The organism is [Clostridium] symbiosum, assembly GCA_036419695.1.
Taxonomy (GTDB): domain Bacteria; phylum Bacillota; class Clostridia; order Lachnospirales; family Lachnospiraceae; genus Otoolea; species Otoolea symbiosa_A.
This window is the reverse complement of sequence record CP143946.1, coordinates 4,613,571-4,671,241: the sequence shown is the minus strand read 5'-3', so window position 1 is coordinate 4,671,241 and position 57,671 is coordinate 4,613,571. Positions and strand designations below refer to the sequence as shown.

The following is a 57,671-nucleotide window of genomic DNA, read 5'->3' as shown; positions in this document are numbered from 1 at the left end:
TGGCGGTATATGCGCAGCATACAAGAAAGATTGCCGGCCTTGTGCTGGACGGTCCGATTCGTGACAGGGAGGAACTGTCGCAAATGGATCTGTTCCTTTATGCCACGGGTTCAACGCCTGGAGGGCCGTATAAGGAAGGACCGGGAGAGGTGAATGTGCCTGTTTCGATTGGAAATATTGCGGTGATGCCCGGGGACATTATTCTGGGAGATCGGGATGGAGTCATTGTAATCCCGAGAAAAGACGCGCCGGAAATCCTGGAGGCCGCAAAAAAATATGCAGCCCTTGACGCCGGTAAGGTAGAAGCTGCGAAAAACGGAACCTCCAAACGTCAATGGGTGGAGGAGACACTTGTGAAAAAACAGGTGGAAATCATAGACGATATTTACAGGGCAGATTAAAGAGGACTTTGAAATTACAGAATAAAAGGGGAAGGGGATCAATATGATAGGACCAGGATTAGCAGCGATGCTTGTATTTATTCTACTTATATTAATCTGGAGCGTATTTATAAAACGGAACATAGGAGAGATAGCCTTTATCGGAATGATCGTGGTTTCTCTGTTTGGAGGGAGCAGGGCGGGGGAACTGCTGATTGGAGGCATCAAATATGCATTAAGCTATGAGGTGCTGTTTGCCTCTCTGGCTTTTGTATTTATGTCGTTCCTTCTTCAGAATACGGGCGTACTTCAGGGGATGCTGAAGATTTTTAACCGCCTGTTCAGAAAAATGAAGGGAGGGCCGGCCTACGTCAATACGGCAATATCCGCTTTTCTGGGCATGCTTTCGGGAGGAAACACCCCGAACGCCGCCACTTCGGGAGCTTTTACGGCCCAGTGGCTCTTATCGACGGGATGGAAACGGGAGCAGGCGGCAACTCTGATAGCCGCCAATGGAGGACTGGGAGCGGGATTTCCGCCCAGCTCGTCCCTGTTTATCGTACTGGCATTTCCCACGGTGGCCGGGGCTGTGTCGGAGGGCCAGCTCTATATTGCTTTATTTTTGACGGGCATTTATCAGGTTATCTGGAGGGTGGTTTATATCCATTTCGTGATTAAAAAGAACGGAATTGTACTTCCCGATGTTGTTACCAATGAGTCATGGGGCTCCGTGCTCAGGACAGCCGGAAAAAACCTGTTTTTATTCCTGGGAGCCATTATTCCGGTCATGCTCAATATGGGACCGTTATCCGATCTGATTGCCGGACGTTCCGAAATCTGGAAAGCGGCTGTGGACAGCATTAATATTCTGGTCTGGATCCCGATCCTGATGATAGCAATTATCCTGGCTCTCGGTTTTAAAGACATCCGCGGAAAATTCCATTCCGGAGAGCAGTTTGTCGAAGAGCTGATACCGCATTTTTCCAGTACGGGCGGTCTCCTGATCTTTGTATTTGCAGCCAGCAATATAATCAGTAAGCTTGGACTTTCAGAGGACATCGTACAGATTTTAAATTCCATGAGCCTTTCAAAGGTTGCGACTGTTATTATTATTTTGATTCTGGTTGCGGTTGTTGCAGGACCGCTCTCCTCAACGGCTACGCTTACGTCAATCGGTGTCATTTCCCATGCGATTCTCGTATCGGTGGGAATTAATCCTCTGGCCGCGGCCACGGCAATTCTTGTAGTGGCTTCCACGGAAGGTGCCTCACCGCCGGCTTCCGGAGCGCTGTTTGTTGCCTGCGGCCTGACGGAATGCGATCCGCCGAAAATATTTATGCCGCTTATCAAATGGTTTGTTCTGCCGATTACGGGTATCGCGGTTCTCGTATGTCTCGGCATTCTGCCATTGCCGTATTAAGGAGGGCTTATGAAAAAAATATATCATTATTTAATATTAGCGGGTTTCCTGATTTTCTTTCTGGGAGGATCTATTTATGTGGCAGGGCAGATTGTGTGCCTGATAATCGGACAGCCGGAGCTTATGATTTCACTGGAGGGAATTACAAAAGTGATTTTTCCTGCGGCGTCCATAAGCGGACTGCTCTGTTTCCTGAACCAGTACCTGTTTACAAAAAAGAAGTGAGGCAGTGTGGCGCGGCCGCCGCTTTGCCAGTAAGAAGCCGAAAATAAAAACGTTATGAAATCGTAAGTAATTTATCGATAAAACAAGTTGACAGCTGTATATATACTGTGTATAATAATCATACACAGTATATATACAGCTGCTTTTGTTGTAAAGGCAAGGACACAACAGAAACAGTACGCACTGCAGGAGAAATGAAATATGAATATAATCATCAGTAATTCGAGTGACAGGCCGATTTACGAGCAGATTGTAAGCCAGATTAAGAATGCGATCATCTCAGGAGAACTGGAAGCCGGGGCCCCGCTTCCGTCGCTCCGGTATCTGGCCAGGGAATTGAGGGTCAGCCTCATTTCCACAAAACGCGCATATGAGGAACTGGAGAAAGAAGGATTCATTGAATCGGTCCAGGGAAAAGGAAGCTTTGTCACAGGAAAGAACAAGGAATTAATGAAAGAAGAGCAGTTTAAAAAGATTGAAGAATGTCTTCAGAATGCCGTGGACATGGCGAGAGTTGCCCACATTCCATATGAGGAGCTGAAGGATGTGCTGGCCGCCCTTTATGAAGACTGGGACAGAACCTGAGACAAGCACGGCCGCCGCAGGCCAGGGCGTAACAGGAGGATTTAAGAGGTGATGAATATGGATGAAAAGACTAATAACATTCTGGAAATAGAGGGCCTGACGAAACACTACAGTGACTTTACCCTCCGCGATATTAATCTGGAACTGCCATACGGTTGTATCATGGGCCTGATGGGAGAGAACGGAGCGGGCAAGAGCACGACGATTAAGGCGGTATTGAATCTAATCCACAGGGATGGTGGAACGATACGCCTCTTTGGAGAAGAACTGCATGAAGGAAATTCAAGGCTCAGAGAGGATTTAGGGATTGTTATGGAGGGGCTCAGCCTGCCCGACGTATTTAAAGCGGCAGAGATTGACCGGATGATGAGAGGAATTTACAAAAATTGGGACAGCGGATGCTTTTTCCGTTATCTGGAGCAGTTCGACATAAATAAAAAGAAGAAGATTAAAGAATATTCCAAGGGAATGAAGATGAAGCTGGCTCTGACAATTGCTCTTTCCCACGGTGCGAAACTGCTGATTCTCGACGAACCGACCAGCGGCCTGGATCCGGTCGTGAGGGAAGAAGTACTCGATATTCTGAGGGAATTTGTCATGGATGAGGAGCATTCCGTCCTGATTTCTTCCCATATCATCAGTGATATTGAGAAGACGGCGGACTATGCCGCATTTATCCACGCCGGGCGGCTCATGCTCTGCGAGGAGAAAGACCGTCTGCTGGAGAAATACAGGATTTTAAAGGGCAGCCGCAGCAGTATCATGGAGATGGAGGACGAAGGATATGTTACCGTTTCCGGAATCCGTGAAAACAGTTTTGGCGCGGAAGCGCTTGTAAAGGTAAACAGAATATTCCGGGTAAAAGACGGGATGGCAATGGAGTCCGCTTCTCTGGAAGAGATTATGCTTTTCCTGGTGAAGTCCGAAAAGTAGCAGAGCTGCGGAAAAGAACGGAAGGGAGGAAGAACCGTGAAAGGTTTATTATATAAGGAAATCTGCATGTTCAGGCCTCAGCTTAAGAGCTGGGCGATGGTGCTGGTGATATTTGCGGTATATGGCGTAATATTTCGCAATGTTTCCATGATTCTGATGATGACTTCGATGCTTGGACTTATGGCATGCTTCAATTCATTCAGCTACGATAAACAATTCCACTGCAATGAATATCTGGCGGCCATGCCGGTGAGCAGGAAAGAGATGGTGTGGTCCAAATACATTTTTATGCTCGGGCTGGACCTGATTCTATCCATCATATCACTGATTTTTACGGCCGGATATGCCTTCATTGCAAAGGAGCCTGTTATTGAAATATTAGCAGGGGTTGGCGCCGTACTGGTCGTGACGGTTTTCATGCAGGCAATCCTGATGCCGATGGTTTATATCATGGGCATCGAGAAGGCCCGCTATGTGAATATCGTAATCTGGATGCTTCCATGGGTTCTGGTGATGCTGTTTAAAGACAGGTTACCGAAAATTGAGGAATGGCAGATTATCATGGTACTCAAAATTATGCCGTTCATAGCCGCTGTGTTTATGGTAGCCTCGGTCTGTATTTCCGTATCGTCGTTTCGGAAAAAAGATCTGTAAACGCCCAGGTGATCGAATATAGAGTATATGAAACGGCTTAGATTAAGACATAAGGTGAAATTAAAAAAATAAAATGGAGTGATATAGGCGCCTGCGGCATTGCGTGAGAAAAGTCTCATACAATGTGCTGCAGGCGCCTTTTACCGGCAGGCGTAAGAGGACGCGGTACGTACCGCTATGGCGGGTTGTTTATGAAAGAATATTCAGCATTCCGGTAATAAGCAGCGCATTGATAAAGTCAATAAACAGACTGCCCACCATCGGTATAGTGAAAAAGGCAAGTGGAGACGCGCCGTACTTTTTGGTTACAGCCTGCATGTTGGCCATTGCGTTGGAGGTTGCTCCCATTGCAAAACCGATAAATCCGGCCGTCATGACTGCGGCATCGTAATCCCGGCCCATAACCTTGAATACAACAAAGTATGAGAATATGAACATAACGACCACCTGGACCGCCAGGGTCACTATCATTGGAAGGGCGAGGTCGATGAGCAGCCATAACTGCAGTCCGGCCAGTGCCATCGCGAGGAACAGGTTCAGGGACATGTTGCCGATCACATCAACTTCTTCCATTGGGAATTCGTGGTAGATGGCATCCACAATGTTCCTTGTGACTGCTGCTACAATCATAGCTCCGATGTATCCCGGGAATGTGAGACCGGTGACAGCCGTAAGCTGTGCTCCCACAAAGTTTCCGATACCAAGGGCAAACATCAGCAGCATGAACGCGCGTACAAACCTGGGACTGGTGGATGATACCGTATCGTCCTCCACTTCGGAGACGGATGCGTCGGTGCTGCTGGGGCATTCCAGGTGGTATTTTTTAATACATCTGCGTGCCGTCGGGCCGCCCATAATGGAACCGGCTACCAGGCCGAAGGTGGCGGAAGCAAGGCCGGCGACAGATGCGCCGGTAATGCCCATGCCATCCATCAGTTCTCCGTACGATGCGGCTGTGCCGGGACCGCCGATCATTGCAATCGAACCCACGCACAGGCCGAGACGTGGATCTGCGCCCAGCGCTCCGACGAGTCCTGTTCCGACCACATTTTGAATCACCGTCATGACTGTTCCAAGGATGAGCATCAGTAAAACAGCTTTACCACCCTTTTTAAGAAGCGGGATGCTTACCGAGAAACCAACCGTGGTGAAAAACATATTCATAAATACGGTTTGCAGGGTGGAATCAAAGGTAATATAGGCTACACCGGTTGCATACATGATCGTGTTAAACAATGAGAAACAGACGCCGCCCACCAGCGGAGCAGGAATACAATACTTGTTGAAAACAGATACTTTCCGGCACAGCAGATTTCCGAGCCAGAATAATGCGGCCGCGAGCGCCACGGCATGATACATGTTTAAACTGATTTCGATCATAGATTTTTCCTCCCTTTGATATGAAACTTTTATTTGTAATTTGTATTTTATATTTTTTTGCGTAAAAATCAATAGAAAATATACACTTTTAACAAATATTTAATGGATTTACATTTAAATATTGTGCAATATATACATTGATTTGCGCGAAAAATTACTTGAAACTACAGATATAAACTCAAAGCATCAACACGTAGAGAATGCTTGTCCCATTTAGCGTAAAAGTATGATTATTCAGATAATATACTGAAAATCTAAGAGTTTTTTTAAGTACTTGACATTGATGAGAAAATAGAATATTATACTCATATGAACAATCGTTCAGATGTTTATGTATAGAGCCGGAGCAGGAATGTTGACTGTGGGCTTATGATTCGATAGGGTAATAAATTGAGTAATTACATGGCTCCCGGAGTGCGGGACGAATATGGAAAGGAGGTTCTGACATTTGGCGGTACATGACGTAGAGTGCTGTGATTTCTACCAGATTCACGAGGATGTGGTGAAAGCAGTGAAAGAGAAAATGCCGGATGACGATGATTTGTATGATCTGGCGGAGATATTTAAAGTATTTGGGGATTCAACCAGAATCAGAATACTGTATGTGCTGTTTGAGGCGGAGATGTGTGTATGCGATATTGCCCAGCTCCTGAATATGACCCAGTCGGCCATTTCCCATCAATTGCGGATTCTGAAGCAGTCTAAACTGGTGAAGAACAGAAGAGAAGGCAAAGCCGTATTTTATTCCCTGGCGGACAGCCACGTGAGAAGCATTATCAACCAGGGTTATGAGCATATAAAAGAATGATATAAGAATCAATGAAAGAAATATAATCAAAAGTTTTTAAACATTATTAAACACAATAAAACGAAAATGAACCGATGGAGGAATAGTAAGATGAAAAAGAAATTCAAGTTAACCGATCTGGACTGTGCAAACTGTGCGGCAAAGATGGAGGATGCCATCAGAAAAATCGAGGGTGTGGCGGATGCCAATGTCAGCTTTATGACACAGAAGATGACCATAGACGCCGAAGAGAGCCGTTTCGATGAAATTATGAAAGAAGTAGTTGCGGTCTGCAAAAAAGTGGAGCCGGACTGCATTATTAATATGTAATAACGGCAGAATTTACAGCGGGAGGCGACATGAATAAAAAACAGAAAACAATGCTCGGCAGAATCATCGCGGCATTTATCTTTTACATTCTTGCCATAGTCGGTGAACATTCCGGCGCACTGGAACGTTTTCCGGGAATGTGGCCAAAACTCTTTATTTTCCTGGTGCCTTATCTGATTATCGGATGGGATATCATATACAAGGCGGCAAGAGGAATTGTCAATGGCCAGGTATTTGATGAAAACTTTCTGATGACAATCGCCACATTTGGCGCGTTTGGAGTCAGGGAGTATTCAGAGGCCGTCGCCGTTATGTTGTTCTACCAGGTGGGAGAACTGTTTCAGAATTATGCGGTCAACCGTTCCCGACAGTCAATCAGCGCTATGATGGATATCTGTCCCGAGTATGCCAATGTTGAGGAGGACGGTCAGCTTAAGCAGGTTGATCCCGATGATGTGGCGGTCGGCGATATCATTGTAATCAAGGCGGGGGAGAGAATCCCCCTGGACGGCGTGGTAATAAGCGGAGAGTCCATGATCGACACTTCCGCCCTGACCGGAGAATCGGTTCCCAGGGCGGCTCGGGAAGGCACGGAAGTGATCAGCGGCTGTGTCAATGGAGGCGGACTGTTGAAGGTGGAGGTGACGAAAGAGTTTGAGGACTCCACGGTTGCCCGGATCCTGGAACTGGTGGAGAACGCCAGCAGCAAAAAGGCGAAGGTGGAAAATTTTATCACGCGTTTTGCAAGATATTATACGCCGGTGGTTGTCATTGCGGCAGTTCTTCTGGCCGTCATACCTCCGTTAGTACTGGGCCAGGGATTTGGCAGCTGGATCGAGAGAGCCTGCATTTTCCTTGTTATTTCCTGCCCCTGCGCCCTTGTGATTTCCGTTCCGTTAAGCTTTTTCGGCGGTATCGGCGCGGCGTCTAAAAAGGGTGTCCTGGTAAAAGGAAGCAATTTCCTGGAAGCGCTGGCTGAGATGGATACGATTGTATTCGACAAGACGGGAACGTTGACAAAAGGCGAATTCAAGGTGACGAAGCTGCATCCGGTTGGAATAAGTGATGAAGAGCTTCTGGAGCTTGCCGCTCTGGCGGAGAATTACTCCAACCATCCGATCGCGGGATCCCTCAAAGAGGCATATGCAAAGGAAATCGATGTAAACCGTCTGGGGGAGACCGAGGAAATTTCTGGTCACGGCGTCAAGACGGTGATTGACGGCAGACCTGTACTGGCCGGCAACGGAAAACTGATGGAACAGGCCGGAATCGACTATGAAACATGTGCGGATGCAGGCACGGTTATCTACGTGGCAAGAGACGGTAAGTTTGCCGGAAGTGTGCTGATATCCGATACAATCAAGAAAGAGACCTTTGAGGCAATACGCTCCCTGAAATCGGTAGGCGTCCGCAGGACCATTATGCTGACCGGCGACAGGAAAGAAGTGGGAGAGGCCGTGGCCAGGGAAATCGGGCTTGATGGCGTCTATACGGAGCTGCTTCCGGCCGATAAAGTGGAGAAGGTGGAAACACTTTTAAAATCCATGAGTGAAGGACGGAAACTGGCATTTGTAGGCGACGGAATCAACGATGCCCCGGTGCTGACGAGAGCGGATATTGGAATTGCAATGGGCAGCATGGGTTCAGATGCGGCGATTGAGGCTGCGGATGTCGTTCTGATGGACGATAACCCGGCAAAGATTGCATCCGTTGTAAAAATTGCCAGAAAGACACTGAAAATAGTAAAGCAGAATATCGTATTTGCCCTCGCTGTCAAGGCGCTGGTCCTGATACTGGGAGCGGCGGGAATGGCCAACATGTGGGAAGCGGTATTTGCCGATGTGGGCGTTTCCGTCATTGCCATCTTAAATGCAATGAGGGCGCTGAAGACCGAAGATTAAGAGCATAGGATTAAGAGCATAAGAGCATAAGATCAATGAGGAGAGGCGTCCGGGAATGAATCCCGGGCGCCTCTTATGGTAGATGACAGTTGGCAATAATTTATTTACCACTCTTTGTGGTATACGGTTTCGCCATTCTTGATGACAGTTTCCACCAGGTTGATGGTGGTGTGATATGGCATATAGTTGATGGAAGGATATTTCAGGAAGATGATATCCGCCTTTTTACCCTCCTCGATACTTCCAATCTGATCGGCCCTGTCGACAGCGGCGGCGCCGTTGATGGTCAGAGCGGTGATTACTTCCTCAATGGACATATTCATGTAAATGCAGCCTAAAGCGACAAGCAGAGGAATATTGTTGGTAAAGCAGCTTCCCGGGTTTAAATCGGAAGCGATGGCTACCGCACAGCCGCTGTCAATCATCTTTCTGGCAGGAGCGTACTCTTCCTTGAGACAGAATGCCGTAGCGGGAAGAAGTGTGCTGATGACGCCGGATGCAGCCATCTGTTTGATTCCTTCGTCGGATGCTTTTAAAAGGTGGTCTGCCGAGAAACAGCCGGTTCTGGATGCCAGTTCGGCTCCGCCGAGGGAGAACATCTCATCGGCATGGATTTTCAGCTTAAAGCCCATCTCTTTTGCCGTATTCAGGTAGTACTCGGAATCTTCAATATTGAAAACGCCCTTCTCACAGAAGATATCGGCAAACTCGGCCAGATTTTCTGCTTTTACCTTCGGCATTACTTCTTTGATCATCATGTCGATGAATTCACGCTCTTTGCCCTTGTACTCGGGAAGCACGCTGTGCGGCCCAAGGAAGGTGGTGACAATGTCAACCGGATGGATTTTGTCCAGTTCTTTCATGGCGCGGAGCTGTTTTAACTCTGTTTCGCAGTCCATTCCGTAGCCGCTTTTGCCTTCTACGGTGGTAACGCCGAATTCCAGCATGCGGTTCAGGCGCTCGCGGCCAACCTCAACGAGTTCTTCCTGTGTTGCGCTCTTGGTAGGGTTGATGGTGGCATTGATGCCGCCGCCGCGCTCCATGATGGACATGTAGCTGTCGCCCTTCAAACGCCAGGTAAATTCATCGGCGCGGTAACCGCCGAACACAAAGTGGGTATGTGAGTCAACGAAGCCGGGAAGTACGGTTTTTCCCGTTGCATCGATTATTTCGTATTCATCCGGATTAATCATTTTATCCAGTTCTTCTGTTGTGCCAACCGCGAAGATTTTATCATCGTGGATCAGGACGCCGCCGTCCTCGATGAGGCCGATGTCGGACATCTCTTTGCCGCGTTTAGGAGCCTGGCCCTTGCAGGTTACGAGCTCGGAAGCGTGTCGGATATATCTTTTCGTCATATTTTACCTCTCTTATATACTTTACAGAGGCTGTTGCCATGAAAACAACAGCCTCTGTAAGATAATAGTAACATTATTTGGATGTTGCCTCTTTGAAAACTCTCTCAATCAGAGCGTCATCGGCAATGTAAGGCATTGTGATTGTATCTGTGTCGGCAAACTGTTTGTTGTACTCAGCTACAGTCTCGATAGAGTGCTCGTTTCTTGCCCAGTTTCTTCTGGAAACACCAACCATGGTATCCCACGGAATCGACTCGCGGATAATCTGGTCTGTCAGTTCGGAACCGTCCAGAACAAGGCCGAAACCGCCGTTGATTGCTTTACCGATACCTGTACCGCCGCCGTTGTGGAGAGCGATTAAGCTCATACCCCTTGCTGCGTTACCTGCGAAGCAGTGAGTAGCCATATCAGCGGTAAAGTTGGAACCGTCATAGATGTTACTTGTCTCACGGTATGGAGAGTCTGTACCGCCTGTATCATGGTGGTCACGTCCAAGCATAACCGGTCCGATTTCTCCGTTTCTAACCATCTCGTTGAATCTGAGAGCGATGTCGCGTCTTCCGAGTGCATCCTGGTAAAGGATACGGCACTGTGTACCAACAACAAGTTTATTCTTCTCAGCGTCGCGGATCCATACCCAGTTGTCGCGATCCTGGAATCTTCTGTTCGGATCAATGATATCCATAGCAGCGTGGTCTGTTTTAACCAGATCCTCGTGTTTGCCGGATAAGCAGCACCATCTGAACGGGCCGTAACCATAGTCAAATAACTCCGGTCCTAAGATATCCTCTACGTAGGATGGGAAGATGAAGCCTTCGCTTGTATCTACACCGTTCTTGGAGATATCTTTATTGCCTGCATCGTATACGGCCTTCATGAATGCGTTGCCGTAATCGAAGAAGTAAGCGCCTCTGGAAACCAGAGTCTGGATTAAATGGAAATGCTTTGTCAGAGTCGCATCTACCATCTTGCAGAATTTCTCTTTGTCGTGGTCAAGCATTTCAGTTCTCTGCTCAAAGGTAAGGCCCTGTGGGCAGTAGCCTCCGTCGTAAGGAACGTGGCAGGATGTCTGGTCGGAGAGAAGTTCAATATGAATATTCTCGTTAACCGCATATTCAAGAAGGTCTACGATATTGCCGTGGAAGGCGATGGACATAGCTTCTTTTTTCTCCATGTATTCATGAGCCAGTTTGAATGCCTCTTCCGGTGTCTCGGCAATTTTGCTTACCCAGCCCTGGCTGTGTCTTGTCTCAATTCTGGAATAGTCAACCTCGGCAACGATACCAACGCCGCCTGCGATCTCGATAGCTTTTGGCTGAGCGCCGCTCATGCCGCCAAGTCCGCTTGTTACGAATAAGTGGCCTGCAAGATCTCCGTCTGCCGGAACGCCAAGGAATTTACGTCCTGCGTTTAAGATTGTGTTGAATGTTCCGTGAACGATACCCTGCGGTCCGATATACATCCAGCCGCCGGCTGTCATCTGTCCATAGGAAGAGCATCCCATAGCGGTTGCTTTTGCCCATTTCTCAGGGTTGTCGCCTTCACCTACCATCAAGCCGTTTGTGATGATAACACGTGGAGCCTGTTTGTGGGAATGGAACAGTCCAAGAGGATGACCGGACATAACAACAAGTGTCTGCTCGTCTGTCAGAACCTCAAGGTATTTTTTCAGCAACTGGTACTGCATCCAGTTCTGGCAAACCTGGCCTGTCTCGCCGTAAGTAACAAGTTCATATGGATAAAGAGCAATTTCGTGGCTTAAGTTATTGTCAATCATAACCTGGAATGCTTTACCCTGAATACAGTTGCCTTTGTATTCATCGATTGGTTTTCCGTGGATTTCTCCCTTCGGCATGAAACGGTATCCGTAAATACGTCCATGTGTGAGAAGCTCCTCCATGAATTCTGGAGCTAACTGCTCGTGAAGCTCTTCAGGGATGTAACGGAGGGCATTCTTTACAGCCAGTTTTTTCTCGTGATCTGATAAAGTAAGCTCTCTCATTGGAGCGCGGCGGATGCCTTCTTTAAAAACGGGATACTCCGGGAGTACCGGGTCAAGTTTGATTGTCATAGCTTTTCCGATTTCACTATTGTTCATTGCTATCTCGTCCTTTCTGTTATGTGTTTTTTTTAACTTTCTGAGCTTATTATAACAATGCGGAGTCCAAAAAACGTCAATATTAATTGATAATTTTATTCTTTTTAAAAATAATCCTGTCAACCTTCTTTGGACGTCAGAGTTGACAGTACCCGTCAGGTTTTGTATACTGAAATATAATAGATCTTATAGAAGAAACCCGTGTTTTGCGGCAGGGTCTTTTTGACGGACAGCGAGAGTTTTGCAGTAAAGTATAAATGTCAGGGGAGGCGCCATGAAGAAAGTTGAAATTAACCTGTGTGGAAATCCGACGATTTTTGCAGATGGGGAGAAGGTTAATTTCCCTTATAAAAAAGTAGAGGGATTTTTATATTATCTCTGTGTAAAGAAAACGGTTACCAGGGAGGAGGTCATCTGTCTTTTGTGGGGGGACGAAGACGAGACAACCGGTAAGAAGAAGCTGCGGGATGCGGTTTATCAGGTTAGACGTTTTCTGGACAAAGATTTTTTAATTACGACGGGTCATACGGGGATTGCACTGAATCCCGATTATCCGGTGAAAATTGATTTGGACTATCATGTGGGTTCAGATGCCGGACAGGCCGGTGTATTTCTGGACCATTTTTATATTAAGAACTGTTATGAATTTGAGGAATGGGTGGGAGGCGTCAGAGAAGAACAGCGCCAGGACATCTCAAAAAGCGCCAGGGAATACCTGGACGAGGCCCGCGAGAAAAAGGACGTTTCCCTGATTCAGAAATACAGTAATATCCTTATTAAAAATGATCCTTACAATGAGGAATTATATTATGAGATCATGAACGTATATGCGGAGAACGGGAATTACACGATGGCCATCCGCCTGTACTACGATCTCCTGAAGCTGTTCCAGGACGAGCTTGATATGGAACCGTCCCAAAAGGTCAAGGATTTGTTCCATCAGGTCTTCAACGTCAAGGAACATGTGAAGACGGAGGGCGTCTCCGTCGATCTTCCTTTTATCGGACGCAGAAGGGAACTTTATGAAATCAGCGGGTTCCTGGAGCGTACGGCAGGGGAGAAGGTGGGATGTCTGGCCATTGAAGGTGAGGAGGGCGTCGGAAAAACGTCATTTTTGGAATGCGGCCTGAAGCTTGCCGCAGGCAAACAGATGATTACTCTCTATGCGGTGTGTTACAGACAGGGAGCCGATTTCTTTTTAAACCCGTGGAATGATATTTTCCAGGAGATTCAGCAGTGCATTGAGAATGGGATGATTAAGGACGTGCTGTCACCCGGACAGGAGGAGAAGCTGGCCCAGATCCTGAACAGAGGCGTGGGTGATGACCGGGAAAGCGGAAGGATGACCTACCAGATGATTGAGAAGACGGTCATCAGCCTCTTTACGGAGATTTCAAAGAAGTACCGCCTGGTTCTGGCCTTTGACGATATCCAGTGGATGGATCAGATGAGTTTTCAGCTGATGTGCCGGCTGCAGTTTATGCTGGAACCGGCTGCCCTGCTTACGATCTGCACCTACAACAGGAGCAGCGAGGTGGAGGTGATGGAATCTCTGGAACCCCTGGTGCGCAGGGATTTTGTCAAGCTTTTGTCGCTTCAGCCGTTTACAAGGGATGAGACCGATGAGATTCTCCATAAGACGCTTCCGGAACTCGACTCGGAGCCGGATAAGCGTCAGAAACTTTATGAACTGACGGACGGCAACGCCTTCTTCCTGACGGAGATGATTAACATCATCAGGGAGAAAGGATATACGCTTGAAAAGTCACCGAAAACAAACTTTGTCATCAAGGCGAGACTTTCGGGCATATCCCAGGATGAGAAGGAAGTGCTGGACTGCATGTCGGTCTTTCCGGAGAAGATAAGCATTGAGGAAATCGAGCTTCTGATGAAGGGGATGGACCGTCTGACGCTTCTCAAAATCCTCGAACGGTTACAGGAAGGTTTCCTTATTAAAGAGGTATTGGTTGGATGGAATGTTTATTACAAATTTGTCCACCGCATCTTTCAGGAATACATTTACGAAAAACAGAGCAATGGAAAGCGCCAGCTGTACCATAAGATGCTGGCGGAATATTATGAGGCCCAGGCGGAGCTGGATTTCATGGTGCTGCCGCTGGTGGTTTATCATTATGACAAGTGTCACGACCAGGTTAAGGCCTATCAGTACCAGATACGCTATCTGAAAGAATTTTATACGGTCATCAATGAGAATTTCCCTGTGCTTCATACAGAGGCCTCCGACTTCGGGGACGACTTCGGCGTTATGGCCGAGGCGGAGAAGATGCTTGAGCTGGCGGAGGACGTCATCAACCTGAAAGACGATTCCAGGGAGATACGCCGTATGAAGATGGAGATGCATTACATCAAGGGCAGATACGACATCGCCATGGGGGAATATGACAGCGGAATCGCCAATATTGAAAAGAGCATTTTCCTCGCCCAGAAGCTGAACGCCAACAAGAACCTGCTGGCTTGCTATAAACAGCAGATATTCCACGGAATCCAGAGGGAAGATTTGGAGAAGGTGGATAAATATGTGAACCTGGGACTGGGATGTATTAAAAAGGAAGAGAAAGACGAATACGCCACCTTCCTGCGCCTTAAGGGCTGGTACCATGTGCAGAGGCAGGAGTACAGGATGGCGGAGGAAGTCCTCCAGAAGGCGCTGATGGTATTCCGGGAGCTGGAAGACGGAGAAGGAAAGTATACGGCCAGTATCGCAGCCTGCTATAATTATATCGGCGATATCTACCGGATTCAGGATCGGTTTGACGAGGCGCTGGAATTCTACACAAAGGGAATTACGGTGGGAAAAGGGCCTGTGGAGACGAACGGTCTGGGCCAGGTTTACTGCAATATCGGCCAGGTCATGTACAGCCAGGGCAGATACGAGGAGGCTTTCAATTATCTCGAGCGCGCCAGGGAGTGCCTGGAAAAGAACGGATACAGATGGGGCCTTGAAAGGGCGGAGGCTTACCTTGCCATGACCTGCCTGAAGACAGGATGCCGCAAAGAGGCGGCAGAGCATTACAAAAAGGGCGTGGAATTGTCTGCCAAGATAGGAAATCCGACGACAGAACTGCTTCTTGAGACGGTCAGGAAGGAACTGGAATAGAAAATTCGACGGTATGGCCGCGGGAAGTTCATTAAAAAAGAGCTTTCCGCGGCCTTTTTAGCCCCATCCGGCGCGGTTTCCATTAAAAATACCTTATTTTGCTAACACATTAAAGTGAAAAAACCGGTGCATTACCATGGTAAAGCTAAGAAGTCTGTCATGCTACCAAAGTAAAGCAGAGAAGTAAGAAAACATATAAAAAAAATAAATTTTGTCAGTAATATTACAAGTTTTGACGCTTTTTTGACGCTCCATGTAATATAATAGTTCCATCAATTGCCCTGGCGAAATGAGAGCGCCAAGGGCGAGTAACAGTATGAAAAAACAGCAGTAAAGGAGAAGATAAGATGAACAAAGTAGTAATTACAGGACAGGATTTAACAGTAGAACAGATCGTAGCAGTTTGCCGTGAGTGCGCACCACTTGAACTGTCGGAGGAGACCAAAAAGAGCGTTCTGGAATCCAGACAGATTGTAGATGATTTAATAGCAGAAGAGAAGGTTGTTTACGGAATCACAACAGGATTCGGAAAATTCAGCGATGTTGTTATTTCCCAGGATCAGTGTAAAGACTTACAGAAAAACCTGATCATCACACATGCGGTTGGCGCAGGCAATCCTTTCACAAAAGATATCGCAAGAGGAATTATGCTTCTTCGTATCAACAACCTGGCAAAAGGTTTCTCCGGAATCCGTCTTGAGACACTTCAGACCATGGTTGACATGCTGAACAAGGGCGTTACACCAATCATTCCGGAGAAAGGTTCATTAGGAGCTTCCGGTGACCTTGCTCCATTATCCCATATGGTACTTCCGATGATCGGACTTGGCCTTGCAGAGTACGAGGGAGAAGTTCTTCCAGGTGCTGAAGCTATGGCAAAAGCAGGTATCCCGACCATCGAATTGTCTGCAAAGGAAGGTCTTGCACTGAACAACGGTACACAGGCCATGACATCCGCAGGTTCCCTTGCTCTTTACGATGCACTGAACCTTCTGAAAGTAGCAGATATCACGGCAGCTCTGGGCTTTGAGGCACAGAACGGCGTTGTAGATGCACTTGACCACAGAGTACATGATGTACGTCCACATTCCGGACAGCTTGCAACAGCAAGAAACCTGTTAAGACTCCTGGAAGGCAGCAAGAACACAACACGCCAGGGTGAAATCCGCGTACAGGATGCTTATTCCTTACGTTGCTGCCCACAGATTCACGGCGCAAGCAAAGATGCTGTTAACTATGTTAAAGAACATGTAAATATTGAGATTAATTCCGTAACAGATAACCCAATCATCTTCAAAGACGACAGAGCAGGAATCTCCGGCGGTAACTTCCACGGACAGCCAATGGCACTGAGCTTTGACTTCTTAAAGATTGCAGAATCTGAGTTAGCCAACGTTGCAGAGAGACGTATCGAGCGTCTTGTTAACCCGGCTTACAGCGGACTTCCGGCATTCCTTACACCAAACGGCGGCGTTAACTCCGGTTTCATGATTGTTCAGTACTCCGCAGCTGCTTTAGTTTCTGAGAATAAAGTTCTGGCACATCCGGCCAGCGTAGACAGCATTCCATCCTCCGCAGGTCAGGAAGACCACGTAAGTATGGGTACAATCGCTGCAAGACAGGCTGGAGAAATCGGCCGCAACGTAAGACGTGTTCTGGCTATGGACCTTATGGTGGCATGCCAGGGTATCGATATGAGAGGCAACAAGGGTCTTGGCAAGGGTACACAGGCCGCTTACGATTTAGTCCGTAAGGAAGTTGCACGTCTTGAGGAAGATCGTCCGTTATACGACGATATCAATTACTGTGAAAATATTATCGCTGACGGCTCCTTAATTAAGGCCGTAGAAGAAGCAATCGGCGGTTCTATTGAGATTTAATTAAAGGGGGTATGTGTTGTTTACTTTTTTTCTGGGGAGTGGAAAAGTAGCAAAGTATGTATGAAGAAGGAGGGCTTTTATGTTAACAAACCCTGTAGTATTGGCAGTTTTATCATTATGTATTCTTTGCTTATTTAAAGTAAACGTATTATTATCCATGCTTATTTCCCTGTTCATCGGCGGTATCGCCGGTGGACTGGGAGTGGCTGGAACACTGTCTTCCATGCTTGGAGGACTTGGCGGAAATGGCGAGACAGCGCTTGCATATGTTCTTCTGGGAACATTTGCCGCCTGTATGGCTTACACAGGAATTACAACGATTCTTTCCAAGAAGGTTGCCGCTGTGGTAGGTGAGAACAAGTATATTCTGATTCTTATCCTCACGCTGATTGCCTGTGCATCACAGAATATCGTTCCTGTACATATTGCTTATATTCCGATTCTTATTCCGCCGTTACTGGTAATCATGAACAGACTGAAGATTGACCGACGCGGCGTGGCTTGTGCCATCGCATTCGGCCACAAAGCTCCTTATATCGCAATTCCGATGGGATTTGGTCTTATCTTTATGGGTATCATCAAAGACAATATGACACTGAATGGTATGGAAGTTACCCTGAACGAGGTAGCGTCTGTTAACTGGATTCTGGCAGTGGCCATGTTGATTGGTCTTTTGATTGCGCTGTTTGTAACCTACAGAAAACCGCGTGAGTATAAAGACATTGCAATTGTTGAAACACATGAATTATCAAGCCTGAAATTAACTACACAGCACTGGTGCACGATCGCAGCCATCGTTGTTGTAGTAATTCTTCAGATTAAATTTGGTTCTCTTCCATTTGCAGCACTGGGCGGACTTCTCGTTATGTTCCTGACAGGCGCTGTTAAGAGAAAAGATATTGACGAACAGTTCAACGAAGGTATCAAATTAATGGGCTTTATCGCATTCGTTATGCTTGTAGCAGGCGGATTCGCACAGGTTCTGAAAGATACCGGCGCTGTTAATGAACTGGTAGACAGTTCAATTAAACTGATGGGTGGAAGCAAAATTATTGCGGCTACCATTATCACGCTGATTGGTCTTCTTGTAACAATGGGCATTGGTACCTCTTTCGGTACAGTTCCTGTTCTTGCAGTATTATACGTTCCGTTATGCTCTAAGATCGGATTTTCTCCGGCAGCTACTATCGTCCTGATGTCTGCAGCAGCAGCGCTCGGTGACGCTGGTTCACCGGCTTCCGATACAACGCTTGGGCCTACATGTGGTCTGAACGCTGATGGACAGCATGATCACATCTGGGATACTTGTGTACCTACATTCTTACACTTCAACATCCCGTTAATGATCGCTGCTATTCTGGCGGCACAGGTACTGTAAGACAACTAATAACTGAATATTGTTACTACTTGAAATAACCCTTTAAACAACACGTTGAAGGCGGCAGAGAGATGTATAGGCAAGATACATCCCACTCTGCCGCCTTTCCCTGCCCTTTTTTAGGGGAGATGAGCGATACAGGCGGAGGCCCCCGGGATAAAGGCTGAGAAAAACAGGACAGAACCGCTATAAGGCCAAAGCATCATGCCGGAGCAGATGACAACAAAAGCCGCCTTTTTCGGAACCCCGGACTCGCAATAAGGTCTTATGGGCAATCCGAAAGAAACGGCTTTTTAAATTGACGGTTATGTCTTTACTTTCTATATTATGAATGTTCCGGTTTAGGCGATGGCGCAGGTTCTGCCTCCGGCCCTGTTCCTGGTTCTGTTTCCGACGCAGGCCGCGACCCCGATTCTTCCACCGGAATCTGAATTTCGGTAACAAATTCTTCCGGGTTATCGGTGAACGCCATATCGGTGATGGAAATCTCCAGGGAATCGCCCGATATGGTATAGTGGTGGTGACGGATATAGCGCAGAAGTTTCCGGTAAGTCTCAAATATCGTGTCGTAGCTGCCAAGGTGGCAGGCTACCGCATACAGTCCCTCCGGGAATGTTCTCACGTTTTTATCGCTGACGGGCTGTTTCAGCATATTGCCGATAAAATTATATCCATCCAGGTTATTCTTTCCCAGTTCTTTCCTGTGAATGCCCAGAAGGATATGTCCAGGCTCGACATGCTGAAGCGAAGAGCGGGCATAGGATTCCTCGAGAATATCTATGTAGTGCAGGAGATGCTCTGCCTGAAAATTAATATCCACGGTATAAGCGTAGCGCTCACGGATCGGCCGGAATTCACAGATACTGCGCCCGTGGGCGTTCTCCAGAAGACGGATGCTCCTCAGATAATCGTCCACATGTTTTTTCAGAGATTGAAGTTCATTTAGCTGACGTTCCAGTGAGGAGCTTGTCTCATCGAGAATCCGGCCCAATCCGCGTATATCCCTGGTTTCACAATAAGTCTTAATCTGTTCCAGGGAGAGACCGAGCTGCTTCAGTTCGCGTATCAGATAGAGCTTGTCAAACTGCTCCCCGCTATAAAGACGGTACCCCGAAGACTCGTCCGTCTTCACGGGTTTCATAAGGCCAATCTTGTCATAATAACGCAGTGTCTGCGTTGAGATATTGAAGAAATCCGCTATTTCTGAAATCGTGTATGTACTTTTCATAATTGATCCGTTAATTTAAATTGTAATCGTCCTGACGACGGGTTCCTCGAAAAATACGGGGCCGCCGATTCGGGCGTCGGTAATCCTGCCTTCCTTTGCCGTAAACTCGGCTTTTAAAATTCCGCCGGGCTGTTTTAATTCCAGACGGAAATCCCCGTCCTTCACTTCGCGTCCAAGCCATATCGTGGAAGCCAGGGTCCCGCTGCCACAGCTGCTTTCCCAGATAAAGCTGTCGGTTGCCCTCACCCATACGACCGGCGTCATCTCACCGCCGTTTATAAAGATGGCTCCGGCGGCATCCACTTCGGTCTCCTTTGCCATTTTATCGAGGACGGCGTGGGCCAGTGACTCGGATGGCTTGACATTTTCAAGGATCACGTGGGTAATTCCCTCTAGGACGACCGCTGGAAAACGCAGAAGGCCGCTTCTGTCAGTGGAAGCAATACCGCTGTCCCTGCCGGCTTCTTCCGGAAGCGTCAGCTCCGTGATGGCCTGCGGAAGCGGCATGGATACCCAGGAACCGTCATCTTCTAAAAGAACCTCCAGAATATCCCGGCTTCCCGAAACCTCAACAGGAATACGCTCTCCGGCCTTCATACCGCTACGTCTTCCCAGCAGCAGGCCAAAGCTCCTGGATGCATTGCCGCAGAATTCCCCGCCCATCATCTCCATACGCCCGGCAGCGCCTCTGAGCGGAGGAAGGATAAAACCTGCCTGTTCGGCATTTAAATCCTCTTCCTTCAAAATAGCAGCTCCCACCGCTGCATATAATTCGGGTGGAACATCCCCCTCAGCAAACGCTGTCCGGTTCCCGGCCGGATCGGCCATTGTAATTTTTAATGTAAATTCCATTCTGTAACCCTCCTTATTGTTCATATGAATAACATACATCCTGGAGGGGGAATTTACAAGAGGAATTGGGATTTAGTTGAGATGCGAGGACGCCTCTGTAAGACGGCGGACGGGGGAGTGGGAGGGTGTGTATGAGTCTTCAGTCCCGGTTTATAGGTTGTGGTGAGGGGGAATCCAGGAGAAAAAATTCCTACGGGGACTCGCTCCCGCTTGTGGAGCGCACAGCGGATGCTAAGACGTCAAAGAACGCCGTCTAAGCACCGGCGGGCTCCAAGGTCACCCTTCGGAAAGTTTTCTCCTTCCTTCCCCGGGCAGGCTGTCGACGGGACTGAAGACTCAGCGAAGGTGATTGCCCCGTCCGCCGGCTTCAGGGGCTGATTGTCTCTTTCGTCAAGTAAGGGGGAGGTATTGTCGCGGCCACTACATTGTTGTGATATTTTTATATTCAGACTGAATAATAAGTCGAACTATTAAGTCGTACTATTAAGTTGAACTAAAAGATGGAGATCGGACTAAATAATCTAAGGCTAAAATACAATATAATTCATATTGGACAGGAGGGAGATTTCCGTCATACAAAGTGATGCAGAGGCTGCAACAATTTCCCTTTTCCATAAAAAGAAGAACAAAACAAATCAGCGGCCGCAGACCCGGACCTGGTATGGCTGGAATCCGTTACGACTGTGTAGTGGCCGCAACAATAGGGCGCCCGCACTTGGCGAAAGAGATAATCAGCCCCTGAGGACTACCGACGGGGCAATCACCTTCCCTGAGTCTTCAGTCCCGTCGATAACCTGCCCGGGGGAAGGAGGAGAAAAACTTTCCGAAGGGTGACCTTGAAGCCCGCCGGTGCTTAGCGAGGTCCCTCACGAGCTTAGCATCCGCTGTGCGCTTCACAAGCGGGAGCGTGTCCCCGCAGGAAAGTCTTTCTCCGGATTCCCCCTCACCACAACCATAAACCGGGACTGAAGACTCATACACCCCTCCCACTCCCCCGTCCGCCGTCTTACAGAGGCGTCCTCGCATCTCAACTAAACATAGCCTTGACAACCCCGCCCCCCGCGTTTTATCATGACGGAAAGACAGCTGTCCGCCGCCTGCAGGGACAGCAATATGAGGGAGGATACTATGGATAGAAATCGGAAGAACTACCGCTGGGCGGTACTGGGCTGTGGTGTGATTGCCAATGAACTGGCGGAGGCAATGGGAAAGCAGGGAAGAAAACCGGCTGCGGTGGGGAACAGGACGCGGGAAAAGGCAGTTGCATATGCTGAAAAGTATGGGATTGAGAAAGTTTATGAAGACTTTCATCAGATGTTTACCGATGATGAAATTGACATTATCTATATAACGACGCCGCATAATACGCATATCACGTTTATTCTGGAGGCGCTGAGAAACGGGAAACATGTCCTTTGTGAAAAGTCTATTACCCTTAATTCAGAGGAGCTGTCGCTGGCGGTCCGGACGGCGCGGGAATACGGCGTTATCCTTGCGGAAGCCATGACGCTTTACCACATGCCCGTATACAGGAAATTACGCGAGATAACGGAGTCGGGGGCTCTGGGACCCCTCCGTTTGATCCAGATGAATTTCGGCAGCTATAAGGAGTATGATATGAAAAACCGCTTTTTCAACCGTGAGCTGGCCGGAGGAGCGCTCTTGGATATTGGAGTGTACGCCCTTTCCTTTGTGAGATGGTTCATGTCGGAAAAGCCGGATCAGGTTGTGTCGCAGGTCAAATTTGCCCCCACCGGGGTGGATGAGCAGGCTGGAATCCTTCTGATGAACCGGGCACAGGAGATGGCTTCCGTTTCCCTTTCCCTTCATGCTAAACAGCCGAAGCGCGGTATGGTTTCGTTCGACAGGGGGTATATTGAGATTTATGATTATCCCAGGGCGGAGAAAGCAGTTATCACTTATACGGAAGACGGCCGGACGGAAACGGTCGGGGAGGGAAAGACAGAGGAGGCCCTGATGTATGAGGTCATGGATATGGAGCTGGCTGTTTCGGGAGCGGCGGACAGGATGCATCTGGATTTCACGGAGGACGTCATGGAGATTATGACGGACCTGCGCAGGGAATGGGGAATGAAATATCCGGAGGAAGAATAGGGCTGCAGTTTTTTTCATAGATGGCCGGTAAAACAGCCGGGCAGTAAAGCACATGGGGAATCCCTTTGCCTTTACCGCCCGGCTGTCCGCAACTTTTCTAATGGATGCCGTATTTCCGATAGAAAATTAATTCATATAAAGTCATGCAGATCCAGCCCAGTGTCGTACCTATCACCACCGCCTGAATCCCGAATCTGCCCAGCAGGGAGTAGGTCAGGATAACGCGGATAGGAATCTGGATGACCGTGGCAATCAGCGTTACCCGAAGGTTTCCGATACCGCGGAAATAACCCTGGAAGCTGTTGGTGAATCCGCTGATAAAGTAAAAGCAGGCCATCGGCACAATATAAAGCGTTCCGATCCGGATGGCTTCGACCTCCTCCGGCTTCAGGAAGATGCCCAGAAGCTGGTTTTTTCCGATGAGTACGAGGGCGGAGATGGTTATAATATATATCTCGGCCATCACTACAACGGTTTTCAGGCCGGTAGGAATTCTTTTGTACTGCTTTGCGCCCTTGTTCTGGGCGGTAAATGTGGTGACGGAGGCTGCCAAACTGTCCCCGGGCGCCAGGATATAGCTGTCGATGATGGAGACGGCGTTAAAGGCGGCCACGGCGTCGACACCGAGCGTATTAATGCCCGACTGGACCAGAAGCCGGCCGATGTAGAGCACGGTCTGCTGAAGAGCGGAGATGGCGCTGAAATCGATGGTCTTTCTCAGAAAGTCCATCCTGATGCGCAGCTCCGTCAATGTCAGCCTCAGATAAGGCACCTTGAGTTTTATGTAGAGAAACAGCATCAGTGAGGAAACAGCCTGTGAAATAACGGTCGCATAGGCGGCTCCCTGTACGCCCATATTCAGCCTGCCGACCATATAAACCGCCAGGAGAACATGGAGCACGGTGGTAATGCAGAGAACGTAGAGAGGAGCCCTGGCATCGCCCAGCGAGCGAAGTCCCGCGGATAATATGTTATAAAAAAACGTAAAAATCAGTCCCAGTGAGATGACTCTCAGATAGTCGGCGGCCATCGGTGCAATTTCTGCCGGCGTCCTGGTCAGGGTGATAAAAAGACCGCTGCCCGCAAAGGAAAGTAATGAGAGAACAACCGTCAGGAGGAAGCCGGAAACGAGGGAGGTTGCCATCTCTGCTTTCAGGGCGTCGTAGTCATGCGCCCCAAAATATTCGGACATCAGGATGGAGGCGCCGAGTGAGAGCCCCACAATCAGGAAAATCAGAATATTCATGATGGGACCGGCGGCCCCGATAGCGGCCAGCGCTTCCTTTCCGTTATACTGCCCCACAATAATGGAGTCCACCGTCTGGTAAAGCTGCTGCAGAAGATTGGCGAACATCAAAGGGACGGCGTATGCCAGAAGATGTTTGGTAATTCCTCCCTGAGTCATGTCACGAGCCATAAAAAGTCCTCCCGGATTCAATTTATTTTTGGAAAATACCGGCAATCAGAAGAAAATTCTTGCCAAAAGCGCAATCATTAATTATAATGAATCTTGAAAATCATATTAGTGAATACACTGAATTATTAGAATCATTTCATAGTGTAATTATAGTTACTGGAGTGGGGGATGTCAATCGGAATTTTTCCTCGGGCTCCGGGATATGGGCTACAGACACAGGAGGGCATAAGATGGATAGAATTAAGAATATACCCGGTGAAGCCAAATTGACGCCGAAGGACAAAATTGTCCTCGACTATATATTGAGAAACCGGGAAGCGGCGTGTTTTATGACTTCGGCGGAGATTGCCCGGATATTGGGAGTCAGTCCGTCCTCCGTCGTGCGTGTATCGTCCAAATTGGGCTTTGAAAATTTCAGCCATTTCAAGAGGGCGCTGCAGGAAGAGCTGGCCGAGAACCGGAAGAAGGAAAAGACCCAGATTCCATATGAGAAAATAAAGTCCATGGAACTTCTGTCCGAGGATGAGATTATTGCGGTACTGAAGGACAATGTACTGAGAAATATTGAGAATGACCAGACAACGGCCGATTATGTAAACTACCGTAAGGCGGCAAAACTGATAACCGAGGCGGAGCGTGTGTTTATCGTGGGTTTTCGGACCTGTGCGGGTTTTGCGTCGTCATTCGGCGTCATGCTGGGCTGTGTGCGCTCCGGCGTTTATGTGGTGAACGGCAGCCAGCCCCTGGTTGATTCCCTGGTGGATCTGACGGAAAAAGACACGGTCATCGGCCTGTCTTATGAGAGGTATTCAAGCGACACGGTATTTGCAATTAATATGGCTAAAAGGGCGGGCAGCCACATTGTTGCCCTGACGGATAAGTATACGTCGCCTCTCTGCACCGGAGCGGAGGCCGTCATTTTAAATTCAACGGAAAATATATCATTTTACAACTCCTACACAACCCTCGTCATGGCGATGGAAGTCCTCCTGGGGCTTGTCAGCAAGAAGAACAAGAAACAGAATGAGGAGCGGCTGATTAAAATGGAAGAGTATTTAAGAGAGACGGGACAGTACTGATTCGGTACTGTTCTTTCTTTTTATTTAATATTTGTTTTCGGGTTTCTTACTTTTCGTGGATTTCAGGTCTTTTGTGGCGGTATCGGGTGGAAAATGAAAGTGATCTGTGATAAAATACAAAAGTTAAACTGGGTTTGCTATGCCCGCAGGAGGGGAAGAATGAGAGATATGAATTATATTGTAAATATACTGGATGAAATTGTTAATATACCCAGCCCGTCGGGGTACACAAAAAGGGTGATGGAGCGGATAGAGAAGGAAGTAAGCGGCTTTGGTTTTCCGGTTGCCTATAACCGGAAGGGCGGAATGCTGATTACCGTGCCGGGAAAGACGGAGACGGTTCTGGGGCTGTCGGCCCATGTGGATACGCTGGGCGCCATGGTGCGTTCCATAAGGCCGGACGGGACTCTGGCCATCGTATCAGTGGGCGGGTTTATGATGCAGTCCATCGAGGGCAGCTACTGCCGAATTCTGACAAGGGATGGTAAAACGTTCACCGGAACGATTCAGACAAAGGCCCCGTCCGTACACACCTTTGATGAGGCCAGGACGCTGGAGCGCAAGGAAGCCAACATGGAAGTCCGCCTCGACGAGATTGTGCGGGAGAAAGCCGATGTGGAGGAGCTGGGCATCGGCCCCGGGGATTTCATAAGTTTTGATCCGAAGTTTGTTTATACGGAAAGCGGTTTTATCAAATCCAGGCATCTGGATGACAAGGCGTCCGCCGCAGTCATTCTGGGACTTCTCAAATATCTGCATGAGACGGGAAAACAGCCGGAGCAGACTCTCAAAATTGCCATCAGCAATTATGAGGAGGTGGGCCACGGATGCAGCTATATCCCGGAAGAGATCGAGGAATTCCTTGCCATCGACATGGGCGCCCTCGGCGATGATCTGAGCGGGGATGAGTACCGCGTATCCATCTGCGCCAAGGATTCTTCCGGACCTTACGATTTTGATATGACGAACAGGCTGATCGGCCTGGCAAAAGAATATGGAATCGATTATGCGGTGGATATTTTCCCGCACTACGGTTCCGACGTTTCCTCCGCCCTTTCTGCCGGCAATGATATACGCGGAGCGCTCATCGGTCCGGGAGTTTCGGCTTCCCACGGACAGGAACGCACCCACATTAAGGGGTTGGAGCAGACATGGATGCTATTGGCCGCCTATGTAGGCGTACTGGATAAAGAACTCAGCCGGAAATTTTTTGAGCAGATGAAAGAACAATTATAAGAATAATCATAAGAACAGTTATAAAATCAAGGATAAGTCAGGGCGTTACGGTACACGGCGGCTGTTCTGTACGGTATTTTACAGAAGCTCCGCGGACAATAACGGCAGTTTGTAAACGGGAGGATAAAGATGCAGGCAATACTTCTGGCCGGAGGGCTGGGGACGCGGCTTCGCAGCGTGGTAAGCGACCGCCCCAAGCCAATGGCTCTGATTGAGGACAGGCCCTTCATGGAATACGTGGTCCGCGGGCTGGCGCGGTTTGGGATTACCGATATTATTTTTGCCGTCGGATATAAGGGCAGCATGGTGGAAGACCATTTTGGAGACGGGGAGGCCTTTGGGCTCAGGGCGTCCTATGCCTATGAGGAAGAACTTCTGGGTACGGCGGGGGCAATCAGGAATGCGGGCCGTTACGTTACCGAAGACAGCTTTTTTGTCCTCAACGCAGATACTTTTTACCAGATCGATTACGGCAGGCTCGTAAAGATAAAGGAAGAAAACGGACTGGATATGGCTCTCGTGCTCCGGGAGGTTCCCGATGTATCGCGCTATGGCGCGGCCGTCCTGGACGGTGTGATGCTGACCGGGTTTAATGAGAAAGAAAAAGAGGCGCGGCCGGGCACAATTAACGGAGGCGTTTACCTGATGTCGCGGAAACTGCTCGATGAAATCCCGCCCCGAAAGGTTTCACTGGAAAATGAGATGATCCCCGGATGGATGAAGGAAGGCAGACGGCTGGGCGGCTTTGTCAATGACGGTTACTTTATCGATATCGGCGTGCCGGAGGATTATTTCCGCTTTCAGGAGGACGTAAAGAAAGGGGTTATCAAATGGTCATAAGAGGAAGAGCTCCCCTGCGCGTCAGCTTTGGGGGAGGAGGAACCGATGTGGAACCGTTCTGTCTGGAACAGGGAGGGGCCATCATCGGCAGCACAATCAATAAATACGCATACTGTTCCATCATACCGAGGGACGACGATCACATTACCGTCCATTCCCTGGATTTTGATATGACGGTGAAATATAACACAAAAGAAAATTATGTTTATGACGGCAAGCTGGATCTCGTTACGGCTGCCTTAAAGGCAATGGATATCAAACAGGGCTGTGAGGTTTATCTTCAGTGTGATGCGCCTCCGGGATCAGGCCTCGGAACCTCGTCGACTGTCATGGTCTCCCTTCTCACTGCGATGGCGCGGTGGAAAGGAATTGAGTTTGACAATTATGCGATGGCGGATCTGGCCTATGGCGTGGAGCGCTGCGACTTAAATATAGCGGGTGGTTACCAGGATCAGTATGCGGCCACATTCGGGGGATTTAACTTTATCGAATTCCACGGGCGCAACAACGTGGTGGTCAATCCCCTGAGAATCAGGAGAGATATCATCAACGAACTGCAGTATAACCTGCTCTTATGTTATACGGGTAATATCCACGTTTCCGCTAATATTATCAAGGATCAGGTCAGCAACTACAAAAAACAGGATGCCTTCGACGCCATGTGCGAGGTAAAAGCTCTTTCCTACGCAATCAAGGACGAGCTGCTGAAGGGAAATCTGCACAATTTCGGAAAACTTCTGGACTACGGCTGGGAGAGCAAGAAGAAAATGAGCAGCAAAATCAGCAATCCTCAGATTGATACGCTTTATGAGGAGGCTAAGAAGGCCGGAGCCCTGGGCGGGAAACTCCTGGGAGCAGGCGGAGGCGGTTTCCTGCTGGTATACTGTCCCTACAATGTAAAACATAAGGTGGCGGCCAGACTGGAAGAGGTCGGCGGCCAGCTCATGGACTGGAATTTTGAACTCAGGGGCGCTCAGAGCTGGATCTGCAATGACGACAGATGGCAGTACCAGGATGTGAAGGTCCAGATGCCGGATAAGGAATATCAGTTCAAATTTTAACCAGTTAACGGAACCAGTTTCAGGAGACATAAGGATGGCGGGAGATAAGAGATGGCATCAATGAGAGAGCAGAGGGAACCGGAGCAGGTTGAAAAACCGAGGAAGGTGGTTTTTCTGGATCGCGACGGCACGATGAATACGGAAGTGAACTATCTGCACAGGCCGGAGGATCTGGTGCTGATACCGGGAACCGCCGAGGCCGTAAGGCTGTTTAACGAGGCGGGGTTCACCGTGATTGTGGTGACGAACCAGGCTGGAGTGGCCAGGGGGTACTATACGGAAGCGGATGTGGAAACGCTGCACCGGTACCTGAACGGTCTTCTGGGGCAGTCGGGCGCCCATGTGGATGCATTTTATTACTGCCCCCATCACCCGGAGCACGGAATCGGGGAATATAAGAAGAACTGCCGCTGCCGCAAGCCGGGAACCGGAATGTTTGAAGCGGCGGAGCGGGATTTGGCAGGAGGAATCGACCGGGAGAATTCCTGGATGATAGGAGACAAACTGATCGATACCGAGGCCGGGCATAATTTTGGAATCAGAAGTATTCTTGTCGGAACGGGATACGGCGCGGCGCTCCGAGAGTCACAAAAAGAGGACGGAACAGAGCCGGGCAGCGGATGTGCAGACGGAAACTATGATTATTACGCAGAAGATCTTCTCGCGGCGGCGCGGGCCGTGACGGAGGGAAGATGGAGCGGCAAAGGCAGTAAAGATATTAAAGATAGTAAAGATAGTAAAGATAGTAAAGACAGGCGCTGAAGATAAGCGCCATAGAACCAGAGAACTGAGACAGGAGGAGGCGGAACATGCAGTTAAGAAACAGAATCGCAGCAGCAATCATGATACTTGCAGCCGCAGTCTCCATTTTAATCCCCGCCCATACCTTATTTTCCGGGGAAGGATTTCTTGTGAATTATATTAAGACGCCGGAATCGGCAAAGATGCTGGCGGAGATTGGCATTCTGTTCCTCATTTCGGGGGCAGTCTTTTTCTTGATAAAGGACAAAAGAAAGCAGGCGGCAGTGGCAGCGGTTCTGGCCGTGGTTTTCTGCTGGCTGCACGTGGTGTTTCTTCCGATGGCTGTCTCGGCGGTATATCTGGGATTTCTGATCCTGGCCGGGCGGTTTTTAAAGGAATATGTTTTTAAAATAGAGGATCGGGGCGGATATCCCGCCGATTTTCTGCTGGGGAGCAGCGCGGTGATTCTCTGCTTCTGTCTTCTTTCGGCGGCCGGAATCGGCCGGATTCCGGTTATGCGTCTGGCCTGTCTGGGCGGTGGAAGCTTTCTTTGCGCTTTCTACGGCGTGAAGTGGAAACTGCGCGGGAAAAGCCGTGGACGTGAAAACGGACAGCCGGAAACGGCCGGGAAGTTTCTTTATCCGCTGTGCTTTACATTCATCCTCATCGCCGTGCTGATACAGGCCGGCCGGATGAACATTGCGCTTGATTTCGATACCCTGTGGTATGGCGTCAGGTCGGAGTATATTCTGGCCGGGGGCGGCGGAATTTACGATAATCCGGGCCTGGTGGGAATGGTCTATGTCTATTCCAAAGGGCTGGAGGTCCTGACCCTGCCGCTGGCGGATTTGGCCTCACACAGCTATCTGCTGTTTTTTACCCTGTGGCTGTCGGTGATGGGGCTGACGGTTGTATACAGGATTGCCCGGCTTTTTATGAAGCGGGAGTATGGTGTTCTTTCGGCGGCGCTGTGCGCGTCCCTGCCCGGCATTATGAATATGGGAATCTCTGCAAAGCCCGATATCATCACGTGGCTTCTGCAGCTTATTATATTGGAGTATTTTTTTAGGTACGTCGTGAGCACGCAAAAGCATAGTGCGGAGATTTTTAATGGTGCAGATATTTCTAATGGTGCGGATATCGCCAGTGATACGGATATCTCCAAAGGGAATGTGCCGCTGCTTCTTCTGGCGGCGGGGGCCTACCTTCTGTCGCTCACGATGAAACCGACCTCTCTTGTGTTCTCCACGGCCGTATTCGGGATGATGGGACTCTATCTGATTTTCTCAAAGAGACTGTCCTTCAAAGCTCCCGTCAGGCAATGGGCGGCGCTCGTTTTACCGGGAGCCGCACTGATCGGAATCTGGGGCAGGACCATGATGATAACGGGAATGCCGGTGACTTCCGTTTTTACCTCCATTTTTGCAAAAATGGGGTTTGAAATGAAATATCCCTTTGCCACCGGTTCACTGCCCCAGAACTGGCAGGACGAGAGTAACCTGCACGTACTGCTCCGCAGGCTCTGGCAAATCCTTTTATCGCCGGAAGGCAAGGATATGGGGCATGTGATTATCGCATGGGGGACGTCGTTCCTCTTCTTTGCGGCGGCCTGCATGATTCTGTTTCGGCTGACGGGCGCGGTGAAGCGGGAGAAAGACTGTATCAATCGGGCGGCGGCCGTTATATTCTGGCCGTTCCTGGCGGTTAATATGGTAAGCCTCATCATGCTGTACCAGGTGGATGGAAATTACTTTATGCTTCTTTATACCTTCCTGATTCTGTGGTTTTGCAGAAGCCTGAATTGGTTGAAGGAAAAGAACCTTAAAAAACTGGTTCTGGCGCTGACCGTGCCGCTTCTTACTTTTAATATCCTGGTGATGTCGCAGACAAACTGGGCCTGGTCGGCAGGATTTTCCGAGATTCAGGTACTGAACAAAGGGAGATATAACCACAGGGCAAAACAGCATGAGGACATGATAGCAAAAGGAAATGCAGCCATCTGGCAGGTGCTTTCTTCCGACCCGTCAAACCGGGTTATTGCTTTCGGAAACCACCCCTTCTGCCTGGAATTTCCCTGCAATGTCCAGTCTTACAAGGATATCACATCGCCGTGGGGAAACGTGGAACTGGTCAATTCCCCGGAGGCGTTTGAGGAATATATGGAATATGCGGATACGGATTACGTGTACGCGGAGGCCGGTTATATCGGCACAGACAGTTGGGAGTGGAGCTACGGCCTGCTCCGGGATTTGATTGCGGACGGTGTGCTGACCGATTTCTTCTTTGAAAACGGTAATGCGCTGGCCCGGGTCAGCCGGGAAAAGCTGACAAAGGAGGAGGCGGAGGCTAATTTACGTCTCTTCGATGAGAATTACATTACTTCAGACAGGGTGAAACAGGAGGCACGGTAAAATGGATGAATACAGATATCTAACGGAGCTTACGGAGCGCTATCCCGTGTTAAAACAGGTGGAGGGCGATATAAAGGCTCTTTATGAAATAGTCAGGGAATCGTATGAGAACGGCGGAAAACTTTTAATCGCCGGAAACGGCGGAAGCTGTGCGGACTCGGAACATATCGTGGGAGAACTGATGAAGGGCTTTGTAAAAAAAAGGTCCGTTCCGGAGGAGATGGCACAGAGACTTAAAGCCGTCGATCCGGAGAGAGGCGAAAAACTGGCCGGCAGTCTGCAGCAGGGACTTGCGGCTATCGCTCTGACGGGACATACCGCCCTGTCCACGGCATTTTTAAACGATGTGGACGGTGAGGTGATCTACGCCCAGCAGGTTTATGGATACGGAAAACCGGGTGATGTGCTGCTCGGCATCACCACATCGGGAAATTCAGAAAACATCATATATGCCGCCGTGGCTGCCAAAGCAAAGGGCATGAAGGTGGTGGGCCTGACCGGAAGGGACGGCGGAAAACTTAAGGGAATCTGCGACGCGGCGGTGGTGGTTCCGGAAACAGAGACATTTAAAATCCAGGAGCTGCACCTTCCTGTTTACCATGCGCTGTGCCTGATGCTGGAAGAGCATTTCTTCCGGTAAGATGACAATAACAAACACAATATAAGAGATAGAAAATGGAGCTTGCAGTACAATGAAGTTAAATGGGACAATACGGCGGGGAGGGCATGAGTCCGGGGGGCAGCACACCGCGGAACGTGCTGTGGATCATGAAGTGGGCGGCAGCAGGTCCGGGGCCTGGAGGGCGGGAAGTCTGGCTTTCTACTTTTTCCTCCTGTATGCGTTATTAATATGGATCTGTGAATTCCTGGATCTTTTGTGCTGGCTTACGGGACTTCCTCAGGTGACCATTCTGTCCGGGGCGGCGGCCCTTATTTTAACCGGATTTACCGGATGGAAGATTATAGGAGTCCCCAGGAGAGAGCGGGTAAAAACCGATCTGATTGCAGTGGCGGGAAGTATTTTTATCTTCGGTTTTTTTGCAGTCAAGGGAATCCGGCCGGACATGAGCTATGACACTTATAATTATCACCTGCTCAGCCAGATACCCGGATTTTTAGACAACCTGAATTATCACGCCATGCCGGGGAAATTTCAGATGTTTGGTTTCCGGCTCGGGGATCGGATGTTTTATCCGTTCCGCGCAGCCCTGGGGCTGAGGATGGGAACACTTTTAAATGCGGTGGCCATGCTGGTCATCTACCGCCAGGTAACGGTCTTTCTGGCCTGGTTTAAGAACAGCCTGAGCACTGTGGGGCAGTGGAAGAAAAAAGCGCGGAATCCGGTTATAAGAGCGGTGTGGAAGGTTTTAGGCTCTCCATCCCTCCTGGCATTTCTGGCGGTGTGCCGCTATGACTTGATTTTACAGAGCGGAAGCTACATGGTCGAACTGCTGGCGCTGCCGTTTCTGCTGGAAATGATTTTTCTTCTGGTGAGGGAGCGCGATGAGGCGTTTGTAAAGCGGGAGGCATTTGTCTTCTGCCTGACGGGCGGGATTTTCTTCTGCCTGAAGATGACCAATATCGTCTACCTGGCTCCGCTGGTGCTTTTATATATTTGGAAAATAAGAAAGGACATTACCGTACCTCTGTTTCTTTCCTGCCTGGCGGCAGGGGCGGTTCCGGTAATGGTTTATCTGATTTATAATGGAATCAGTACGGGAAACCCCATTTTTCCCTATTATAATACAATATTTCAATCGAAATACTATCCGATTGAGAACTTTAAGGACAAACGCTGGGGACCTTCCGAGTTTAAGGAGATCTTCCTCTGGCCATGGTATATGATACGCTATCCCGATTACAGGATGAGCGAGATGGTATCCACCTTCAACCTGGATCTGGTGGCCGGATATCTGGCGATGGCGGGTCTGCTGGCTTTCGGCCTGCTTAAAAAGGCAGGAAAGCAGTTTCACGAATACAAAAGGGAGATGCTGCTGATTGCCATTTATCTTCTGTCAATGTTTGCCTGGACGGTAACGACGGGCCATACGAGATATTTTATGGGAGGCATACTCCTGAATGGGATCATTCTCATGATCTGCTGTCTGCGCCTCCTGTATTCCGGGGCCTGGCTGCCGGCGCTGGCCGGTATCGCACTGCTTCTTCCCATGGGAGGAAAAGTGCAGTACGGTTTTAAAATGGTCTGGCAGGGATACGAGTGGTGCATGAGGGATGATTCTCCGGCGAGCTACGAAGCGAATGCCAAATGGATCTTCAGGGACCGCGAATTATTTTCCGGGAGCGTCAGGCAGCAGGTGGATGTGATCTTTATGACCTGGGCCGACTACGGCAGCTACGCAAGGCTGATCGGGGAGGATGTTCCCGTTTACAACCGGAATGCCATCGTAGGAGAGATGAGGGGCATTCAAAAGGAATATTTTAAGCGGGTGGAGAATTTCATGCGGGAAGGCAAAGGCGTATACGATATGTTCCCACAAGGCGTTGAGAATTTAGACGCATACCTTGAATGGATGAACAAAGCGGGGTATTATGTAGAGGATATGTTCTATATGACCGAGAAACTTTCGGGTCCGCAGGCATTCAATATGGCAAGGCTCAATATGGCGGACGGAAGGAAAAACAGATGGTATTATGCTTATTTCGACGAGCGGTATGGGCGTTTCCAGATGGAAAAAGAGTCCGACCGTTATAAGATGACGGCTGTTTTCGGCGATCCGGACTGGTGGATGAATCCGTATCCGTTCCGGATTATCATCACCGCTTCCGACGGCGTCACGACAAAAGAGGCCGGAGCGGTGGAAATCCCTGGTGATACGCAGTACAGGAAAATGGAGACGGAGCTTGACCTTACCGGTCTTGCCGGCACGATAACAATAGGTTTTAAATCTTCCGTAGACGGGAAGAGGGGAGTGGCGGTCAATCCCGCACTGTCACCGTTACCGGCCGGCGGGGAGGAAAACGCCGGACATTAATAATGAAAGAAACCGTGGAACCGTTCAGAGCCGGACGGCGGCGGAACAATGATACAGGAGGAAGAGAGGATGGATACGATTGCAGTATTGATTCCCTGCTATAATGAGAGCCAGACGATAGCAAAGGTAGTAAAGGATTACAAGGAGGCGCTTCCGGAGGCGACGATCTATGTATATGACAACAACTCCACCGATCACACGGATGAGGCGGCGAAGGAGGCCGGAGCTATTGTACGCTATGAATACCGTCAGGGAAAGGGCAATGTTATCCGCAGCATGTTCCGCGACATCGATGCGGAGTGTTACCTGATGATAGACGGGGATGACACCTATCCGGCGGAGAACGCCAGGAGCATGGTGGATCTGATCCTTTCGGGCAGGGCCGACATGGTGATTGGGGACAGGCTGTCCTCCACCTATTTTACGGAGAATAAACGGCCCTTCCACAATGCGGGCAACCGTCTTGTGCGGGGACTGATCAATACAATATTCAGCAGTGACATCAAGGATATCATGACGGGCTACCGGGCATTCAACTACCAGTTTGTAAAAAGCTTTCCAATCCTTTCAAAGGGGTTTGAGATCGAGACGGAGATGAGCATCCACGCGCTGGATAAAAACTTCAAGCTTCTGGAGGTTCCCGTCACATACCGTGACAGGCCGGCCGGCAGCGTTTCCAAGTTAAACACCTATAAGGACGGATTCAGGGTCTTAAAGACGATTGCCAGACTGTTCCGCGACTATAAGCCGTTTGCCTTCTTCGGATGGCTGGGACTGATCTGTTTTCTTATAGCAACCGTATTCTTTGTCCCGATTCTCGAGGGGTATTTTTCCACGGGGATGGTTCCGAGATTCCCGACCCTCATCGTCTGCTCGGGCATCTATGTAGTGTCCTTCCTGCTGTGGATGAGCGGACTCATCCTGGATGTCATTGCAAAGAAGCACAGGCAGCTGTTTGAGCTTTACCTGAACATTCTGAGCGATAAGAAGATTTAGTTGAGATGCGAGGACGCCTCTGTAAGACGGCGGACGGGGGAGTGGGGAGGATGGATGAGTCTTCAGTCCCGGTTTATAGGGTGTGGTGAGGGGGAATCCAGGAGAAAAAATTCCTACGGGGACTCGCTCCCGCTTGTGGAATGCGCAGCGGATGCTAGCTTCGTGAGAAACCTCAGCAAGCACCGGCGGATTCCAAGGTCTCCCTTCGGAACGTTTTCTCCTTCCTTCCCCGGGCAGTTTGTCGACGGGACTGAAGACTCAGCGAAGGGTTTTGCCCCGTCCGCCGGCTTCAGGGCTGATTGTCTCTTTCGTCAAGTAAGGGGGAGGTATTGTCGCGGCCACTATGGAGTCGTGAATCTTTTACCTTATGAAGGTATTTCAGGCTGGATTCAGAGATAATATAAAGCAAAGTTTTACGATTGATTAAAACTCAATGGTTATTCAAGAATAGGTCAGACGCCAAAGCTCCGACGCATCAATTGAATACCATGCAGGAGGCATTCTTCTGAGATTTGAGGAAACGTAGTGGTAGCGACAGTACCTCCCCCTGAAGGAATAAGAACAAATCAGCGGCCGCAGGCCGGGGTTCGGGATGGCGAAAACCTTCGCGTCTTCAGTCCCGGGGTATAACCTTCCTGTGGGGAATCCGGGAGAAAAAGATTCCGGAGGGAACCTGGAAGTCCATCAGTACTTAGGTGGCGTATTTTGACACCTTAGTACTGTTATGCACTTCAAAGAGCGCAAGCGTTTCCCGAAGGAACTTTTTCTGCCCGGATTCCCCACCCGCGACCACCTGAAAACCGGGACTGAAGACTCACAACCTCCCCTCACCATCCCGCCCCCCAGTAACAAAAAAACGGCAGACTCGTTTGCCATATTAAGGAGAATTTTATGGAAATGAAATCGACGAAAAAGGGTGCGGCCTGGTCCATCCCCGTCCTGATTGGAGTCCTGTTCAGTTTTTACTATCTGCATCTTGCATCGGATAACGTGGCTTTTTCCGATTATATCAGGCTGATCAATTCCTATCTTCCCGATGTGGGAAACCCGGCCAAATTCTTTGTCCCCGATATTCTCACCAGAGTTCCGGTGACGTATCTGGGTAGAATCATCAATGTGAAGCTGCTCGGTTACAATACGTTCTTCGACATGGCGCTGGGAGTCCTGAGCCTGGGGCTGGGGGCGGCTGCGCTGGCGGCCTATTCAAGGAGGGAAAAGAGCGTCTCTTATTTCTGGTTCCTTTTTGTCCTTTTTGTCTATTTCAGCCTGAATAAATGGGAGATGCTGACCAACGGAACGGGATGGGTGTGTTTTCTCGCCGTTTCCGGTTTTGTCTGTCATTATGTGATTCTGGATCATGCGATCCGGACGGGGCATGAGCTGAAAGCCGACCGAATCGCCCTGATGGTACTTCCACCCGTCCTGACCCTGCTTGTGGCAGGTCCTTACTGCGGCAGCTATTCGGCGCTGATGACGCTGGCCTATCTGGTCATGCTGGCGTCGGACTACAGAAAAAAGGGCAGGTTAAACCGCCTTTACCTCGGCTATCTCGCTGCGGTGCTGATTCCGCTGGCACTCTATCTCTGGAGCAACTCCCATGCGGTCTATGTGCACAGGGGGGCCGTGACGGAAGGTAATATTGTGACGGAATTTATTGCGGAGCCCGTATTTTTCATCACGTTTATCCTGAAGGCATTTGCTTCAGCCGTAGTGGGGCAGAACCAGTTCATCAAGCTGGCGGAAAGAGGCGGTTTTTTAGGAAGCAATACCTTCATCTGCCTGGTGGGAGCGGCGGTCATCTTTCTCTATCTGTATGCGCTGTACCTGAACTGGAAATATAAGCTCTATGAAAAAACGGCTTTTCCGCTTATTATGATATTAAACGGCGGGCTGAACCATCTGCTGATCTTATCGGCCCGGTGGATCTTTTTAAAGGATACCTACGGAATGTCATCCAGATATGCCCTGCAGTACCAGATGGGCATCATCGGAATCATCCTGACCTTTGCCGCCGTGATGCACTTAAAGCGCTGCGTCCGGGACGGCGGGGAGAAGGCGGAGAGCGGAAAGCGGGTAAGCGCTGCTGCATCCGTAATCATCGCCCTTGGGGCCTGCCTGATTCTTTTCGGAAACGGATGGACGATGAAAGAAGAGATGGCGTCCGCACCGTACAGGAAGGATTTCCTGCGGGTATCCAGGGAACTGGGGTTAAACTACAGGACGGCAGGCGATGAGGATTTGGTGACGTATCTGCAGCATGATGCGGATCAGGTGAGAAATGCAATGCGGATTCTGGAAGAAAATAACCTGAATATTTTCAGAAAGTAGAGATAACAAAGGAGGGTACGCCCATGAAAGTAGTGATATTAGCAGGAGGATTCGGGACAAGGATCAGCGAGGAGAGCCATCTGAAGCCGAAACCAATGGTGGAAATAGGAGAACAGCCGATTTTATGGCACATTATGAAATATTATTCCCAGTTTGGGTATCATGATTTTATCATCTGTCTGGGGTACAAGCAGTATGTGGTCAAAGAATTTTTTGCCGATTACTTCCTCCATACCTCCGATGTGACCTTTGACCTGGCAAACAACAGCATGGAAGTCCACAATAATTATTCCGAGCCGTGGAAGGTGACGCTGGTGGATACGGGCCTCCATACAATGACCGGGGGACGTATCAAGAGGGTGCGCGAATACATCGGTGACGAGACATTTATGCTGACATACGGGGACGGAGTGTCCACGGTGGATCTCGATGCCCTGTTTAAATTCCATAAGAGCCATGGTAAAACGGCCACGATCAGCGGCGTCAACATCGGCCAGCGGTTCGGAGTCCTGGATGTGGATGCCGACGGGGCGATCCATGAATTCCGTGAGAAGAACGACGACGACGGCAAGATTGTAAACGGCGGTTTCATGGTGATGGAGCCGGGCGTATTTGACTATATAGACGGGGATGAGACGGTGTTTGAAAAAGCGCCGCTTGAGAACCTTGCAAAGGACGGGGAACTGATGGTATACCGCCATGACGGTTTCTGGAAATGCATGGACACCCAGAGGGACAGAATGCAGCTTGAAAAGATGTGGCAGGACGGGGATGCGCCGTGGAAAATCTGGTAGAATTCCGCCGCCGGGCTTTGGCCCGCAGCGGCTGTGAATCATAAACCGGTGGCCATTATATGAGGTGATTAATATGGAATTACTCGATTTTTATAAAGGAAAGAAGGTTCTCGTGACAGGCGATACCGGATTTAAAGGTTCGTGGTTTGTCAGAATGCTGACCCTCGCCGGAGCCGGAGTCACGGGATACGGGCTTGAACCACCGACCGACCCTAGCCTCTTTGAGATTGCGGGAATTAGGAAGACGGTGGATCATGTGACGGGGGATATCCGGGATCTGGAACATCTCAGGGAGGTTTTCGACCGGGTACGGCCGGAGATTGTGTTCCACCTGGCGGCACAGCCGATCGTGCGCGATTCCTATAAGGAACCGGTGTACACCTATGAGACGAACGTCATGGGCACCGTGAACGTGCTGGAGTGCATCCGCCTTTGCCCGTCTGTGAGATCCTTCGTCAATGTGACGACGGATAAGGTTTATGAGAATAAGGAATGGGAATACGGCTACAGGGAGAATGACCGTCTGGACGGCTACGATCCCTACTCCAACAGCAAATCATGCTCCGAGCTTGTGACGCACAGCTACCGGCAGTCCTTTTTCCAGGGCGGCTGTCCCGCTGTCTCCACCTGCAGGGCGGGGAACGTCATCGGAGGAGGCGATTTTGCCAATGACCGTATCATACCGGACTGCGTCAGGGCGGCGCAGGCGGGAGAACCGATTATCGTGCGCAACCCCCACTCCATCCGCCCGTTCCAGCATGTGCTGGAGCCGCTGTTCATCTACATGACGGTGGCGAAGAGACAGTATGAGGAGCCGGAGCTTGCAGGGAATTATAACGTCGGCCCGGATGACGCGGACTGTGTGGATACGGGCAGGCTCACGGATCTGTTCTGTGAGAAATGGGGGGACGGGATGACCTGGATTAACCGGTATGACGGAGGCCCCCATGAGGCGGGGTTCCTGAAACTGGACTGTTCCAGAATCAGGCGCGTTTTCGCTTGGCAGCCCAGATATCACGTGGAAGAGGCCGTTGAAAAGACCGTGGAGTGGTCCAAAGCCTGGCTGGCTGGGGAAGACATGCTTGCGGTGACGGACCGGCAGATAAAAGAATTTCTGAAGATAGATGATTCGGAAGATAAATGATTCTGAAGATAGATGAACCGTAATGGCACGAACGAAAATGTCCTGCGGTGTACGGGAAACGATGAACAGGAAATAACGGATAGAAAATGATGAACAGAAAATGATGGACAGAAACTAAAATAAACAGATTTGGAGGTAACAAGAATGTCTGATGAGAAGATGACGGCGGCAGGGCAGGAGGAGGCGCGCAGCCAAATCCTGAAACTGGTGGCCGATTACTGCGATAAATACCACAACAAAAAAGGGCCTTTTGAGGAGGGACAGAGAATCCCCTACGCTTCCCGTGTCTACGACAGCCATGAGATGGTGAACCTGGTGGACAGCGCCCTGGAATTCTGGCTGACCTCCGGCCGCTACACGGATCAGTTTGAAAAGGGACTTTCCGGTTATCTGGGAGTGAGATTCTGCTCCCTTGTAAACTCCGGTTCTTCCGCCAACCTGATTGCATTTATGGCTCTGACTTCCCCTCTGCTCGGAGAGCGCAGGGTGAAACGCGGGGACGAGGTCATCACCGTGGCCGCTGGCTTCCCGACGACGGTGACGCCCGTCATCCAGTATGGCGCAGTACCGGTATTTGTGGATGTGACGATTCCACAGTACAATATCGACGTGACGAAACTGGAAGACGCGCTGTCCAATAAGACAAAGGCCGTCATGATTGCCCATACGCTGGGAAATCCGTACGATCTCGGGGCCGTGAAGGCATTCTGTGATAAACACGGCCTGTGGCTGGTGGAAGACAACTGCGATGCCCTGGGCAGCCGCTATACAATCGACGGCGTGACGAAGTTTACGGGAACGATCGGCGACATTGGTACATCCAGTTTTTATCCGCCCCACCATATGACGATGGGGGAGGGAGGCGCCGTGTATACGGACAATGCCCTTCTCAATAAAATTATCCGTTCCTTCCGCGACTGGGGCCGCGACTGTGTCTGCCCTTCCGGCCGCGACAATCTCTGCGGGCACCGGTTTGACAGGCAGTACGGGGAACTTCCGCTGGGTTATGACCATAAATACGTTTACTCCCATTTTGGATATAACTTAAAGGCAACCGACATGCAGGCGGCGGTGGGCTGTGCGCAGCTGGAAAAATTCCCATCCTTTGTGGAGCGCAGAAAACACAATTTTGCCCGCCTGAAAGCAGGGCTTGCAGGAACGGAAGATAAATATATCCTGCCCGTTCCATGTGAGAATTCCGATCCGAGCTGGTTTGGTTTCCTGATTACCTGCCGGGAGGGTGTGGACAGAAACAAAGTGGTGCAGTATGTGGAAGGAAAGGGCGTACAGACCAGAATGCTCTTTGCCGGAAATCTGACCAAGCATCCGTGTTTTAATGAAATGAGGGAGAACGGCAGCGGATACCGCGTAGCTGGCGTTCTTGACAATACGGACCGCATTATGCGCGACACATTCTGGGTCGGCGTTTATCCGGGTATGACGGATGAGATGATTGATTATATGGCGAAGGTGCTGAAAGAGGCGTAGAACGATGACAGAGACAGCCGGAATGCCTTATGACCTGTCAAAGGTCCACGAGGCGGACAGAAAATTATTAAAAGAAATTGACCGGATTTGCCGGAAATATAAAATCAAATATGCCATGGACTCGGGAACGCTCCTCGGCGCGGTCCGCCACAGGGGATTCATCCCCTGGGACGACGACGTGGATGTGGTGTTCACAAGGCCGAATTTTGAGATGTTCATGAAGGTAGCTCCCAGGGAGCTGCCGGAGGGAATGTCGGTCCTGAGGCCGGAGGAGATACGGGGCGGTAAGGTATTCTATGACTTTACATCCCGAATTATCTACGAGAACAGCCGTGTCCACGAGGATAACGATCAGATGCGTTTTTACGACGGGAAGCTGAACCACCTCTGGGTGGATCTGTTTGTCCTGGATCGCCTGCCAGACGGAAAAGGGGCGGCGGCATGGGCTAAATTCCTTCAGAAGGTGATCTATGGCATGGCGATGGCACACCGTGACAGACTGGACTATTCCAAATACAGCCTGGCCGACAAGATACGGGTGGGAGCCCTTGCCACGGCGGGACGCCTGATCCCGATGCCGCTCCTGTTCAAACTTCAGCGCAGGGCTGCGATGAAAGACGGGAAGAAAAAGACAAAACGGTGGTATTACAGCAATTACCAGCCGGACTATCTGTATGTGACGCTGGAGGGGGCATGGTGCGAAAAGACCGTAGATATGGAGTTTGAGGGGATGGAGATTATGGCCCCTGTGGGCTATACCCATGTGCTGGAACTCATTTACGGCGACTATAAAAAGCTGCCGCCGCCGGAGAAACGCGTTCCGGCCCACTCAACCATAGAAATACAGATTTTGGACCAGGAGAAATGACAAAACAATGAAAAAAATTTCAATTATTATTTCCGTTTATAACGAGGAAGCGGCGCTGGAGGAATTCTACCGGACGGCCCGGCCCATGTTTGAGGAACTAAGCTGGGACTATGAACTGATCTTCGTAAATGACGGAAGCGCGGATCGATCTTTGTCCATCCTGAAACGGTTTGCAGCGGAAAATCCCAAAGTGAAGGTAATCAATTTTTCCAGGAATTTCGGCCATGAGGCCGCCATGCTGGCCGGTCTCGACTACAGTGAGGGCGATGCCCTCGTGTGCATGGATGCGGATCTGCAGCACCCGCCGGAATGCGTGGAAGAGATTATCGGGAAGTTTGAGGAGGGGTATGAGGTGATCAACATGGTCCGCACCAGAAACAAGTCGGCCGGGTTTATCAAGAACTTAACCTCCTCCGCATTTTACAAACTGATTAACAGGATTTCCGATGTGAAGCTCGAAGCCAATGCCTCTGATTTTTTCGCAATGACGGAACCGGCGGCCAGGGTTCTCCGGGAAAATTATCGGGAAAAGGTGCGGTTTTTGAGGGGATATGTCCAGAACATCGGATTTAACCGATGCAATATTGAATATGAAGCCAGGCCGAGGGTGGCGGGAGAGAGTAAATACAGCCTGCGTAAGCTGTTCAAATTCTCCGTCAACACAATTCTGTGTTTTTCGGATCTGCCGCTGAAACTGGGGATTTACTCCGGTATGTTCGTCGGATTTCTGGGCCTTCTGGTGATGATAGACACGATCTACGAGTGGGCGGCCCACGGCACGCCCAGCGGCTACGCCACCATTGTGGTCCTCCTGTGCTTTATGTTTGCGATGCTGTTCGTAGTGGTGGGAATTATCGGAGAGTATATTGCAATTCTGTTTACGGAGCTGAAAGACCGTCCTATTTATATTATCCGGGATACGGAAAACATTGCCGGAGGCAGGGGCGGCGCCGGAAAGGCCGAAAGCGCTGAAAACGCCGGAAGTACCGAAAAAAGTGGGGAAAATACAGGCGCAGATGCGGCTCATACCTGCAAGGATGCAGAGTATGGCTGCGGCGGTGAGGGAAATCAGGTCAGGAGCGCGGAAAATATTGACAAGGTGAAGCCGGAATAAACATGATATAATTTGGACATGTAAACGCAGTAAATAAAGACAATTTGGGGAAAATAATTTATGAAGAAATTTATGAGTTTACTCTTAAGTATCATTATGGTGATCGCCGGGCCGGCCATGACCTCCTATGCAAAGCCGGACTGGCCGTCGGATACGGGCATCCAGTCGGAGGCCGGAGTTGTGATGGATATGGATTCCAAGACCGTGATTTTCGGCCAGAACATCCACGTCCAGAAAGCTCCGGCAAGCATCACCAAGCTGCTGACGGCCCTGGTGGTGATTGAGAATGCGAAGCTGGACGATACGGTGACGTTCTCGGACGACGCCATCCATAACGTGGAGGATGGGGCCGGTAATAAGAATGCGCTGGAAGTTGGGGATAAGATGACGGTGAAGGACTGCCTTTACCATATGCTTCTGACCTCATCCAACCAGTCGGCCAACGCCCTGGCAGAACACGTGGCGGGCAGCCGCGACGCTTTTGTGGCGATGATGAATGAGAAGGTGAAGGAGCTGGGCTGTGAGAACAGCCATTTTGCCAATCCATCGGGTTTGAATGACGACACACAGCTTACGACGGTGTACGATATGGCGCTGATTGGAACGGCGGCCTATGAGAACCCGACGCTGCTGGAGATTGGCTCGGCCAAAAGCTACCGTCTTCCCTCCACCGCCAACAATCCTGACGGCGTGACGATCAAGATGGAACACAAGATGTTAATGGAGGGAGATCCCAATTATTATCCGGCGGCGATTGCAGGAAAGACCGGTTTTACCTCGATTGCGGGGCAGACACTGGTGACCTATGCGTCAAAGGATAACCGGAGGCTGATCGCGGTGACGATGAAGAGCACCGAATTTACCCACTATCAGGATACGACAGCCCTTTTAAACTTTGGATTTGATAAGTTTCAGAATGTCAGCATCAGTGAAAATGAGACTTCCTATACCTCGGGGGATCAGCCCGTAATGCTGGGGGACCGCTCCTATGAGCCATCGGATCTCTCTATTGACGCTAAGGCCGTGATTACCGTTCCCAGGGATGCGCAGTTCTCCGATACGGAACGGAATGTGGTTACAAAACTTCCGGAGAATCATCCGGACGGTGCTGTGGCCCTTCTTGAGTATACCTATAATGAGCGGAAAGTCGGAGAAGTTTACATAATCAGTGCAAAGCAGGCGGCCATCGACGAGACGGCCCAGGCCGGTGGCGAATCGCCGGAATCGGCACCCGCAGGCCAGGACGGCGAGGGTACGCCCGATTCCGGCAAGGAGACGGGCGGAGCCGCGCATATTGCCTTTAAACTGCCGAAACAGGCGCCCTGGATAGCGCTGATCGGCGTGATCGCGGCGGCGGGCCTCGGATTTGCCATTGTTTTTTTCAAAAAGAAAAAAGAGGAAGAGCGCAGGCTCATGGAGGAGCGGCGCAGGAAGAGAAAGCAGCGTCTGGAAGAAATCGGCTGCACCCAGGAAGAATTTGACCGTCTGCTGGAAGAGCGCGCGCGGCGTGGAAAATAGAAAAAGAGAGGGAAAACGGCATTATTTTACAGGCCCTGCGGAAAGCTCCCAAAGTCTGGAAACCCTTGAAAATACTTATTTCTTAACAAATGTTTGGGAAATATGAAGATTTTTTGAATTTTTCAAAAATGACTACAAAAATGAACAAGTATATTATATAATAACCATGCGGCGTAAGGAGGTAAAATTTTGATGAAGAAATTTTTAGTATTAGCGGCATGCATGGTTCTGCTCAGCGGATGTGTACAGAGCAATATTGTACAGCCGGATTCCGAGACTAAGATCGCGGATCCTAATTTCGATATGCAGGATGATATAGAGATTGACTGGACTCAGGTAAGTGCAGATGCAGAGGGCGTTTTTGAGGATAAGGCAGCCTATCCTTACAGTGATGATTTTCATTTCCTTCTGGAACCGCAGAAGAAAGAGATTATGCTGGTGTGGGTGGTATCGGACGATTTTCCAACCAGTGAAATCAGAAATTATGCGGATGCTCTGATTAAGGGATTCAACGATGTAGTTGCCACACAGGACTTCTCCATTGAGAAATCCAGCGACACTTCCTACGGAGGTCTCTGGAAGGATTACAGCATTTCCTTTGGAATTGCACCCGCCAGCACACAGGACGACGAGGAAACCTGGTTTATGAGCGGTAACTTTGGGGCAGGCATGGAATTTGTCCTCCCTGACACAACAGAGCTGGAGAAGAATCTGGCCGAAGAGGGGAACGGAAATACACAGGCTGCGGCAGGCAGCACAGAAACGCCGGAAGAAACAACAGAATAGGAATAAAAGAACGGCTGTCCAACATGCGGGACAGATAAAAACAGGATGGAAGTTCCGGCGGAGGCCGGAGGTTCCATCCTGTTTTTGTTAAGCGGCAATGAAAAGTTCGCGAAGCATGTTTTTCGCTGCTCTTCTGTTTCAGGAAACAGGCAGGCCGCTGTGGTACGAATAATTGCCCAGCTCATTTAAAAGGATGGATAAATCCTGTTTATCGAGAGGAACGGGGCTGGTGATGCAGGAATTGAGCAGATAATAAACATTGCTGCATTTTGCCAGCGTCTGGTGGAACAGATCCACGAATGACGCGGTGGAGGCAAGGGAACGCTTCCACGGGTTGCACCACGGTTCATGATCCAGGTTACAGCTGTTGCGGTAATTGGATATGGTGTCGGTCACCAGCTTCGCGGACGCAATAGGCTGCTTTAAAAACAGGGATTCGATGAATTCGATACTGTTCTTCTTGCGTCCGGACTTGTCTGCCAGGGTGCGGCAGCCGAACCGGATGGCCCACACCGAACGGTGTACCATAGCCGGAGTGACCTGGAAATTGTTGCGGTAAGTGACCGGATAATATGTTTCGTTGATGCAGGAGGACAGAAAATGGGAAATAAACTGTATCTCCTGGCCATTTAAGCAGATGCTGGCCGTCTGGTTGAATTCAGACGGCTTTTTCTGTTTGTATTTCCACAGAAGAATGGCGTCCAGTTCGTTCTCTAGGGCGGCGTGGAGGCCGTGGTTCTTGGAGGAAGGTTCGTTGATATCATAGCCGATTCTGCCGTAGATAAACGGATGGCAGATGGAATCCGCGACATAGTGGTTGATAAAACCGGCGAAATAGGCCAGCGCCTCCTCCTTCTGCTGTCTCGACTGTATCAGGCCGATATGGCGCAGGCAGCAGTCAAAAAACTGGCTGACCTGGTGTTCATGCATATAGGATCCCACATTCCTGTAATCCTGATGACGGAGAATGGGGATATTGTAAAAAAACATATCCGGCCCCTGGAGGCCAAGCTGATAAAGCCAGCGGTATTTGGCAACAATGTGTTTTAACTGAGAGTTTGGCATGTCGTTGTATGCCTTCATTCCAAATATATAGTGGGTAGTAAAACCTGGCATGAGAAATACCCTCTTCCATTTTTATTTTTTGATGGCGGCGGCTTGTACGCGGCCTGTGCGCCGTGCATGCAGATGAGCGCCGATTAACAATAAAAAGTCCGCGCAGCGTGCTTTTCTGTGAATGGCCGTCTCTATGACAGTATGTCCATTCCGGGAACTTAAACTCCCGGTAAAGTCCGGTGCCGGAATTTGATGTAAGTCTTTAGCGGAAGTGAGCGCAAGACTTTCTGCGGCAGGCACAGAAAGCTGTATGTGCATGAAATAATGACCGCTTACGCAAATATTATATCATATTCCTCCCCGGATTGCGATAGAGTTTGTGCATAAGGAGCTGGAAACAAGAATAAAAAGATACAGAGACTGGAAATTTTGCGGCGGTAAAATGGAGATTGTAAAAGTAATCCATGATCTGGTATGGGGACCATGGCTTTTAGTGTTATTTTTAGGAACAGGAATTTTTTACACATTTAAATTGCGGGGTTTTCAGATTTTTCATCTCAGGTACTGGTGGAAGGCCACGGTGGGAACGCTGGGAGGCGGCGGGGAGGAATCGAAATCTCAGATGGCGACGGCCTGTACGGCTCTGGCCGCCACGGTGGGGACGGGAAATATCGCCGGAGTGGCGACGGCCATCGCCGCAGGGGGACCGGGAGCCGTCTTCTGGATGTGGGTGTCGGCCTTTGTCGGGATGGCCGCCGCATATGGGGAAACTTATCTGGGCATTAAATACAGATACAAAGGGCCGGACGGCCAGTATATCTGCGGACCGTTCGTTTATCTGGAACGGGGGCTGAAGAGCCGGAAGATGGGGCTTATCTATGCCTTCTTCTGTGTCCTGGCATCGCTGGGAATGGGAAGCATGGTTCAGGCCAACTCGATTTCCGACAGCTTTACCTATGCTTTTTCCCTTCCACCGCTGATAACCGGGCTTGCGGTGACCGTGCTCACGATGGCGGTGATTTTTGGAGGAATCGGCAGGATATCCGAGGCAGCCAGCAGGCTGGTGCCGTTTTCCGCCTGCCTTTACATGGTTTTATGCGGAATTGTGATTTTCAGCTGTTATGACAGAGTGCCCGGAGTGTTTGCCGAAATCGTGAAAGAGGCCTTTAATGTCAAAAGCGCCGCGGGAGGCGCCGCCGGTTACGGAATGACAAAGGCGCTGAGCTACGGCGTGGCGAGGGGAGTCTTTTCCAATGAGGCGGGGCTGGGAAGCCTGGCGGTGCTCCACGGCTCGGCCGGAAAGACAACGGCCGGGGAACAGGGGATGTGGGCGATTTTTGAGGTGTTTTTTGATACGATCATCAGCTGCACCCTGACCGCCCTCGTGATTCTCTGCATCGCAGGGAAGAGCGGTGTGGCCGGCACACTGTTTTATGCCGACGGCCAGACCGACGGAAGCGCGATGATTGCGGCCTGCTTCTCGCAGTGCTTCGGAGCGGCCGGAGGATATCTGACCGCCGTGTCTATGGCTCTCTTCGCCTTTGCCACGATTATCGCCTGGTTTTATCTGGGCAGGCAGGCCGTGGCCTATCTGACGGAACATTCCGGGGCGGGCAGGATATTTTTATTTTTCTATGGGTTTGTATACCTGAATGCGGTATTTTTTGGATGTGTGGCAAAGCTGGAACTTGTCTGGAGCCTCTCCGATGTGTTCAACGGCCTGATGGCGGTGCCGAACCTAATCGGAATTCTGCTGCTGTCAAAGGAAGTAAAATCGCCGTTACATAGCCCGAAAAACAGATTTTAGACAAAACAAAATGCCTCTCCAGCAGTGAGAGGCATTTTGATATTTGAAAAAGGGAGGAGAGCTGATACTTAAATCAGCTCGATATTATGAAAAAAATCTTGTAAGCATTGTTTGTTTGCTATGTTTATAGTATATGGGGGAAAGATGAAGAAATAATGTTCATTATGTAAAAGGTTTTTTAATGATTTGTGAACGAGATATGAACGTGCACTCATTGTCCATCCCCAAATAGAACAGAGTAAGACGCTCGCAGAGGCAGCGGGATGTAAGATCACTTTATGTGACATACATTACCTGGAAGAAAATGGGGGGATTTAAGTTGCGGTTTTGAGCAAACATTTAATGCCTCTTAGAATATCAATAAAAATTGTATATATCACAAATATGTGTTATGATGAATATAGAAATATGACATAATAAAAACAAAAATGCAAAAACAATATCTGATAAGTAATGCGAAAAAGAATATTGGATGTCAAATAATGATATAATAATAAAAAGGAGGAGATTATATGTCGAACTTTATTAAAAATGTTGATGAGTTTATCACAAATAAAAAGATCAAACAATCTTATATAGCACTTAAGACTGGAATGAATACGAATAAGATATCCCGGATCTTGAATCAAACACAAAATGCAACTGAAAAAGATATGGAAGAAATTTCAAATGCGCTTGGATATCCACTGGAATTTTTCCTGTCACCAAATTTTAAAGTAGAGGATTTGGAAACAGGCTATGAACAAGTCGCTTTTTATTCAGGAAATGTAAAATCTGTTAACTATGAAGTTGTAAAGAATTGTATTAGTCTTTTAGAAAATATCCATTCTATACTTGGTCGTGAGCAAGGATTGCTTTATCATATGAACGAGGAATTATATGCAGATAAATAAATTAAGAAATATTATTGATTTTAATAAGAAGCACCAAAAGAAGATAGAAGAACTGGTTAGTTTTATCGGAATTGATAATGATATAAATACAAATATTATTGATATCCGGAATGTTTTACGTGAATTATGTGAAAAGCAAAATATTGAAATATTTGAGATCCCAATACAGGACAAAGAATTGGGTGCTGTTTTTTTTGTTCAGGATCAGATAAAATATATTTTATTAAATTCCAGTGTTCCAAAAGTAAATTTAAATTTTGCTATTGCGCATGAGTTATATCACATTTATGTTAAAAATTCTGCCTCAAATTATGATGTAGGGGATGTTTTTGTTATCGATGAATATCAAGATAATGAAAACGAAATGTTGGCCAATGCATTTGCGGCAGAGTTATTAATGCCAAGAACTCAAATTAATTACATTTATAATTTCTTTGCGAAAGATAACCAGGCTTTTGAGACCATAGTTAAATTAATGAATTACTTTTCTACGCCATATATTTCAGTTTTAAAAAGACTTCTTGAGATTGGAAAATTGAAGGACCATGCATTAGCCGAACTTCTAAATAAATCGGAAAATAATATAATGGAGGCTGCTAAAGAAAATGGGCTTGATGAAGATTTGTTAAGACCTTCACGTAGAGATGACTCAAAAATGATTATCCAGAAATTAAAAGATAATGGTAACGAGCTGATAGAAAAAGGTCTGCTATCGCATGTGCAGTTAAAAAGAACCATTGATAAAGTAGAAAAATTGTTGATAAAACTAAGGGATAATTAAAATGGCTAAAATATATGTACAAACCCCTAATAATTGGAGCCGGATAACAGAACATATAATTTATAGTAAAGAAGAATGTATTGAAAAAATAATAAGAGCAAAAAAATGTTTAATATTAGATACTTGTTCGATTATACAATATGCGAATCTTAGACAAACTTCATTGTTTTATGCTTATGTCCATGATGTATGTGACATGATTCTGATCCCAAGAACGATTTTAATGGAATTAGCGTCAGATAATGCAGAGGTGAAAGAAGAACACTTAAGGTTCCTGGAAAGGCTCAATAATGAAAAGCCTGTATATATTTTTGACGAGGAATGGTGTTACACTTTCTTAAAATTAGTCTTTAATATGACAGATAAGGAATTAAACACAATTTTAATAGATACAATGAAAGCTATAAAAACTATATTTAGTAATTGTGTCGATGAGTTTTTTAATAATGACTTACAGATTGAAAAATATTTTAAAAATACACCTACAGTTGAAGTATATACGGATTTTTTTACTGACATGCGGACTATGAAAGAGACAGGGGACAGTCTGGGTGAAGAACTGACTGCCTTAGTCGTAATTTTGTTATCTAACATAAAAGAATTAAAACCCTGTAAATATGAATTACTAAGTAATGACCGTAATTTTTATTATAGTCTATCTTCAACAAAGAAATACATCAATAATAAGTATAAGTGGGATGCTTTTATGTGTCGGACGACTTGTAACCTGGCATATTTATTATACAAAAACGAGTATATGAATTACACAGAATTAAAAGAATTTGTATCAGTTTCCTATGTTAATAGTGAGCTTAGATGCTTTGCTGCAGGACAAAATGATTTAGAATGTAAGGAATATAGCTTTTCAGTAAATGATTTTGTGAAAATGCTCGAGAATGATAATTTATTTAAAGTTATATATTAAGAATACTGGAATGATGTAATACTGTTATAACAATTAGAAAAGGTAGAATGGGGAATCCGGTGGCTAAAACCGCTGGATTCCCCATATTTGTTCTATACATCTCCTGCATCCGACAAATTGCACGCGTTAAAATTATTTTTTAATTATAGCCGGTATTCCGCATAGGAGCGTATCAGTTCCACAATAATCCGTGTAACGGATTCCAGCGCCTCGGCCGTGATGTGTTCCATGGAGCTATGGCAGGCGTAGCCTTATGTATGTAATTCTAGCAAAAGGTACATCCTATCATATGTTGATATCCGGAAAATCCATGCCATTATCTGCTATGTGCTGGTCAGCCTGGCCGGAGAGTCCGTTAAAGAGACGCAGAGAGGAGAACAGTAAAAATGTTTGAAGCGGTTTCACGCGATATGATGAAGTTTATTGATGCGAGTCCCACCTGCTACCATGTGGTGGAGAATTTCCGCAGCATGCTTAAGGAAGATGGATTTGAGGAGCTGATGGAGCAGGAACACTGGAAGATCTCGGAGGGCGGAAAGTATTTTACCACCCGCAACGGTTCATCCATCATCGCGTTCCGTATTCCCGAATGCTCATACAGGGGATTTATGATTGCGGCTTCCCACAGTGATTCTCCTTCTTTTAAACTGAAGGAAAAACATGAAATGGATGCCGGCGGGCAGTATGTCAAACTGAACGTGGAGAAATACGGCGGAATGCTGATGGCCCCCTGGATGGACCGGCCTCTGTCGGTGGCGGGCCGTGTCCTGGTGGAATGTGAAGGCAGCTTTGAGAGCCGTCTCGTCAACATCGACCGGGATCTGGTCCTGATTCCCAACCTGGCAATCCACATGAACCGCGAGGCGAATGAAGGAGTGGCTCTGAATCCGCAGAAGGATATGCTTCCCCTGTTTGGGATGGCGGGGGAAAAAGACAGGCTGATGCGGATGGCGGCGGGACAGGCCGGAGTCCGGCCGGAGCAGATTTTAAGCAGCGATCTGTTTCTTTATAACCGTGTCCCGGGTACGGTCTGGGGAGCGGAAAATGAATTCATCTCCTGTTCCAGACTGGACGACCTGCAGTGTGCCTACGGGACGATGAAGGGTCTTCTGAAAGCAGAAAACAGGACGCATGTGGCTATGTGCGCCGTCTTTGACAATGAGGAAGTGGGAAGCGGAACAAAACAGGGAGCCGGTTCCACTCTGCTGGAGGACGTGATGGGCCGCATCAGCGAGGCGATGGGCAGAAACCGCGAAGAGTATCTGATCTCCGTGGCCGACAGTTTCATGGTTTCGGCCGACAACGGCCATGCCCTGCATCCGAACTACATGGATAAAGCCGACGTGGACAACCGCCCGTTCCTGAACGGAGGCATTGTCATCAAGCATAGCGCCAACCAGAAATATACGACGGACAGCATTTCAGCCGGCCTTTTTAAGGCGGTCTGCAAGGCGGCGGGCGTACCGTTCCAGACTTTTGTCAACCGCTCCGATATCCTGGGCGGATCGACCCTTGGGAACATTTCCAATTCCCATGTATCCCTGAATACGGTGGACATCGGCCTCCCGGAACTTGCCATGCATTCACCATATGAGACCTGCGGCGTGAAGGATACGGCGTATCTGCTCTCCGCAATGGAGACGTTTTTCTCCTCCGGTATCTTCTGCGAGGGAAATGGACGCTACCGTCTCGGGACGAAGTAATCCGGGAGAGGGTGAAACGGCCTTCCGGACTGTGCAGAGGATGTTTGTGCGGTGGGAGCTCCCTTTGAAATACAGGAAAACCCATGCGGCGTAAATAAACGAAACTTGCGAAGTAAAGTACTAGAATGTATGAAAATGGGAAAGAATGTAACAGAAAAGGTAACGGCAAAGATGAAAAACCGTTACCGGAGAAGATAAATATTACCGGTAAATAAAAAAACGGAAAGAATAATGTGGCAGAAGGGAAAACGGGGAATTATGGAAAAAGATAAATCGCAGAAAATCAGTTGGTATATGCTGGCTTTTATGGCCTTTTCTACCGTTTGGGGATTTGGTAACGTAACAAATGGTTTCGTCTATTTTAACGGAACGCAGGTTATTTTCAGCTGGATCCTGATGTTTATCCTGTATTTTATCCCTTACACGCTGATGGTGGGGGAACTTGGTTCCGCCTTTAAGACATACGGCGGAGGGGTAAGTTCCTGGATTCACCAGACAATCGGTTCCAAATTTGCCTACTATGCGGGCTGGACGTATTGGGCCTGCCATGTGACGTACATTGCAAGTAAGGGAAGCGGAGGCTTAAAGGCCCTGAGCTGGATGGCATTCCAGAACGGCACGACCTATGACATGTTTCCGACGCAGTGGGTACAGCTTGCAACACTGGCTGTGTTCCTGTTTTTCTGCTGGGTGGCAAGCCGCGGCCTGAATCCTCTGAAAAAACTGGCCACCATTGCCGGGACGAGCATGTTTATCATGTCACTGCTCTATATTTTAATGATGTTCGCGGCGCCGGTTATCAATCCCCGCGCAGAATATGTTCCGTTAAATTTTGGAATTAAACAGGTGATTCCGCAGTTTAACGTCGGATACTTTACCTCTTTATCAATCCTGGTATTTGCGGTGGGAGGCTGTGAAAAGATTTCTCCCTATGTAAATAAGGTCAAGGATCCGTCGAGGGGATTTCCCAAGGGCATGATTATGCTGGCCGTCATGGTTATGGTCTGCGCGATTTTAGGCACAGTCGCCATGGGGCAGATGTTTGACCCTGCGCTTATCAACGAAAGCAGGGAAAGCTTTAATTCCTATGTTTCCAATGGCTCTTACTGGGCATTCCAGAAGCTGGGAGAGTATTACCATGTGGGAAACTTCCTTCTGATTGTCTACGCCGCCTGCAATGCAATTGGCCAGTTCTCCACACTGGTTCTGAGCATTGATGCGCCGCTGCGCATGCTGCTGGACAATGAAGAGGCGAGAAAATATATTCCGTCCGGACTTTTGAAAAAGAACAAATATGGGGCTTATATCAACGGAATATGGATGGTCGTGTTCCTGTCCGGAAGTATCATCCTGATTCAGTCCTTTGTTCCGGGCGCGGCGGCCGTGCTGACACAGCTTAATAAACTGAATTCCGTGACAATGCCCCTGCGTTATCTGTGGGTGTTTGGGGCTTATATCGCGCTGCGTGTCCATTTTACAAAATTCCAGCCGGAATACCGGTTTACGAAGAGCCAGTGGCTGGCGTTTACGGCCGGAGGCTGGTGTTTCCTGGTTACGGCGGTCTGCTGTATCCTGGGAATGTATGTGGAGGGAGATATCGCTTCCACGGCGCTGAATATCGTCACTCCGTTTGTGCTGACCGCACTCGGCCTGATTCTGCCGGAGATTAAAAAACGTGAGAAACATGTATCTTAAATAAAATCGGTGCCGGCTGTATCTGCTTTATCAGGGAAAACAGAGGGCTGCCGCATGAGCTGAAACGGCTCAGTGCGGCAGCCCCCTTGTTGAGTGGCAATGAAAAGTTCGCGAAGCGTGCTTTTCGTTGTTTTACAGGCGTATTTGAAAGACACAAAAGAGACACAAATATTTCACAAAAAAATTAGCACTCACCTCTTGACAGTGCTAACAACAAGTGATATAACGTAATCAGAACAAGGAAAAAGGATAGAAAGACACCAGGAAAGAAAAACTTTACATCCCGATTCCCAGTCCAAAGAAACAAGGTAAACAGCATATTGAAAAGGAGAGATGACTTATGTTAATGCCTAGTATTTTTGGTGAGGATTTGTTTGATGATTTTATGAAAGATTTCCCATTCTTTGACGACAAGGAACAGAGACGGCTGGAGAAAAAGCTGTATGGCCATCACAGCAAGAATCTGATGAAAACGGATATCAGGGAAACCGATTCCGGCTATATGCTGGAGATGGATCTCCCGGGCTTTGCGAAAGACGAGGTGAAGGTTTCCCTGGAAGAAGGCACCCTGACCGTCAGCGCGGCCAAGGGCCTTGATCAGGATGAACAGGATAAGAAGACGGGCAGGTATATCCGCAGGGAGCGCTATGCGGGCGCTTGTGAGCGTTCCTTCTACGTAGGCGAGGAAGTGACCCAGGATGAGATCAGGGGCGAGTTTAAACACGGCATCCTGAAGATTTTTATCCCGAAGAAAGAGGCAAAGCCTGCAGTGGAGACCAGGAAATATATTACCATTGAGTAAGTGTGGAACACAATTGATGCGGCGGGGGGTCAGCGGGTCTGGCCTCTCGCTTTATATATAACGTAAACCGGAAGGGAAGTGATGAGATTGAAAAGGGATTATTATGAGGTTTTGGGCGTCGGCAGAAGTGCGGATGCGCAGGCAATTAAAAAGGCATATAGAAAACTTGCAAAAAAATTTCACCCCGACAGCAATGAAGGCAATGCACGTGCGGCGGAACAGTTCAAAGAAGTGAATGAGGCGTATGGCGTGCTCGGGGATGAGGAAAAACGAAAACTGTACGATCAGTTCGGGCATGCCGCCTTTGAGGGAGAGGCCGGGGCTTACGGCGGTGCCGGGGGAGGAACCTCCGGGAATGGTTTCCATGGTTCTTACGGCGGACCGAAGAGCGGTTTCCATGAATATCATTTTGAGAGCGGAGATGATATGGATGATATTCTGAAGAACCTGTTTGGAGGAAACTTCCACGGCAGCGGTTCGGAAAAATTCTACAGAAGCGGCTCCTACGGCGATGATTTCGGCAGCGGTTTTTATGGCGGCGGATATCGGGATCGCGATTTCAGCCATGGATTTAAGAGAAAAGGCTCCGATTTAAACGCGGAGCTGGAAATCAGTTTTGAAAAAGCTGCGTTAGGCGGCAGCCAGTTAATCCACCTGAAGGACGGCAGCGGAACGGTCAAATCACTCGAAGTCAACATTCCTGCCGGTATTGAGCCGGGCAAAATCATCCGCCTGAAAGGGAAGGGAAATCCCGGAATCCAGGGCGGCGAGGCCGGAGATCTGCTTCTTAAGGTTACGGTAAAAGAAAAACCGGGCTTCAGCAGAAAAGGGCAGGATGTTTATTCCACCGTCAGAATCCCGTTTGTAACGGCCGTTTTGGGCGGTGAGGCAACGATTCCGACGATTTACGGCAATGTTGTATGTAAGATAAAAGAAGGCACAAAACCGGGCAGCAAGATACGGCTGAAAGGAAAAGGAATTGTCGCCATGGGAAATTCGTCCGCAAAAGGCGACCAGTATGTGACGATTGAAATCCAGGCGCCGGAAAAACTGACTCAGGAGGCCAAACGTAAGTTAAGGGAATTTGACCAGGCGTGCAAAATGTCCGCTACCGGTTAACAGTTAGAGCCGGAAGTTTTTTCAGCCCCGGTTCCAGGCACAATGCGTTTTTACGCGGTGTCCGGAACCGGGGCTGAAGCACTGTCAACAGCGGCCGGAAATCCAGTTAATCACATCCGAGATAACCTCATCTTTACAGTATTCATTGAAAATCTCATGGAACAATCCACCATAAATCTTCATCTGTTTATCGGCTGATGGGGCATTTTTAAAGAAATCATAAGTATCCTGTACACTTACCAGGCCGTCTTTCTCACCGTGAAGCATCAGGACGGGATATTTAAAGTTTTGGATGCTGTCCTCAAACCAGGCCAGCCCATCGCAGATTGCATAGCAAAGGCCGGTGGTAAATGTCTTTGTATTATAGGGATCCTTGCCATACCAGTCCACAACCTCCTGCACGGAGCAGACTCCGGCGCCCAGTTCGTTCGGAAGCTGTGTATGGGGATCCAAATCCTTTGGAACACCGGTGATCAGCTTACCGTTATCCACGGTAAGAGCTCCGCTGGTTACGAGTCCGCGCAGCTTCTTATCCGGATACTTGGCGCCGTACAGGGCAACGGTAAAACCGCCCATGCTGTGTCCGATCAGAAATACGGGAAGCTCCGGATTCTCGGCGATCGCCATATCCACAACCACATTGGTGTCGTCCAACAGTTCATTAAAATCTTTGTAATAAGTGCGCTCCCCCTCGGAACGTCCATGGCCGCGGTGATCAAAGCGGTAAGTTCCGATCCCCGCATTGTGGAAAAGTCCGGCAAAATAGTCGTACCGTCCCTGATGTTCACAGAGCCCGTGGACAATGACGGCGACTGCCTTACAACCGTTCCCCACCTCTTTGTTCAGGTATAATTTTGTGCCGTCGTATGATGAAATCATTTCACCCATAAGTAACGCCCTCCTTTGATTGCTTTATTGGTGTGACAACCTGTGCGCGGAGCATGCAGGTTACCGTTTCGCGGGCCTTTCGCCCGGCAGCCGGCAGTACCGGCCGTCCCATGTCCAGTATATCATATCGGGAAAGGACGGTGCAATGGTTTCAGCATTTCGGGAGAGGAATGTTACTGTTCAATGGCAATATCCCGCGAGGGGGGATGCGTAATATGCGTGAAAATCCCGAGATATCTGGACAAATCCTCCGCAGTTTGCTAAACTTATAGAACAAATGCAAAAACTTTAGGAGGAAATCAAATGCAGAATCCAATCGTAACAATTGAGATGGAAAACGGCGATATCATGAAAGCCGAGCTTTATCCGGAAATCGCCCCAAATACAGTAAATAACTTTATCAGCCTGATTAAAAAAGGATATTACAACGGTCTTATTTTCCACCGTGTTATCAAAGGGTTTATGATCCAGGGCGGATGCCCGGACGGCAACGGTATGGGCGGCCCGGGATACTCTATCAAGGGCGAGTTCAGCCAGAACGGCTTTACCAACCAGTTTAAACACAC

48 protein-coding genes (2 of these 48 cut by a window edge) are annotated in these 57,671 nt (G+C 48.8%); 40 read left to right on the top strand and 8 right to left on the bottom strand.

Features of this window, described 5'->3' with window-relative positions; translation table 11 throughout:
* From V3C10_20855 to V3C10_20830, 6 genes are all read left to right on the top strand, one after another.
* Positions 1–401, top strand: partial view of an RraA family protein gene (locus V3C10_20855; GenBank protein ID WVP61727.1) — the 3' portion only. Its footprint begins 304 nt before the window's first position; 401 of the gene's 705 nt are visible here — the last part of the coding sequence; the start codon falls outside the window, past its left edge; the stop codon is at positions 399–401.
* Positions 402–444: 43 nt separating this feature from the next.
* Positions 445–1,800, top strand: a complete 1,356-nt coding sequence (locus tag V3C10_20850; protein WVP61726.1) for a TRAP transporter large permease subunit — start codon at positions 445–447, stop codon at positions 1,798–1,800.
* Positions 1,801–1,809: 9 nt separating this feature from the next.
* On the top strand, positions 1,810–2,025 hold the full coding sequence (locus V3C10_20845) for a hypothetical protein (protein WVP61725.1): 216 nt from the start codon (positions 1,810–1,812) through the stop codon (positions 2,023–2,025).
* 201 nt (positions 2,026–2,226) lie between these two features.
* Positions 2,227–2,610: a GntR family transcriptional regulator gene (locus tag V3C10_20840; GenBank protein ID WVP61724.1), complete on the top strand. Its 384-nt coding sequence runs from the start codon at positions 2,227–2,229 to the stop codon at positions 2,608–2,610.
* Between the two features lie 51 nt (positions 2,611–2,661).
* Positions 2,662–3,543: an ABC transporter ATP-binding protein gene (locus V3C10_20835; GenBank protein WVP64676.1), complete on the top strand. Its 882-nt coding sequence runs from the start codon at positions 2,662–2,664 to the stop codon at positions 3,541–3,543.
* 36 nt (positions 3,544–3,579) lie between these two features.
* A complete protein-coding gene (locus V3C10_20830; GenBank protein WVP61723.1) occupies positions 3,580–4,197 on the top strand; it encodes an ABC-2 transporter permease in 618 nt (205 codons plus the stop codon).
* A gap of 189 nt (positions 4,198–4,386) precedes the next feature.
* Here V3C10_20830 and gltS read toward each other — a convergent pair whose 3' ends face one another.
* A complete protein-coding gene (gene gltS / locus V3C10_20825) occupies positions 4,387–5,577 on the bottom strand; it encodes a sodium/glutamate symporter (protein WVP61722.1) in 1,191 nt (396 codons plus the stop codon).
* Between the two features lie 448 nt (positions 5,578–6,025).
* On the opposite strand from gltS, the gene V3C10_20820 reads away from it, so the two are divergent.
* From V3C10_20820 to V3C10_20810, 3 genes are all read left to right on the top strand, one after another.
* Positions 6,026–6,385, top strand: coding sequence for a metalloregulator ArsR/SmtB family transcription factor (locus V3C10_20820; protein ID WVP61721.1), 360 nt, complete (start codon positions 6,026–6,028; stop codon positions 6,383–6,385).
* A 90-nt stretch (positions 6,386–6,475) separates the two neighbouring features.
* Complete coding sequence (locus tag V3C10_20815; protein ID WVP61720.1) at positions 6,476–6,694, top strand: cation transporter; 219 nt, start codon at positions 6,476–6,478, stop codon at positions 6,692–6,694.
* A gap of 29 nt (positions 6,695–6,723) precedes the next feature.
* Complete coding sequence (locus tag V3C10_20810; GenBank protein WVP61719.1) at positions 6,724–8,595, top strand: heavy metal translocating P-type ATPase; 1,872 nt, start codon at positions 6,724–6,726, stop codon at positions 8,593–8,595.
* 104 nt (positions 8,596–8,699) lie between these two features.
* Here V3C10_20810 and hutI read toward each other — a convergent pair whose 3' ends face one another.
* Both hutI and V3C10_20800 read right to left on the bottom strand, forming a co-directional pair.
* Positions 8,700–9,953 carry an imidazolonepropionase gene (gene hutI, locus V3C10_20805; protein ID WVP61718.1) on the bottom strand — a complete coding sequence of 418 codons (1,254 nt, stop codon included), beginning with the start codon at positions 9,951–9,953 and terminating at the stop codon, positions 8,700–8,702.
* A 73-nt stretch (positions 9,954–10,026) separates the two neighbouring features.
* A complete protein-coding gene (locus V3C10_20800; protein ID WVP61717.1) occupies positions 10,027–12,051 on the bottom strand; it encodes a urocanate hydratase in 2,025 nt (674 codons plus the stop codon).
* A 274-nt stretch (positions 12,052–12,325) separates the two neighbouring features.
* Here V3C10_20800 and V3C10_20795 point away from each other — a divergent pair, with 274 nt between their 5' ends.
* The 3 genes from V3C10_20795 to V3C10_20785 all read left to right on the top strand — a co-directional run bounded on the left by V3C10_20795 (position 12,326) and on the right by V3C10_20785 (position 18,427).
* The gene (locus tag V3C10_20795; protein WVP61716.1) at positions 12,326–15,169 is read left to right on the top strand and encodes a tetratricopeptide repeat protein; all 2,844 of its coding nucleotides are present in this window, start codon (positions 12,326–12,328) and stop codon (positions 15,167–15,169) included.
* A 347-nt stretch (positions 15,170–15,516) separates the two neighbouring features.
* Positions 15,517–17,049: a histidine ammonia-lyase gene (gene hutH / locus V3C10_20790; protein ID WVP61715.1), complete on the top strand. Its 1,533-nt coding sequence runs from the start codon at positions 15,517–15,519 to the stop codon at positions 17,047–17,049.
* A gap of 79 nt (positions 17,050–17,128) precedes the next feature.
* Positions 17,129–18,427: a Na+/H+ antiporter NhaC family protein gene (locus tag V3C10_20785; protein ID WVP61714.1), complete on the top strand. Its 1,299-nt coding sequence runs from the start codon at positions 17,129–17,131 to the stop codon at positions 18,425–18,427.
* Positions 18,428–18,752: 325 nt separating this feature from the next.
* On the opposite strand, the gene V3C10_20780 is transcribed toward V3C10_20785, so the two are convergent.
* Positions 18,753–19,655 (bottom strand): MerR family transcriptional regulator, encoded by a 903-nt coding sequence (locus V3C10_20780; GenBank protein ID WVP61713.1) that lies wholly within the window; start codon positions 19,653–19,655, stop codon positions 18,753–18,755.
* Between the two features lie 15 nt (positions 19,656–19,670).
* Positions 19,671–20,507 (bottom strand): hypothetical protein, encoded by an 837-nt coding sequence (locus tag V3C10_20775; GenBank protein WVP61712.1) that lies wholly within the window; start codon positions 20,505–20,507, stop codon positions 19,671–19,673.
* A 131-nt stretch (positions 20,508–20,638) separates the two neighbouring features.
* Here V3C10_20775 and V3C10_20770 point away from each other — a divergent pair, with 131 nt between their 5' ends.
* Positions 20,639–20,764, top strand: a complete 126-nt coding sequence (locus V3C10_20770; GenBank protein WVP61711.1) for a hypothetical protein — start codon at positions 20,639–20,641, stop codon at positions 20,762–20,764.
* Positions 20,765–21,635: 871 nt separating this feature from the next.
* A complete protein-coding gene (locus tag V3C10_20765; GenBank protein WVP61710.1) occupies positions 21,636–22,622 on the top strand; it encodes a Gfo/Idh/MocA family oxidoreductase in 987 nt (328 codons plus the stop codon).
* Positions 22,623–22,719: 97 nt separating this feature from the next.
* On the opposite strand, the gene V3C10_20760 is transcribed toward V3C10_20765, so the two are convergent.
* Positions 22,720–24,039: an MATE family efflux transporter gene (locus tag V3C10_20760; protein ID WVP61709.1), complete on the bottom strand. Its 1,320-nt coding sequence runs from the start codon at positions 24,037–24,039 to the stop codon at positions 22,720–22,722.
* Positions 24,040–24,269: 230 nt separating this feature from the next.
* Between V3C10_20760 and V3C10_20755 the strand changes: the two genes are divergently transcribed.
* The 17 genes from V3C10_20755 to V3C10_20675 all read left to right on the top strand — a co-directional run bounded on the left by V3C10_20755 (position 24,270) and on the right by V3C10_20675 (position 45,436).
* Positions 24,270–25,118, top strand: a complete 849-nt coding sequence (locus tag V3C10_20755; GenBank protein WVP61708.1) for a MurR/RpiR family transcriptional regulator — start codon at positions 24,270–24,272, stop codon at positions 25,116–25,118.
* 159 nt (positions 25,119–25,277) lie between these two features.
* Positions 25,278–26,354, top strand: coding sequence for a M42 family metallopeptidase (locus tag V3C10_20750; GenBank protein WVP61707.1), 1,077 nt, complete (start codon positions 25,278–25,280; stop codon positions 26,352–26,354).
* 129 nt (positions 26,355–26,483) lie between these two features.
* Positions 26,484–27,194, top strand: a complete 711-nt coding sequence (locus tag V3C10_20745) for a nucleotidyltransferase family protein (protein WVP61706.1) — start codon at positions 26,484–26,486, stop codon at positions 27,192–27,194.
* The gene (locus tag V3C10_20740; GenBank protein WVP61705.1) at positions 27,185–28,255 is read left to right on the top strand and encodes a GHMP kinase; all 1,071 of its coding nucleotides are present in this window, start codon (positions 27,185–27,187) and stop codon (positions 28,253–28,255) included. Before V3C10_20745 ends, V3C10_20740 begins: the two co-directional genes overlap by 10 nt.
* Before the next feature lie 51 nt (positions 28,256–28,306).
* A complete protein-coding gene (locus V3C10_20735) occupies positions 28,307–29,017 on the top strand; it encodes an HAD family hydrolase (GenBank protein ID WVP61704.1) in 711 nt (236 codons plus the stop codon).
* A 47-nt stretch (positions 29,018–29,064) separates the two neighbouring features.
* Complete coding sequence (locus V3C10_20730) at positions 29,065–31,407, top strand: potassium transporter KefB (protein WVP61703.1); 2,343 nt, start codon at positions 29,065–29,067, stop codon at positions 31,405–31,407.
* A gap of 1 nt (position 31,408) precedes the next feature.
* A complete protein-coding gene (locus V3C10_20725) occupies positions 31,409–32,047 on the top strand; it encodes an SIS domain-containing protein (protein WVP61702.1) in 639 nt (212 codons plus the stop codon).
* Between the two features lie 52 nt (positions 32,048–32,099).
* Complete coding sequence (locus V3C10_20720) at positions 32,100–34,400, top strand: hypothetical protein (GenBank protein ID WVP61701.1); 2,301 nt, start codon at positions 32,100–32,102, stop codon at positions 34,398–34,400.
* Between the two features lie 69 nt (positions 34,401–34,469).
* Positions 34,470–35,396 (top strand): glycosyltransferase family 2 protein, encoded by a 927-nt coding sequence (locus tag V3C10_20715; GenBank protein WVP61700.1) that lies wholly within the window; start codon positions 34,470–34,472, stop codon positions 35,394–35,396.
* 891 nt (positions 35,397–36,287) lie between these two features.
* Positions 36,288–37,724 (top strand): hypothetical protein, encoded by a 1,437-nt coding sequence (locus V3C10_20710; GenBank protein ID WVP61699.1) that lies wholly within the window; start codon positions 36,288–36,290, stop codon positions 37,722–37,724.
* A 23-nt stretch (positions 37,725–37,747) separates the two neighbouring features.
* On the top strand, positions 37,748–38,518 hold the full coding sequence (rfbF, locus tag V3C10_20705) for a glucose-1-phosphate cytidylyltransferase (GenBank protein ID WVP61698.1): 771 nt from the start codon (positions 37,748–37,750) through the stop codon (positions 38,516–38,518).
* Positions 38,519–38,582: 64 nt separating this feature from the next.
* Positions 38,583–39,662 carry a CDP-glucose 4,6-dehydratase gene (gene rfbG / locus V3C10_20700; GenBank protein ID WVP61697.1) on the top strand — a complete coding sequence of 360 codons (1,080 nt, stop codon included), beginning with the start codon at positions 38,583–38,585 and terminating at the stop codon, positions 39,660–39,662.
* 144 nt (positions 39,663–39,806) lie between these two features.
* Positions 39,807–41,150 (top strand): lipopolysaccharide biosynthesis protein RfbH, encoded by a 1,344-nt coding sequence (gene rfbH / locus V3C10_20695; GenBank protein WVP61696.1) that lies wholly within the window; start codon positions 39,807–39,809, stop codon positions 41,148–41,150.
* Between the two features lie 4 nt (positions 41,151–41,154).
* Complete coding sequence (locus V3C10_20690; protein ID WVP61695.1) at positions 41,155–42,018, top strand: LicD family protein; 864 nt, start codon at positions 41,155–41,157, stop codon at positions 42,016–42,018.
* A gap of 7 nt (positions 42,019–42,025) precedes the next feature.
* Entirely contained in the window at positions 42,026–43,132 is a 1,107-nt protein-coding gene (locus V3C10_20685) for a glycosyltransferase family 2 protein (GenBank protein ID WVP61694.1), read from the top strand.
* 60 nt (positions 43,133–43,192) lie between these two features.
* Positions 43,193–44,650 (top strand): D-alanyl-D-alanine carboxypeptidase family protein, encoded by a 1,458-nt coding sequence (locus V3C10_20680; GenBank protein WVP61693.1) that lies wholly within the window; start codon positions 43,193–43,195, stop codon positions 44,648–44,650.
* A gap of 192 nt (positions 44,651–44,842) precedes the next feature.
* Positions 44,843–45,436 (top strand): hypothetical protein, encoded by a 594-nt coding sequence (locus tag V3C10_20675; GenBank protein WVP61692.1) that lies wholly within the window; start codon positions 44,843–44,845, stop codon positions 45,434–45,436.
* 138 nt (positions 45,437–45,574) lie between these two features.
* Here the strand turns inward: V3C10_20675 and V3C10_20670 are convergent, their stop codons facing one another.
* Positions 45,575–46,552, bottom strand: a complete 978-nt coding sequence (locus tag V3C10_20670) for a zinc dependent phospholipase C family protein (GenBank protein ID WVP61691.1) — start codon at positions 46,550–46,552, stop codon at positions 45,575–45,577.
* 382 nt (positions 46,553–46,934) lie between these two features.
* Here V3C10_20670 and V3C10_20665 point away from each other — a divergent pair, with 382 nt between their 5' ends.
* From V3C10_20665 to V3C10_20630, 8 genes are all read left to right on the top strand, one after another.
* On the top strand, positions 46,935–48,299 hold the full coding sequence (locus tag V3C10_20665) for a sodium:alanine symporter family protein (protein ID WVP61690.1): 1,365 nt from the start codon (positions 46,935–46,937) through the stop codon (positions 48,297–48,299).
* A 512-nt stretch (positions 48,300–48,811) separates the two neighbouring features.
* Positions 48,812–49,192, top strand: a complete 381-nt coding sequence (locus V3C10_20660) for a helix-turn-helix transcriptional regulator (GenBank protein WVP61689.1) — start codon at positions 48,812–48,814, stop codon at positions 49,190–49,192.
* Positions 49,179–49,973 carry an ImmA/IrrE family metallo-endopeptidase gene (locus tag V3C10_20655; GenBank protein WVP61688.1) on the top strand — a complete coding sequence of 265 codons (795 nt, stop codon included), beginning with the start codon at positions 49,179–49,181 and terminating at the stop codon, positions 49,971–49,973. The genes V3C10_20660 and V3C10_20655 overlap by 14 nt, the downstream gene beginning before the upstream one ends.
* A gap of 1 nt (position 49,974) precedes the next feature.
* On the top strand, positions 49,975–50,898 hold the full coding sequence (locus V3C10_20650) for a hypothetical protein (protein ID WVP61687.1): 924 nt from the start codon (positions 49,975–49,977) through the stop codon (positions 50,896–50,898).
* Between the two features lie 386 nt (positions 50,899–51,284).
* Entirely contained in the window at positions 51,285–52,601 is a 1,317-nt protein-coding gene (locus V3C10_20645; GenBank protein ID WVP61686.1) for a M18 family aminopeptidase, read from the top strand.
* 258 nt (positions 52,602–52,859) lie between these two features.
* Positions 52,860–54,296 (top strand): amino acid permease, encoded by a 1,437-nt coding sequence (locus tag V3C10_20640; GenBank protein ID WVP61685.1) that lies wholly within the window; start codon positions 52,860–52,862, stop codon positions 54,294–54,296.
* Between the two features lie 340 nt (positions 54,297–54,636).
* Entirely contained in the window at positions 54,637–55,098 is a 462-nt protein-coding gene (locus tag V3C10_20635; protein ID WVP61684.1) for an Hsp20/alpha crystallin family protein, read from the top strand.
* Between the two features lie 81 nt (positions 55,099–55,179).
* Complete coding sequence (locus tag V3C10_20630; GenBank protein ID WVP61683.1) at positions 55,180–56,217, top strand: DnaJ C-terminal domain-containing protein; 1,038 nt, start codon at positions 55,180–55,182, stop codon at positions 56,215–56,217.
* An 84-nt stretch (positions 56,218–56,301) separates the two neighbouring features.
* Here V3C10_20630 and V3C10_20625 read toward each other — a convergent pair whose 3' ends face one another.
* Positions 56,302–57,105 (bottom strand): lysophospholipase, encoded by an 804-nt coding sequence (locus tag V3C10_20625; GenBank protein ID WVP61682.1) that lies wholly within the window; start codon positions 57,103–57,105, stop codon positions 56,302–56,304.
* A gap of 303 nt (positions 57,106–57,408) precedes the next feature.
* Between V3C10_20625 and V3C10_20620 the strand changes: the two genes are divergently transcribed.
* Positions 57,409–57,671, top strand: partial view of a peptidylprolyl isomerase gene (locus tag V3C10_20620; protein WVP61681.1) — the 5' portion only. 256 nt of this gene lie beyond the right edge of the window; only the first 263 of its 519 coding nucleotides appear in the window; its start codon is at positions 57,409–57,411; its stop codon lies beyond the right edge, outside the window.

Excerpts from the sequence above, each read along its gene's own strand:
- gltS (WVP61722.1), bottom strand. The coding sequence starts at position 5,577 with ATGATCGAAATCAGTTTAAACATGTATCATGCCGTGGCGCTCGCGGCC.
- V3C10_20675 (WVP61692.1), top strand. The coding sequence starts at position 44,843 with ATGAAGAAATTTTTAGTATTAGCGGCATGCATGGTTCTGCTCAGCGGA.
- V3C10_20690 (WVP61695.1), top strand. The coding sequence starts at position 41,155 with ATGACAGAGACAGCCGGAATGCCTTATGACCTGTCAAAGGTCCACGAG.
- V3C10_20625 (WVP61682.1), bottom strand. The coding sequence starts at position 57,105 with ATGGGTGAAATGATTTCATCATACGACGGCACAAAATTATACCTGAAC.
- V3C10_20850 (WVP61726.1), top strand. The coding sequence starts at position 445 with ATGATAGGACCAGGATTAGCAGCGATGCTTGTATTTATTCTACTTATA.
- V3C10_20840 (WVP61724.1), top strand. The coding sequence starts at position 2,227 with ATGAATATAATCATCAGTAATTCGAGTGACAGGCCGATTTACGAGCAG.
- V3C10_20710 (WVP61699.1), top strand. The coding sequence starts at position 36,288 with ATGGAAATGAAATCGACGAAAAAGGGTGCGGCCTGGTCCATCCCCGTC.
- V3C10_20640 (WVP61685.1), top strand. The coding sequence starts at position 52,860 with ATGGAAAAAGATAAATCGCAGAAAATCAGTTGGTATATGCTGGCTTTT.
- V3C10_20715 (WVP61700.1), top strand. The coding sequence starts at position 34,470 with ATGGATACGATTGCAGTATTGATTCCCTGCTATAATGAGAGCCAGACG.
- hutH (WVP61715.1), top strand. The coding sequence starts at position 15,517 with ATGAACAAAGTAGTAATTACAGGACAGGATTTAACAGTAGAACAGATC.
- V3C10_20745 (WVP61706.1), top strand. The coding sequence starts at position 26,484 with ATGCAGGCAATACTTCTGGCCGGAGGGCTGGGGACGCGGCTTCGCAGC.
- rfbF (WVP61698.1), top strand. The coding sequence starts at position 37,748 with ATGAAAGTAGTGATATTAGCAGGAGGATTCGGGACAAGGATCAGCGAG.
- V3C10_20780 (WVP61713.1), bottom strand. The coding sequence starts at position 19,655 with ATGAAAAGTACATACACGATTTCAGAAATAGCGGATTTCTTCAATATC.
- V3C10_20765 (WVP61710.1), top strand. The coding sequence starts at position 21,636 with ATGGATAGAAATCGGAAGAACTACCGCTGGGCGGTACTGGGCTGTGGT.
- V3C10_20645 (WVP61686.1), top strand. The coding sequence starts at position 51,285 with ATGTTTGAAGCGGTTTCACGCGATATGATGAAGTTTATTGATGCGAGT.
- V3C10_20730 (WVP61703.1), top strand. The coding sequence starts at position 29,065 with ATGCAGTTAAGAAACAGAATCGCAGCAGCAATCATGATACTTGCAGCC.
- V3C10_20835 (WVP64676.1), top strand. The coding sequence starts at position 2,662 with ATGAATATGGATGAAAAGACTAATAACATTCTGGAAATAGAGGGCCTG.
- V3C10_20815 (WVP61720.1), top strand. The coding sequence starts at position 6,476 with ATGAAAAAGAAATTCAAGTTAACCGATCTGGACTGTGCAAACTGTGCG.
- V3C10_20660 (WVP61689.1), top strand. The coding sequence starts at position 48,812 with ATGTCGAACTTTATTAAAAATGTTGATGAGTTTATCACAAATAAAAAG.
- V3C10_20775 (WVP61712.1), bottom strand. The coding sequence starts at position 20,507 with ATGGAATTTACATTAAAAATTACAATGGCCGATCCGGCCGGGAACCGG.
- V3C10_20770 (WVP61711.1), top strand. The coding sequence starts at position 20,639 with ATGAGTCTTCAGTCCCGGTTTATAGGTTGTGGTGAGGGGGAATCCAGG.
- V3C10_20680 (WVP61693.1), top strand. The coding sequence starts at position 43,193 with ATGAAGAAATTTATGAGTTTACTCTTAAGTATCATTATGGTGATCGCC.
- hutI (WVP61718.1), bottom strand. The coding sequence starts at position 9,953 with ATGACGAAAAGATATATCCGACACGCTTCCGAGCTCGTAACCTGCAAG.
- rfbH (WVP61696.1), top strand. The coding sequence starts at position 39,807 with ATGTCTGATGAGAAGATGACGGCGGCAGGGCAGGAGGAGGCGCGCAGC.
- V3C10_20750 (WVP61707.1), top strand. The coding sequence starts at position 25,278 with ATGAGAGATATGAATTATATTGTAAATATACTGGATGAAATTGTTAAT.
- V3C10_20760 (WVP61709.1), bottom strand. The coding sequence starts at position 24,039 with ATGGCTCGTGACATGACTCAGGGAGGAATTACCAAACATCTTCTGGCA.
- V3C10_20735 (WVP61704.1), top strand. The coding sequence starts at position 28,307 with ATGGCATCAATGAGAGAGCAGAGGGAACCGGAGCAGGTTGAAAAACCG.
- V3C10_20650 (WVP61687.1), top strand. The coding sequence starts at position 49,975 with ATGGCTAAAATATATGTACAAACCCCTAATAATTGGAGCCGGATAACA.
- V3C10_20665 (WVP61690.1), top strand. The coding sequence starts at position 46,935 with ATGGAGATTGTAAAAGTAATCCATGATCTGGTATGGGGACCATGGCTT.
- V3C10_20670 (WVP61691.1), bottom strand. The coding sequence starts at position 46,552 with ATGCCAGGTTTTACTACCCACTATATATTTGGAATGAAGGCATACAAC.
- V3C10_20720 (WVP61701.1), top strand. The coding sequence starts at position 32,100 with ATGAAGTTAAATGGGACAATACGGCGGGGAGGGCATGAGTCCGGGGGG.
- V3C10_20725 (WVP61702.1), top strand. The coding sequence starts at position 31,409 with ATGGATGAATACAGATATCTAACGGAGCTTACGGAGCGCTATCCCGTG.
- V3C10_20755 (WVP61708.1), top strand. The coding sequence starts at position 24,270 with ATGGATAGAATTAAGAATATACCCGGTGAAGCCAAATTGACGCCGAAG.
- V3C10_20740 (WVP61705.1), top strand. The coding sequence starts at position 27,185 with ATGGTCATAAGAGGAAGAGCTCCCCTGCGCGTCAGCTTTGGGGGAGGA.
- V3C10_20685 (WVP61694.1), top strand. The coding sequence starts at position 42,026 with ATGAAAAAAATTTCAATTATTATTTCCGTTTATAACGAGGAAGCGGCG.
- V3C10_20785 (WVP61714.1), top strand. The coding sequence starts at position 17,129 with ATGTTAACAAACCCTGTAGTATTGGCAGTTTTATCATTATGTATTCTT.
- V3C10_20655 (WVP61688.1), top strand. The coding sequence starts at position 49,179 with ATGCAGATAAATAAATTAAGAAATATTATTGATTTTAATAAGAAGCAC.
- V3C10_20800 (WVP61717.1), bottom strand. The coding sequence starts at position 12,051 with ATGAACAATAGTGAAATCGGAAAAGCTATGACAATCAAACTTGACCCG.
- V3C10_20810 (WVP61719.1), top strand. The coding sequence starts at position 6,724 with ATGAATAAAAAACAGAAAACAATGCTCGGCAGAATCATCGCGGCATTT.
- V3C10_20795 (WVP61716.1), top strand. The coding sequence starts at position 12,326 with ATGAAGAAAGTTGAAATTAACCTGTGTGGAAATCCGACGATTTTTGCA.
- V3C10_20845 (WVP61725.1), top strand. The coding sequence starts at position 1,810 with ATGAAAAAAATATATCATTATTTAATATTAGCGGGTTTCCTGATTTTC.
- V3C10_20630 (WVP61683.1), top strand. The coding sequence starts at position 55,180 with ATGAGATTGAAAAGGGATTATTATGAGGTTTTGGGCGTCGGCAGAAGT.
- V3C10_20635 (WVP61684.1), top strand. The coding sequence starts at position 54,637 with ATGTTAATGCCTAGTATTTTTGGTGAGGATTTGTTTGATGATTTTATG.